Genomic DNA, 57,444 nt, shown 5'->3' on the forward strand with positions numbered 1-57,444 from the left:
GTCGTGGAGGCCCTCAGGCCCCCCGGACGGCACACGCTCTCAATGCCTCGCACTCGATCGCTGCCCATGAGCGCTTCCACACCCGGCGTATCGAGGTTAACCGCCATTACTCGGACACACTCCTAGCAGTTCCCCTTTTTGGCCTGGCCAGGCGGGCAGAAATTGGCGGTATTGCTCTTTGAGTTCGAGTCGTTAGCCTCCACCTCGACTCCCGCGATTTTCCCCTTCACTTGGGTGATGGAACATGCGGAAAGCGACACCACGGCGAGAATAGACAGTAACAAGCGGATGGTTGGCATGGGACCTCCTGTCGCGTGGATGAACGATGTGTGTGGTTACCTGGTTCCTCAACCGCTATTGATGTATAGATTTCAAACGACATTCTGTCAATTTCACACGTCGTGGCCCGGGTCGGATCGGCCCAGCGCTTGAAAGATCAACGGTAGTTCGCCAGAATGGAGGCGTCTGGCGGCGCAGCTTCAATTCTTGATCCGTCAACCGCGCCTCTCATCAAGTATTGTTGGGAGGACACGCAGCCCAGGCTCCTCTTGCAAAGGTGAAGACGAAGGCGACAAAAGGCGTGTTGCTCTCGGCCCTGGTCTTTCCAGGACTCGGGCAGATCGCGCTTAAGCGGTATCAGCGCGGGGTGGCGTTCGTGCTGGCGACCTTGGTCGGTCTGATGCTGATCGTGGCCATCGCCACACGGGAGGCCGGGAGGAATCTTGCCACGATTGAATCGGAAGGCGTCGTCATTGATCAGGAGGCGATGTCCCGCGCCATTGCCGAGGCCACGTCCTGGTCGGGCAACCTCACCTTCAACCTTCTCCTCATCGCCATCGCGCTCTGCTGGGTCTACGCGGCAGGTGACGCCTACCGCATCGGCAAACAACAGGATGTGTGCAACCAGTCGGGGACGTTCCTACATAATTAAGTAACAGCCGATCACTCGTTCCACGTGTTGAAGCGCTCCGGAACCACGGACGCCGAAGTGCTCTGCGAGCTCGCCAGAACCACGGCGTCATGGGCCGATTCCCTGCAAGGCCCAATCGGGGACGTTGTTGAGATTAGGTGACGGGTCGCCGTCAAGTGGTGGATTTGGCGTTGTCCCGCGGGCTCATCGCTCCTTCCGCATCTCCCCCTCCAAGCGCTCGGCCCGCCACCCTGTGTCAGCCCCAGGGGCTGATGTTGAAAGAATGCGCGGACGGTGTCGGAATTCTTGACGGATCAAGAGACCGCATATCTTATTGAAAAACATAGATATTGCTATCGATGCTGGCGGTGTGAGAATGGATCAGTGTCGTGATATTTTACATTCTCAGCTGGTCTTTTCGTGGCGCCACAACAAGGCTGACAATATCTCGGCTTGTATAACAACGTAAACTCAAGAGGTTATGGTTTCGTGGGGCAGTTGGCGCCGAAGGCATGATTTTTGTATCACACAGAAAAAAATATTCAAAGGGGGTCAAGAAATGCAGAATGCAAGCATCAAGGCAATGATTGGTGGGATGGCTTTGTTCGTTCTGATCGGATTTTCTTCCGCACCTTCCTGGGCGCTTTCGCTTGATACCGGCGCACCGATCGTCGCGATTGACGGCAATGCCGACGGCGATGTGACAGTCTACATTCAGAGCACCGCTTTTGTTCCCTACCCGTATCAGTACGGATTCTTCCTAAATGGTGGCAGCACCTTTAACCTCCTAGGGCTTTCTAGCATAAATTCGTTCGAGGGGGGGAATGTCATCGATTTCGCGCTCTATGACGGCACGAAATACTACACGCTCTCAGGAGATGCTGCTGATGATACCTACAGCGTACTGATGGAGTTTGGTAATCCAGTCACAGTCGGTTCTCCTCAGCGGCCTGAGGGCTGGTCTCAGCCCTACTACTACAATGCGAACATCACCTGGGCCATCCCCTCCCTCGCCGCGACCAACACCAATGAGTTGGCCCTGAATTATTCTGGGGGAAATGACGGGATCGCGCCGGTTCCTGAGCCCAGGACACTTCTTCTCCTTGGTTCTGGAATGCTCGGGGTGGGATTTATCGCACGGAAAGGGTTGAGGGCGCGCTCAAGGCTAAGTCAGGTTCTGGGTCGCTCTGCACCTCGTTGAGTCGGTCTGCACGCAGGCACTTGACGACCCGCAATAAAGAGGCCCCCATATGGGGGCCTCTTTTCGCATCAATCTCTCCTCCTTCGTTAGGTCACTAAGTAACGCGTCGTGAGCCAGCGCTTGATCCCGGCAGTTCTCAGAATGAGGCGCGTGGAGGGGTTCGAATTTAGTCTCTGGTTTGCCTCCGTCTTCCCGGCTTCTTGCCTTTGGTTCGTGCAACGTGACCCTGCTGCGACGCCTGAGTTTCACCTGTATCGGCCAGTCGAAAGTCCACTTGCCGTCTGATCAGATCCACGCGCTCCACCAGCACCCGCACCGGATCGCCTAACCGGAACACCCGCCGTTTTCTGCGGCCGATGAGAGCGTGGCGGCCTTCGTCGTGCACGTAGTAGTCGTCTGCGATGGTCTCGGCGCGCACCAGGCCTTCCACGAACACGTCCACCAGTTGGACGAAGAAGCCGTAGTTGGTCACGCCGGAGATGACGCCGCCGAAGTCCGCGCCGATCTTGTCCGCCATGAAGCGGGCTTTCTTGAGATCCACCACCTCGCGTTCCGCGTCCATGGACAGGCGCTCGCGAGCAGAAGACCAGAGTGCGATTTCAGCCATGAGTTCTTCGAGCCGTTCGATCGGCAGCCCGCCGCCGGACAGGGTGGCGCGCACCAGGCGGTGGATGACCAGATCGGGGTAGCGTCGGATCGGCGAGGTGAAGTGCGTGTAGTGCGTGGCGGCAAGGCCGAAGTGGCCGGTGTTTTTGACCGCATAGCGCGCTTGTTTCATGGAGCGCAACAACAGCGTATTGAGCAAGGCTTCTTCCGGACGGCCACGGACCGTTTCCACCGCGCGCGCGAGGGGCTTGGGGTGGATCCGCTCGCCCACCGCGATGGTGTGGCCGAAGCCCGACGCGATCAGCGCGAAGTTCAAGAGCTTGTCCGGGTCCGGGCGCTCGTGCACGCGGAACAGCATGGGCACATTGAGACGGCTCAGGTGCTCCGCCACGGTCTCGTTCGCCGCCAACATGAACTCTTCGATGATCCGATGCGCGATGGTGCGCTCCTGTTTGATGATGGCCGCGGTCTCACCCAACACGTCCAGAAGAATCTCGGGCTCGGGCAGGTCGAAGTCGATGCTGCCGCGATCGCGCCGTCGTTCGTAGAGCCGCTCGCAGAGCGTACGCATGGTGCGGAACGTGGGCAGGATCGGCGCATATCGACGACTGAGATCCGCGTCGCCCTGTTCCAGGATCCGCCCGACCGCGGTGTACGTCATGCGCTCGTCGCTGGTGATCACGCTGGGATAGAGGTGGTATTCGGTGCGATGGCCGTGTGCGTCGAACGCCACCTCGCACGTGAGCGTCAGGCGGTCTTCGCCGGGGTTGAGGCTGCAGAGGCCGTTGGAGAGCCGCTCGGGAAACATGGGCACCACGCGATCGGGGAAATACACGCTGGTTCCCCGGCGACGCGCTTCGAGGTCGAGCGGGCTATCCCAGGGCACGTAGGCTGAGACGTCCGCGATGTGCACCCACAACCGGAAGCCTCCGTGCGGCAGCGCCTCGATCGACACCGCGTCGTCGAAGTCCTTGGCGTGTTCGCCGTCGATCGTCACCGTGGTCAGCGCGCGCAGATCGCGTCGACCGGCGAGCAGCCCTGGTGTGAGACGGTCGGGGATCGCGTTCGCGTCGCGTTCGACCTCCGGTGGAAATTCCCGCGGCAGGTCGAACTCGGCGATGACCATGTCGGTATCGAGCGCGGGATCGCCGGAGCGCCCCAGCACGTGAACGACTCGGCCGTGAAAGCCCTGGTGCGTGGTGGGGTAGGCGGTGATCTCGGCCACCACCAGGTCGCCGTCACGGGCGCCGCGGAGATCTCCGGACGGAATCGCCACGTCGCGGCTGATGCGTGGATCGGTGGGGACCACGAACGGGAACGCGGGGCCTCGCGAAACGCGTCCGACCACCTGACGGCGTGCCCGCTCCAGGACGTGTACGATCCGTCCCTGGCGCCGTTCGCCGTCCCGGCGCCGTGCCCGCCCGTGCGGAGTTTCCCGAACTTCGACCACGGCTTCGACGCGGTCGCCGTGCATGGCGTCACCCATCGCTCTGGCGGGAATGTACACGTCCTGACGACCCAGTGCGGGATCTTCGTCCGGAATGACGAACCCAAAGCCGTCGGGATGGCCCTGGAGCAGGCCCGTGACGGTTTCCGAACGCCCGGGGCGCGGACGGCCCGAGGCGCGTCGCCGGGGACTCACGGTGTGGCGGCCAGCGCAACCGACTCGTCCGCCGCACGGTAGGCCGTGGAGACGTCGAGGTCCGGAAAACAGTTGTCCCGCGCTTCAATGTCGCGCAGCCACGCCTCGTCGACCGCGCCCGCTTCGAGCTGATCCGCGAGCCGCAGAAACCGCAGCAGGTGATCGGTGGTCCGTTTCAGCGCGTAGGGCACCATAGTACCGGTCTTCATGATGAACGCCCAATCGGACGCCTGGGCCAGCAACAATTCGCGGAGCGCCTGCGTGGTGGCGCGGTGCTGGAGGGTGCCTGGTCCGGGGTCGCAGGCTGCGAGCGCTTCCATGCGGCGTGAGGCGTGGTGGAGGTGGCGGTAGATCCAATCGTTGGTGCCGTTCAGCCAGACTTCGTAGTAGCCGTTGTGGCCCCAACTCGAGGCACCGGGTTCCACCACTTGGTTGGTCGGGTGGCGGTCCAAGTACTCCGACGGGGTGATCGGTTCGATCTGATTCTGGTCGAAGTGCAGCTTGCGAAAGAGCAGGTCCATCCACATCGGGCCTTCGAACCACCAGTGGCCGAAGAGTTCCGCGTCGTACGGCGCTACCACGATGGGCGGTCGATCCATGGCTCCCGCCAGGTAGTTGATCTGGAGTTGGCGGTTGAAGAGGAAGTTGCCGGCGTGTTCGGCTGCGCGCTCGCGCGCCCACGCGGGGATGTAGGGCTCTTTGTGATTCGTCCGGCCGGTGATCCGGAAGTATTTGATCCCGGTGTTGTACTGGGGTCCGAGATGGGGAAGGTGGCCGCGGATGTAGTGAACGGGGAGATCGAACCCCACGTCGCGGTAGTACTCCCGATAGTTGAAATCACCGGGATACCCTTCGATCGCGCTCCAGACCTGCTTGGAGGACTCGATGTCTCGCCCGAAGGCGACGACGCCCGAAGGGCAATACACCGGCGCGTGCAGCCCGAAGCGCGGTCTGGGCTTGGCGTGCAACAGGCCGTGGCTCTCCATGACAAAAAAGCGCAGGCCCTCGTCAGCCAGCATCTTGTCGAGGCCCGGCGCGTACGCGCATTCGGGCAGCCACATCCCGCGAGGATCGCGTCCGAACGCGCGACGGTACGAGTCCACCGCCACACGGATCTGCGCGCGTACCGCGCTCGGGACCAGCCCCAGCAGGGGCAGGAACCCGTGCGTCGCCGCGCACGTGACGATCTCCACATGGCCCCGGTCTTGAAACCCGCGAAACGCTGCGGTCAAGTCCTGGCCGTATTGGGAGACGAAGCGCTCGCGACTGCGCTCGAAACGCTCGCGATAGAAGGTGGCCAGGGGTCCGAATGCGGTATCGCCGGTCAGGCGCTGCTCTTCGGATCTCGCCAGGGCGATGCGTTGATCGAAGTAACGGACCAGGCGGCCGCGCAGCAGGGGGTCGTCGAACATGGCCACCAGTGAGGGAGTCAGCGTCATGGTCAACCGGTAGTTCACCCCCTTGGCGTCCAAGCCTTCGAGAACTTCCAGGATGGGCAGATACGTGTCGGCGACGGCTTCGTAGTACCAGTTCTCCTCCAGGAAGTGTTCGTATTCCGGATGGCGCACGAACGGCAGGTGAGCGTGCAGCAGCAGGCACAGATACCCGCGAGGGGCGCTCATGGCCGGTCTCCCCATCCGTTTACACCCACGGGTTCACCGGAAGTCACGATACGGCCGTTGCGTACCGTCAACCATCGCTCGGCTCCGCCTTCATCCGAGGCGTTGCGCGGCGTGGCGACCTGGTTGGAACGCATTGCGGCTGCAAAGCGCCCATCGCGGGCGCGCCAGCCGATCTCGAAGATCAAGGTCTGGTTCGGGCTCCACAGATGGATGTAATAATTTCCTACCTCTCCGGCAATGTCGAAGTCAAAATGATGACGGGCGCGCACCACCAACGCCCCATTGTCGCCGTCGTGAGAAGGCGCGTCCGCCACGTCATACGCCCGCAGGACCTGGCTGGCGCCATCCCACCACGGGCCGAGGTGGGCCCGAACCTTGGCGATCGCGTCGGCCGCGAGCTCCCAATAGACGTGTACCAGGACTGGATCAACCGGCATGGCCACCAGCTCGGTCACCCCGTATCGCCACGGAAGGCCGGCTACCGCAGGCGGTGGCGTTGGCGCGATCGACGCGCACCAGCCGCTGCCGCTGGACGCCGCGGCCGCCGGCTGGTCGGCGAGCCGAACCAGCGCGGCGCGCAGCTGAGCCAGGGTCATCCGATGGCGGCTGGGAATAGCCGCGGCCTTGGCCTGCGCGAGCAACTCGCTGCGCGGCAGTGAGGTCGAGCGCGTGGGCTCCGGCGTCGCGTGCGAGGTGTCTTGCGCGGCCGGCTTTGCGGTCGCACGAGCGGGGGCGGCGCGTTTGACCCGTTTGGGCGCGGCGGCCTTTTTCGCGGCCGCCGGTTTCTTTTTGATCGCCGGGGTCCGCTTGACCGCGACCGGGGCGCGGCTCGAACGAGCGGCTCGCGAGCCGGTCCTCTGCGACGACTTCAGTTTGCGAGGGCGTTTGCTAGCCAAGGGGTCTCCTCGGAGGTTGGATGATCGCGCGACGGTACGCGTCCACGTAGTGCTCGGCAGACCGCTCCCACCCGAAATCGCTGCGCATCGCGCTGATCATCAGCCGTTTCCAGCCCGCGCGATCGCGGCGAATCGCCAGCGCCAGTTCGACCGCTCGCAAGAGATTCTCGGCCGTGCAGGGGCGAAAGAGGAACCCGGTCGCCGTCTCTTCGATCGCGCTCCGTGGGGTGTAGTCCACGATCGTGTCGGCCAGCCCGCCGGTTTGATGAGCCACCGGCACGGCGCCGTAACGCATCGCGTACAGTTGACTGAGTCCGCAGGGCTCATACCGAGAAGGCATCAGAAAGATGTCTGCGCCGGCCATGAAGCGGTGGGCCAATGCATCGTCGAACGTGAGCGCAACGGCCATTCGCTCCGGCCGCTTGGCGGCCCAGTCGCGCAGCGCAGCCTCATAGGGCCCGTCGCCGGTTCCCAACACCACGAGGCGAAGATCTACCATCAAGAGTTCGGGCAGGAGCGAGATGAGAAGATCCACGCCCTTTTGCTCCACCAGGCGCGTCACCATCGCTAGGACCGGCCCAGGTCCCGGGGGCAGACCGGTCTGTTTCAGCAGGTCGTCGCGGCAGGCGGATTTCCCCCCCGGCTTGCTCGCGGAGAAGGGCGCGGCCAACATCGGGTCGTTGGCGGGATCCCACTCGGCGCGGTCGATGCCGTTCAGGATTCCGACAATGTCTCCTCGGCGACTCGCCAAGACGCCGTGCAGTCCGTGGCTGAAGGGCTCGGCCTGGATCTCCTTGGCGTAGGTCGGGCTCACGGTGGTGATCAAATCCGCTGCGACCAACCCGCCTTTCAGCAAATTGACCTGACCGAAGAATTCGAGGCCGCTCATCGAGTACCACCACGCCGGCAGTCCGGTGGCGCGAAACAGGTCGCCGCGGAAGGAGCCGTGGTAGCCCATGTTGTGAATGGTGAGCACAGTGCGGACCGGCGCCCGCGAGCGCTCGGACGCGAGGTACATGGGGATCAGCGCGGTTTGCCAGTCGTTACAGTGAAACACGTGGGGCGTCCACCCCAGTGTGGCCGGCAGCTCGAGGACGGCGCGGGAGAAGAAGGCGAACCGCTCGAGGTTGTCGTCGGGGTCCCAGACCGGTGACTGATAGAGACCGTCGCGATCGAACCATCCGCGGTTATCCGCGATGGTATACACCGTGACGGCGCTTCCGGGAAGGGTTGCGCGGCCGACCGTTGCGGCCACCTCGCCCTGCGCGGTGCGAACCCGCATCGTGCTCAGCCGGTTGACGGGTCCTTCGAACGAGCGATACCGGGGCGTGACCACGCACACGTCGTGCCCCAGCGACGCGAGCGCTTTGGGCAGCGCGGACGCGACGTCCGCGAGTCCGCCGGTCTTGGAGAACGGCGCCACCTCGGATACGGCAAACAGAATACGCAGCGGATTATCCATCCACGACCGCGTTCTGGTCTTGTCGCGCAGACGCCGCCTGTTCCTCGGCGTGGTAGGAACTCCGTACCATGGGTCCGGCCTCGACGTGCACAAACCCCAGGGTGCGGGCCCGAGCGCCAAGGTCGTCAAACTCTTCAGGCCGGTAGTACCGCGACACCGGCAGATGCTCGCGCGTGGGCTGCAGATACTGGCCCACGGTCAAGATGTCGCACCCCACGCCCCGCAGATCAGCGAACACCGCACGCAGTTCATCGCTCGTTTCCCCCAAACCCACCATCACGCCGGTCTTGGTGACGCTTCCCGCGGCTTTAGCCTGTCGCAGCAGTCCGAGCGATCGTTCGTACCGTGCCTGCGGCCGGACGATCGGATAGAGCCGCGGCACGGTTTCGGTGTTGTGGTTGAGGATCGCGGGTTTCGCGGCGAGCACGGTCAGCAGGGCGGATTCCGTACCTTGAAAATCCGGGATCAACACCTCGATCGTGCAGTCGGGCTTCACCGTCCGGATCGCCCGGATCGTCTCGGCAAACACCGCGGCCCCGCCGTCCGGCAGCTCGTCGCGGTTGACCGAGGTCACCACCACGTGCCCGAGCCCCATGGCGCCGACCGCTCGGGCCACTCGTCGCGGTTCGTCCCAGTCGATGTCGGAGGGCCGGCCGGTTTTCACCGCGCAGAAACCGCACGAGCGCGTGCAGACGTCGCCCAGAATCATGAACGTGGCGGTGCCGCGGTTCCAACACTCCCAGAGATTCGGGCAGCGCGCCTCCTCGCAGACCGTGTGGAGCGTCCCCTCGCGAAACAACCCGCGAAGGCGAGCCAGGTCCTGACCCTGGCGCAAACGCACGCGGATCCAGGGCGGTAGGGCCTGGCGCGGCAACGGCTCGGTCGCCCGCGGCGGTCCCTTGCCGCGTCGCGTGGGCCCGCGGGTGATCTGGATCAACTCGCTCATCGCAGCAATTGCCAGGGATTCTCGATCCGCGCGGCGACCTCTTCCAGGTACTTGGCCGCGATCACGCCGTCGATCACGCGATGATCCGCTGAGAGCGTGATGCGCATCCGATGGCCGGCCTCGACCCGTCCTTCGCGAATGACCGCCGTCTCGACGATCCGGCCCACGGCCAGGACCGCGGCCTCGGGCGGCGTGATAATCGCGGAAAACTCGTCCACGCGGAACATGCCGAGGTTGGACAGGCTGATGCCCGCACCCTGGTACTCCTCGGGCTTGAGCGCCTTGCGCCGGGCGCGGTCGGTCAAATCAGCCAGCGCCTCGGCGATCTGGCCAACCGACTTCCGATCCGCGTCGCGCACCACCGGCGTGATGATGCCGTCCTCCAGCGCCACGGCCACCCCCACGTGGGCACCCGCGCGGAACACCACCGCGTCTCCGGCGAACGACGCGTTGACGCGCGGTACCGCGAGCAGCGCCTGCCCCATGGCCTTGACCAAGAGCTCCGTCACGCCGATTTTGGGGCCGGCGGTGTCTGCGAACCGGGTTTTGACCTCCAGCAAGGGTCCTGCATTGATCTCGGTCGTGACGTAAAAGTGCGGTATGGTCGCCTTGCTTTCCGTCATGCGTTTGGCGATGGTCGCGCGCATGAGGGACAATGGCTCGCGGCGGTCACCTGCGCTCGGGGGCGTGGTGACCGCCGGCGTTGGGCTGGTTGCCGCAGCCGCCACGTCGCGTTCCACGATCCGGCCGCCGGGTCCGGTCCCGCGAATCGCGCGCAGATCAATGCCGCGCTGCTCCGCCAGCCTACGAGCGAGCGGCGACGCCGTGACTGTCCCGGGAGTCTCAGACGCCGCGGGCGCCGAGCGTTGGGCCACTTCTGCGAGCACGCTGGCCTGGATGGACGGGGGGACCGGCTTTGCGGGTGTGACCGGCGGCCCTTCCGTGCCGGTCGGGGCGAACGGTCGAACCTGTTCCGCCTTGGAGCCTTCGGCCAGGAGGGCATCGATCGACTCCTGGTCGCCCGCAATCACGCCCAACAACGCCCCCACCGGCACGCGCGCGCCCTCAGGCACCATTTGCTTGCGGAGCACGCCGTCGGTGTATGCCTCCAGTTCCAATACGGCCTTGTCCGTTTCCACCTCCGCCACCACATCGCCGCTCGCCACGCCCTCTCCCTCGCGCTTGAGCCATTTCACCAGCACGCCTTCTTCCATGGTGTCGGAGAGCTTGGGCATGATAATACGACCGGCCATCGGTGGTCCTAAGAGCCTGTCCATGAAAGGCCATCTGCGGCGTTGCCGCTTGCGCGCCGGTCCTCACGTACATACAGAGTACGCTCCGGTCCGGTGCTCAGCGGCGCCTTGCATCTGGCGCTTTCCTGAACAGGCTCCATAGGGCGCTCTCAAAACAACAGACAAGCTTCTAGTAGAGATCCTTATACGAGATACAACGCTTTCTTAACCGCTGCGGCAATCCGTCCCGCCTCGGGCACGGTGGCGGCCTCCAAGGGTCGCGCGTACGGCAGCGGCACGTCCAAACTTGTGACACGCTCGACCGGCGCGTCCAGCTCGTCGAAGGCCTCGGCCGAAATCTTGGCCGCGATCTCGGCGGCGACGCCGCAGAAGGTCCAGCCTTCCTGCACCACCACCGCGCGCTTGGTCTTGCGCACCGACGCCAACACCGTGTCCCAGTCGAACGGCCGCAACGTGCGCGGGTCCACCACTTCCACCTCGATGCCCTCCGCGGCCAGCGTATCGGCGGCGGCCAGGGCTTCGCGCACCATCTTGGAGTACGCAATGACCGCGCAGTCGCGACCCGGCCGCACGATCGCCGCAACGCCCAGCGGGATCAGGTCCTCGGCCTGCGGCACCTCGCCGGTTGCTCCGTACAGCAGCTCCGATTCGATCACCAGCACCGGGTTGTCATCGCGAATCGCAGACTTGAGCAGTCCGCGCGCGTCGCGCGGGGTGCCGGGCGCGCAGACTTTGAGGCCCGGCACGTGACAGAACCACGCCTCCAGCGCTTGCGAGTGCTGGGCCGCGAGTTGGCGCGCGGAACCGCCCGGGCCGCGGATTACCATGGGCACGGAGACTTGACCGCCGGACATGTAATGAACCTTGGCTGCCGTATTGACGATCGAGTCCATGGCCGCCACCGCGAAGTTGAACGTCATCACCTCTACCACCGGCCGCAAGCCCGCCATGGCCGCGCCCACCCCTGCGCCCACGAACCCGGCTTCGGCGATGGGCGTGTCGATCACGCGTCGTTTGCCGAATTCCTGGAGCAGCCCTTTAGTCACTTTGTACGCGCCCTGGTAGGCGCCGACTTCCTCGCCCATGATGAAGACGCGGTCGTCGCGGTGCATCTCTTCGCGCAACGCCAGGTTCAAGGCGTCGCGGTACGCCATCACGGACATGGGAAAGAACCCTGTTTGCTGGTGCACTTACGCATAGACGTCCTCTACGATCGCCTCCGGCGGCAGCACCGGGCTTGCCTCCGCGAACGCCACGGCGTCGTCCACGATCCGCCGTACCTCCTGGTCGATCTCCGCGAGCCCCTCGTCCGTGGCAAGGCCCTTTTCTTTGAGCAGCTTCGGGAAGGTCTTGATTGGATCGCGGGATTTTTCGTGTTCCAGCTCTTCCCTTGTTCGGTACACGCCGTGCGCAGGGTCCCGCATGGAGTGCCCCACGAACCGGTAGGTCTTGGCCTCGATCAGCACGGGAGTGCGGTCTTTCCGCGCCCGGCGCACCGCATCGCCGACACGGTCACGCACCGCGAGCACATCCATGCCGTCCACCACGTCGTGCGCCATGCCGTAGGCCTCGGCCTTTTCGTGCAAGTGTTCCGGTCGGCTCATGGCCACGGCGATCGGTGTCCCCATCCCGAAGTGATTGTTCTCGCACACGAACACCACGGGCAGGTTCCACAGCGCGGCCAGATTGAGGGCCTCGTGGAACATGCCGCCATTAACCGCCCCGTCGCCGAAAAAACAGGCCGCAACCTGGTCGCCCCCGCGGTACGAGATCGCCAGCCCCACGCCCACCGCCAGCGCCAAGTGCTCGCCCACGATCGCGTAGCCGCCGAGGAACCCGCGCGGCGCATCGAAAAGATGCATGGAGCCGCCTTTGCCGCGGCATAGGCCGGTGGCTTTGCCGAAGAGTTCGGCCATCACCGCCTTGGGGTCGCTGCCACGCGCCAGCGCATGACCGTGATCGCGATAATACACGAGCACGTAATCGTCGGGCCGCAGCGCGGCGATCGCACCCGTGGCCACCGCCTCCTGCCCGTTGTAGAGGTGACAAAATCCGCCGATCTTTCCCAACGTGTACATTTCCGCCGCGCGCTCTTCGAATCGGCGGATCAACAACATGGTGCGATATAGCGCGACAATGTCGTCGGGCATGGCGTGGGGTAAACGAGGATCAAACAGCGTAGAGCCGTGGGGATCTTAGCGACCGGCAGAACGGGAAGTCAATGGGCGCCGGCGTCGCTTCCCCGGCTCGCTCCTGAACGAGCTAGACAGGCTCCGAGACCTCGATCGGCGCCTTGAGAAACGCGGCCACGCGTTGCGCCACACCTTCGGGGTCGAGCCCGTGGTGCTTCCGTAACAGAGATTGGGCGCCGTGTTCCACGAACGCGTCCGGCAGCCCGATCCGGCGGACTTCCACGCCCCGAACATCGGCCTGCTCGAACAGCTCCAGCACGGCGCTGCCGAATCCGCCCATCAACACATGGTCTTCTATCGTGACGACCCGGCGCACGCGTTCGGCCACGTCGAGCAGCAATTCGCGGTCCAGGGGTTTGACGAACCGGGCGTTGACCACCGTCGCGGCCACCCCGCGGTCGCGCAACAGATCCGCGGCTCTCAACGCCACGGGTACCATGGCGCCGATCGCCACCAGCGCCACGTCGTCGCCGTCGCGCAAAATTTCGCCGCGGCCGATCGGCAACGGCACGATCGTGGGGTCCAGGGCAACGCCCTCGGACTCGCCCCGCGGGTAACGCAGGGCACAAGGGCCGGGGTGCATCAGCCCGGTCAGCAGCATGTGGCGCAATTCGTTTTCGTCCTTGGGGGCCATGACCACGATGTTCGGTACGTGCCGCAGGTACGCGAAATCGAACGCGCCGTGGTGCGTGGCGCCGTCTTCGCCCACCAGTCCACCCCGGTCCATACAGAACAGCACCGGCAGATTTTGGAGGCACACGTCGTGGACGACCTGATCGTATGCGCGCTGGAGGAACGTCGAATAGATCGCCACCACGGGCCGCGCGCCGTCCACCGTCAACCCCGCGGCGAAGGTGACGGCGTGTTGCTCGGCGATCCCCACGTCGTAGTACCGATTCGGAAACTCTTTCGCGAACAGGTTCAGGCCCGTGCCCTCGGGCATGGCCGCGGTGATGGCTACGACCTCGGGTCGCTCGCGGGCCAGTTGGATCAAGGTGTTGGCGAACACCGAGGTGTACGACGGCCGGCCGGACTTTTTCTTGAACAGTCCGGTCGCGGGATCGAACGGCGTCACCCCGTGGAACGCAATCGGGTCGCGCTCCGCCGGTTCGTAGCCCTTGCCCTTCTTGGTGATCACGTGAACGAGCAGTGGACCGGACAGGCGTTTGACGTTTTCGAACGTCGTGACCAGATGGTCCAGGCGATGGCCGTCGATGGGGCCGATGTACCGGAAGCCCATCTCTTCGAACAGCAACCCGGGCACCAGCAGCCCCTTCATGCTCTCTTCGGCTCGCTTGGCCATTTTGAGCATGGGTTTGCCGATTTTCGGAATGTTCCGGAGAATGGTTTCGGTCTCTTCCTTGACCCTCGTGTACAGCTTGCCCGTGATCAGGCGGGTCAGATAGGCGGACAAGGCCCCGACGTTCTCCGAGATCGCCATGGTGTTGTCGTTCAAGACCACGATCAAGTCGGTCTTGAGCGCGCCGGCCTGGTTGAGCCCTTCGAACGCCATCCCGGCGGTCATGGATCCATCACCGATGATGGCGATCACTTTGTGCGCGGCGTCGTGTTCTGACCCTGGACTCAGCAGGTCTCGCGCCTTGGCCATGCCCAGGGCGGCCGAGATCGACGTGGCGGCGTGCCCCGCGCCGAAGGTGTCATACGGGCTTTCGTTGCGCCGCAAAAACCCGCTGATGCCGTTCCACTGGCGGAGCGTGGCGAACCGGTCGCGTCGACCCGTCAGGATCTTGTGCGCGTAGGCCTGGTACCCCACGTCCCACACCAGCCGGTCCCGCGGGGTGTCGAACACGTAGTGCAGCGCGACGTTGAGATCCACCGCGCCCAGCGGGCCCGCGAAGTGCCCCCCGTTGGCCGCGAGCGTCCGCACGATGACCTCGCGCAGTTCCGCCGCGACCTGAGGGAGCTGTTCCGGCGCGAGCCGGCGCAGATCTTCGGGGCGATTGATTTCGTCGAGCAACGCCATGGGATCAAGATCTCCGATCGAGAATATACCGTGCCAGGGCTCGCAGCGGTTCGGCTGCGTCGTCGAATTGGGCGATCGCGTCGAGCGCGTCTTGGACCCATTGCTCGGCAATCCGGTGCGACGCGTGCGCCCCGATCACCGCGGGATACGCCCATTTCCGTTGGGCCCCGTCTTTGCGGGTGGCTTTGCCCATCTCCTGCGGGGTGGCGTCGACATCCAACAGATCGTCGGCGATCTGAAACGCCAACCCCACGCCGCTCCCGTACCGCGTGAGGGCGCTGAGCTGGCGGTCGTCGGCTCCCCCCAGGATGCCGCCGATGCGCACGGCCGCGCGGATCAACGCGCCGGTCTTCCGCGAGTGAATGCCGTCCAGCGTCGCGAGCGCGGCCGCGCGGCCGGCGTCGTCCGACGCGGTGCGCGCCGACGGGGGTTCGGTGCGGAGGTCCAACACCTGCCCGCCGACCAACCCGTCGGCCCCGCTCGCGGCTGCGAGCTCGGCCACCGCGGCCAACCGCGATTCGGCGGGGACATCGCCCTCGCACCGAGGATTGGCGAGCGCGCCGAACGCCAGCGCCTGTAGGACGTCGCCGGTCAGGATCGCGACGTCTTCGCCGTACACCCGATGGCTGGTGGGGCGGCCGCGCCGCAGGTCGTCGTTGTCCATGGCCGGGAGATCGTCGTGGATTAACGAGTAGGTGTGGATCAATTCCAACGAAACCACCAACGGCAGGATGCTTTGACTGTCGCCGCGCACCGCGTCGCACGCGGCCAGCGCGAGGATGGGTCGGATCCGTTTTCCCCCGCCCAACACGCTGTATTCGACGGCCTGGCGCAGCAGCGTCGGCGTTCCGTCCGACCCGGGGAGGGCGTCCCGGAGCGCCTGTTCGACTTGGCTCCGCCGCTCCGCGAGATACGTGTCGAGCGGGGCTTTAGCGGCCGGTGCCGGCATCGTCCGCGTCAACGTCCTCTTCGGTTGGAGCGGCGTCCGGCGCTGGAAAGGGCCGAACCTTCTTGCGTCCGTCGTTTCCCAATAAAATCTCCACCCGCCGGTCCGCCTCGTCCAGCAGTTTCAAACAACTCTTGGAGAGCTTGACCCCTTCTTCAAAGGCTTTGAGCGATTCGTCGAGCGACAGATCCCCCCGCTCCAAGGTCTGAACGAGCGCTTCGAGGCGTCCCAGGGCTTCTTCGAACTTCAGCGCGGCCATCGCGGCATTCCATGAAGAGCCAGCATCTTAACAACGGTGAAACGAGGGGTCAAGACGACGCGGGCGGCGGGGCGCCAGACTTCGAACGTCGCCGGCGCCGCCGGCGAGGCGTGGTCGGGGAATGGCCCGGACCCTGAGCCTGTGGAGCCGGGCGAGCCGATCCGCCACGCTCGCGATGGCTGGGGCCCGGACTCCGCCGCGGTCCTTCGCCCGACGGACGGGACCGTCGCGCCAGGGCGGTGACCGGCTCGAACCAGTCGTCCTCGGCCCATTCCACCGGGATCTTGTGTCCGATGAAGGCCTCGATTGATTCGAGCGCCATCACGTATTCCTCGCACGCCAGCGAGATCGCCTTGCCCGCGGCGCCCGCCCGGGCCGTGCGGCCGATCCGGTGCACGTAGTCCTCGGGGTCCTGCGGGATGTCGTAGTTGACGACGATCGAAACGCCTTCGATGTGCAGCCCGCGCGAGGCCACGTCGGTCGCGACCAGGATCTTGAGCTCTCCGCTCTTGAAGCGATCGAGGTACTTGAGCCGCTTGGGTTGGGGGATGTCGCCGGTGATCGCGCGGGCGCTGTACCCGTGGCGGTTGAGATGGTCCGCGAGTCGTTCCCCGATCTGCCGGGTGTTCACGAAGATGAGCACGCGCTCCCAGCGCTCGCGACGCAGCAGCCCCGACAAGAGCGAGAGCTTGCGGGCTCGCTCCACGTGGTAGAGGACCTCCTGGATCTTCTCAGCGGTGACGCGCTGCGGGGTAATCGAGACCTTCTCGGGATTGTTCATGTGCTCGTAACACAACTCCATCACCCGCATGGAGAGAGTGGCCGAGAAGAGCATCGATTGGCGTTTGTCAAAGGGCGGCATCCGCCGAAGCAGATAGCGGATGTCGGCGATAAACCCCATGTCGAACATCCGATCGGCCTCGTCAATGACAATGACCTCGGTGCGCCGCAGGTCATAGACCTTCTGTTTGAAATAATCGATCAGCCGTCCGGGCGTGCCCACCAAGAGGTCCACGCCGGCGCCGAGCGCGTCGCGTTGTTTGGTGTAGTCCACCCCGCCGTAGACCGCCATCATCGACAGGCCGGTGCCGGAGCCGATCGCGCGCGCTTCCTGTTCGATCTGCACGGCCAGCTCACGGGTGGGCGCAACCACCAGCGCTCTGGGGCTCGAACGCGCGCCTTTGGGCGGTGCCGGGTTGCGCAGCAACCGCGTGAAGACGCTGATCAGAAACGCCGCGGTCTTCCCGGTGCCGGTCTGGGCCTGGCCCGCCACGTCCCGGCCCGCGAGCGTGATGGGCAGCGTGCGTTCCTGGATCGGGGTGCAATGGGTGTAACCGAGGCGGTCCAGGCCGTGCAAGACCTCCGGTGGGATCGGTAACGAGCGAAACGTCGTCGAGGTCGTGAGGCGGAGGCCGGAAGGTTCTCCGGGAACACCCGGGGCCGGTTCCGCCCCGGGGACAGGCAAACTTTCAGTCACGGCGCGGATCATACCAAAGCGGTGGGCGGCTTCGCAAGACGAAGTTCCAGACGAGTTCAATCCGGGGACCCCTTCCGCGCCCGGCGGGTCGCCCACCGGATCTGCCGGAGGATACCGCGGAACACGCGGACCTCGCGCGGCGAGGGTTGGGCGCGGTTGATGAAACCGCGCAACTCGTGGAGCAAGCGGCGGCCTTGGGGCGGCTGGAGGAATCCGATGAAATGGAGGGTCTCGTCGAGATCGTCGGTGAGCCCGTCGAGCTCAGCGCCCGAGGCCAGCTCGGGCGCTGGCGCGGATGCAGGAGCCGTGGTGCGGGTGAGTTCGTAACACCCGAGGAGCACGGCCTGCGCGAGATTGAGCGAGGGCTGCGCGGGATCGGTCGGCACCGCCACGAGTTGGTGGCACAGCGCCAATTCGTTGTTGGAAAGGCCCGAGCGTTCAGGGCCGAACACCAGCGCGGTGTCGTGCGCGTGCGCGCGTTCGACCAGCCCCGGAGCGGCGTCGGACAGCCAGACCGCGTCGGGTCGGTCGGGCCGGGTCATCCCGAACCCCGCGGCCCACTGCACGTCTTGGAGGGCCTCGCGCAGGTTGGCATGGAGGCGGGCGCCCTCGATCACGTCTCGCGCGCCGTACGCCATCTTCAACGCGTCGGCGGTGAGGTGGCCGCACTCCGGGGCCACCAGGTGCAGCTGCGAAAACCCCATGTTCTTGAGCGCGCGCGCCGCGGCCCCGACGTTGCCGGGGTGCTCGGGACGGACCAAGATCACGCGGAGACGACGGCGCCAAGCGGCGTCCGCAGGCTCCGCCGCGGGCGTGACGCCGACATCCATAGTTGGAATGTGCAGGTCGTGATCCATCGCTGCTCGCGCGAGTATACGCCTTGCAAAAGGCACCCGTCTATGGTAAGAGATGCCGTTCGCCGGAACGGGCGGCGGACCAACAATCACACACGCGCGTGGAGGGTGCTGGCGGTCCCGGACGCCGGGTCCAGCGACCCAGTGAAGCGCGCGGCGGATCAACCTACATAAGGAGCGGAGTATGTCGGACGTGGGACTGAAAGAACTGCTGGAGGCCGGGGTGCACTTCGGCCACCAGACCAAGCGGTGGAACCCGAAGATGAAAAAGTACATCTTCGGGGAGCGCAACGGGGTGTACATTATCGACCTCCAGAAGACGGTCAAAAAGTTCGGCGAGGCGTACGCCTTTGTCCGGGATACCGTGGCCGAGGGCGCGACCGTGCTGTTCGTGGGAACCAAACGACAGGCGCAGGACATCGTGGAGACCGAGGCCAGACGCTGCGGCATGTATTACGTCAACCAGCGGTGGTTGGGCGGGATGTTGACCAACTTCCAGACGCTGCGAAAAAGCGCCGACAAGCTCAAGAAGCTCGAGACGGCGAAGACCGACGGCAGCCTGGACCGCTTGACGAAGAAGGAGGCCGCGGGCATGGAGAAGGAACGCGCCCAGCTCGAGAAAATCTTGGGTGGGATCAAGACGATGACGGAGCTGCCCGGCATCGTGTTCCTGATCGACTGCAAGAAAGAAAACATCGCGGTGCGCGAGGCGAACCGTCTCGGCATCCCGGTGGTGGCGATTGTCGATACCAACTGCGATCCCGACGAGGTCGACTACGTGATTCCCGGCAACGACGACGCGATTCGAGGGATTAAATTGATCACGGCGCGGGTGGCCGACGCGGTGATCGAGGGACGGCAGTTGTACGCCGCGAGAATCGAGGAACAGGCCAAGGCCACCGCGGTGTCCGCCGGCCGCGAAATGGCGGAGTTGGCCGCTGCCGAGGGACGGTAACGTGGCGGCCGTGGACGCCGCGCTCGTCAAGCAGCTCCGCGAGCGGACGGGCGCCGGAATGATGGACTGCAAACAGGCCTTGGAGCGCTACGCCGGGGACCTGGACAAGGCGGCGGAGTGGCTGCGCGAGCGTGGCGCGGCGGTGGCCGCCAAGAAAGCCGACCGCGCGGCCAGCGAAGGGATGATCGGCTCGTACGTGCACGCCGGGGGCAAAATTGGCGTGATGGTGGAGGTCAACTGCGAGACCGATTTTGTGGCCCGAAACCCCGAATTTCAAACCTTGGTCAGGGACCTCGCGATGCACATCGCGGGGACGCCGACCACCCCGCGCTACATTACCCGGAAAGAGATTCCCGAGAGCGTCCTGATCGAGGCCCGGGAGCGCTTTACCGAGGAGGCCCGTCAGACCGGGAAACCCGACAAGGTGATCGCTCAGATCGTTCAAGGCCGTCTGGACAAATTCAGCGCCGAAATTTCGTTGATGGAGCAACCGTTCGTCAAAGATCCCTCGCTGACGATCGACGCGCTGGTCACCGAGAAAATCGCCAAGATCGGCGAGCGAATCTCGGTACGGCGCTTCGTCCGCTATCGCCTGGGAGAGGATGACCGTCACGCATAGCTCATCGGAGAACCGAGGCGCCAGGCGCGGCTGATGCGCCGTCCGCGGCGGGCTGGTCGCTGGTTCTCAGACACCTCGTGGCCGATCTCAAATATCGTCGAGTCCTGCTGAAGTTGAGCGGCGAAGTGCTCGCGGGCGAGCGAGGCTACGGGATCGAGCCCGCCGTCGTGAGCGAAGTGGCCGACCAACTCCAAGAGGTCAACGCGCTGGGCGTGGAGCTGGCGATCGTGATCGGCGGCGGGAACATCTTCCGGGGCCTGGCGGCCGCCGCCACCGGCATCGAACGATCGTCGGCCGATTACATGGGCATGCTGGCCACCGTGATGAACGCGCTGGCGCTGCAGAGCGTGCTCGAGAGCAAAGGCGTGGTGACGCGCGTCCAATCCGCGATCGAGATGCGGCAACTGGCGGAGCCGTACATCCGTCGACGGGCGATCCGCCACCTCGAAAAGAAGCGGGTCGTGATCCTCGCGTGCGGGACCGGCAACCCCTATTTTTCGACCGACACGGCGGCCGCGCTCCGCGCGATGGAAATCGGGGCCGAAGTGATTCTCAAAGGCACCAAGGTGGACGGCGTATACGATCGCGACCCCCTGAAGGACCGAAGCGCGACGATGTTCTCGCGACTCACTTTCTTCGATGTGATCGAGAAGGGTCTCGCGGTGATGGACAGCACCGCGGTGACCCTCTGCATGGAAAACCGTCTCCCGATCATCGTCTTCAACCTCAAGGAAAAGACCAACATCAAGCGAATCGTGTTGGGTGAAGCTCTGGGGACGGTGGTGGAGGGCGAACGGGTCCGTGGGTAGGAGCAGGGCGTGGATGTGAAGCGAAAGGGCGCGGAGCGGATGGACCACGTGGTCGAGCACTTGCGTCGTGAGCTCGCCACCATCCGCACGGGGCGCGCCTCGCTCTCGCTCTTGGACAGCGTCCAGGTCGATTACTACGGCACGTTGATGCCGCTCAAACAGGTCGCGAGTCTCGCCGTTCCCGAGAGCCGCCTGATCACGATCCAACCGTGGGAACCGGGGCAGATCCCCGAGATCGAAAAGGCGATTCAAGGCGCCAACCTCGGCCTCCAACCGTCCAACGACGGAAAGACGATTCGGCTGGCGATCCCGCCGCTCACCGAAGAGCGACGCAAGGAATACGTAAAGGTCGCGCGTCGGATGGGCGAAGAGGCGAAGGTCGCGGTCCGCAACGTACGCCGGGACGTCAACGACGAGCTCAAGAAGGCCCAGAAAGCCGGCGAGCTGTCGGAGGACGCCCAACGTTCCGCCCAAGACGACATCCAGCGCCTCACCGATCAATACGTAACCCGAGTCGACGAGATTTTGGCCAAGAAAGAGGCCGAAATCCTGGAAGTGTAACGGTCGCAGAGAGAGGGAGCTCATGGCTGAACGCACCGGCTTCGTCAACACCTCGTTGATCCTCTATTTGTGCGCTGCGCTCGTCGTCATGGGGGCGATCGGCGCGTTTCCGGTCGCAGGATGGGCGGCGTTTGTGCCGTCCCAAGCCGCCATGTCGGCGCCCGCGTTCGATCGCGAGGCCGACATGGCGCGGTTGAAGACCCATCTGGAGCGCAAGGTGGTTGCCCAACGCCTGGCGGACTGGGGACTCGGGCCGCAGGACGTCGCCTCACGACTCGGACAACTCAGCGACGCGCAGATCCATCAAGCCGCGGTCCAGCTCGACAGCGTGCAGCCCGGCGGCGACAGCGGGCTGGGAGTGATCATCGGTCTGTTGGTGATTGCGATACTGGTCGTGGTGCTGCTTCAGCTCACAGGCCACCGGATTGTGATCACGAAGTAACCGGAGGTTACGGACACGCGTCGCGGCATGCGCCGGAACAAGGGGGCGTGGCTCCAGTGGAAGACGGGCGGGGTAGTGATGGTCTTACTGTCGCTCGGCTGCGCGGGAGCCGAATCCCTCGCGGACCCCTCGGCCCGTGAAGCTCCCTCCGGACCCTCCGTTCATCGGATCCTCGGCGTTCCCTTTGTTCCGGGGGAGCCCGGGGCCTGCGGCCCCGCGGCGCTAGCGAGCGTGCTGGCTTTCGACGGCGATCCCGTGACCGTCGAGGAGATCCTCCGGACCGTCGGGGCCCCGTCCCTGGCGGGCGTGTTGCCGATGGACCTTGAGCGGTTCGCGGCCGGACGCCGCGCCGGGGTCCAGACGACGGCCGGATCACTGGCCTGGCTGCGTGAACGGGTCGCGAGCGATCATCCCGTTGTGGCGTTTCTCGACCTGGGAGTCGGTCCCGTGCGTCAAGGGCACTTTGTCGTGGTGGTGGGATACGACGACGAGGCCGAGCGGGTGGTCCTCTATTCCGGAAAGGACCCCGACGCGGCGATGTCCTACCGCCGCTTCACCGCCGCGTGGCGCCGAGCCGCCTTTTGGGCCCTCACGCTCGGAGGGCCGGCGGGCGACGACGGCAACCGGCTCTCCGCGTCATGAGCACGGGTTCCCGTGGATCTCTCGTACATCCCCCGGGTTGGCTGACTGCGCTGATCGTGGCGTGGGCCATCGCCGCGTGGGGCTGTTCCACGGTTCGGTCGGTCCATGTGGTCACGCTTCGCGATCCGCTGAGCCCCAACGAGCACGTCGCGCTGGGCGTGGCGTACGAGCGCGAGGGCAAGCAAGATCTGGCCAAGCAGGAATACGAGAACGCGTTGCGCGCGCAGCCCGATCACGCGCAGGCGTTGGTGAACCTCGGGAACCTTGCCGCGCAGCGGGGAGCGTTTGACGACGCGGAGGCCTGGTATCGGCGCGCGGTGCGCGTGGGGGGGAAAGAAGCGGCGCCGGGCGCCAACAACCTCGCGTGGCTGTACCTGACCCAGGACAAGCGGCTCGCCTCCGCGGAGTCGCTGGCGCGAAAGGCCATTGCGTGGGATCCCAAGCCCGAGTATGCCGACACGTTGGTCGACATCCTGATCAAGACCCGTAAACCCATCGAGGCCGGCCGGGCGATCGACGACGCCATCGCCCTGGCGGGCGACGATCCTCAACAGGCCGAGCAGGTTCGGACCATGTTCGCGGACGAGACGCAGGCGGTGGCCCATCTGGCGTTCGAACAGGGAAAAGCCAAGCTTGCGGCGGGAAAACCCGACGAGGCGGAACTCCTCCTTCGGGAGGCGATCCGACGGGACGGTGAACGGGCCACGGACTACCTGGTGCCCCTCGCCGAGGCGCTGTTGGCCTCGAATCGGCCGGACGACGCCGTGCGTATCATCGACCAGGGACAGTCGGCGGTGCCGCCGCTCGCCAATTTTTCCGAGAAGTCGCGGGTCCTCGCCCAAGCGGCGCACGCCCGAAGCAAGGTCCTGTTCCAGGACGGTCAGTTGGAGTCGGCCGAGGCGCTCGTGCGGGGCGCGCTTCGCTGGGATCCGTCTCGCGCCCCACACTACCTCGACACGTTGGCGCAGGTGCTGATCGCCCAGGACAAGCCGTATGAGGCGGGCAAAGTGATCGATGAAGCCGATTCGCTCGTCCCCGTCGGCGACGTGGAACTCCGCGCCCGTCTGTTTGACCGCAAAGCCGAGCTCTTCACCTCTCAGGGACTCACCGCCGAAGCCAAGGGTGCGGCGCAGCAGGCCGAGGCGATCCGGAAGGCCGCAACTCCGTGACGGCGGCCGTGGCCGCGCTGCGTCCCACCGTGGCTCACGTCGACCTTCGTGCGCTCCGCGACAATTTGAGGCAAGCCCGTCGCCTGGCGGGAGGACGCGAGATCATCGCGGTCGTGAAGGCCGACGCGTACGGTCATGGCGCGGTGCCGGTGGCTCGCGCGCTGGCCCAGGACGGAGTGGCCCGGTTCGGCGTCGCGCTGGTGGAAGAGGGCCGCGCGCTTCGCGATGCCGGGGTGCAAGGCGAAGTCATCGTCTTGGGCGGGTTCACGGCGGACCAAGCGCCCGAACTCACGGAGCTTGGACTGTCGGCGACCGTCTTTCACCTCGATCACGCCGCGGCGCTCGACGCGGCGGCCCGGCGCGCCGGACGCGTCGTGCCGATCCACCTCAAAATCGATACCGGGATGGGCCGCCTGGGCTTTGCAGTGGCGGAGGCGGTTCGAGCGCTGTCGCGCCTTGCGGAGTGTTCTGGGCTTCGCGTCGAAGGACTGATGACCCATTTCGCGGACGCGGACTTGGCGGACCCCGCGTACGCGCGAGAGCAGATCGCGCGATTTGACGCCGTCGCCGACGCGGCGCGGCGCGCCGGAGTGGGGGTGCCGATGCGGCATGCCGCAAACAGCGCGGCGTTGATCAAAGGCCCTGATGGCCTGGCCAATCCGACGAAGCACCCCAGTGACGGTCCCCTGTACGACGCGGTCCGCCCCGGAATCATGTTGTACGGGTGTCGGCCGGGACCCGACGTGGGCGGGGTGGAGTTGCGGCCGGTGCTCACGCTGGCGACCAGGGTGTTACTGCTCAAACGCGTGCCGGCGGACACGCCGATCAGCTATGGCCGCACGTTCGTGACGCGACGCGAGAGCCTCATCGCGGTGCTCCCCATTGGGTACGCCGACGGCTACCCCCGGGCGTTGTCCAATCGCGGATCGGTCCTGGTTCGCGGCCGACGAGCGCCGGTGGTGGGTCGGGTCTGTATGGACCTCACGATGATCGACGTGACCGACGTGCCGGGCGCAGCCGAGGGTGACGACGTGGTGCTGATCGGCGCGCAACGCGACGCGGCGCTTCCCGCGGAGGAGGTGGCTGATGCGGCCGGCACCATCGCCTACGAACTGTTGTGTGGGATCGGGCCGCGGGTGCCTCGTCGGTACGTGGACTTCGCGAACGCGGTGACGCCATGATCAGAGGCCTGGAGTGGCTCGGGCGGAGCACCATCGCGCTGCTCCGGGAGATGGGTGACCTGTCGATGCTGTTGTGGGGCGTGGTGCGGGGCGTCCTCGCGCGGCCGTTGGACGTGCGGTTACACGTCAGACAGATGGAAGAAGTCGGCACCAAGTCGATCCCGGTGGTGGTGATCACGGGCTTGTCGACCGGGATGGTGCTGGCGTTGCAAAGCTACAACGGGTTCCAACGCTTTCAGGCCGAGAGTCTGGTGGGGACGGTCGTGGCGCTCTCGATGACCCGCGAGTTGGGCCCCGTGCTGACCGGCCTCATGGTAGCGGGCCGAGCGGGCGCGGCGATGGCGGCGGAACTGGGCACCATGCGCGTGACCGAACAGATCGACGCGTTGGCCTCGATGGGCGTCAACCCGGTGAAGTACCTGGTTCTCCCGCGGTTTCTTGCGGGACTGATCATGCTCCCGATTCTGACGGTGTTTGCGGACATCATCGGCGTTGCGGGCGGCTACGGGGTTTCGGTGCTGCTGCTCGACGTCAACCCCACGGTGTACATGAAACGCACCTTCGATTATCTCGAGGTCGCCGACGTGTATGGGGGCCTTCTCAAGGCGGTGGTCTTCGGCGGGATCATCGCGTTGATCAGTTGTCAGCGAGGTTTCACCGCGAGCGGGGGGGCGGAGGGCGTGGGGCAGGCGACCACGGGTGCGGTCGTGGTGTCATGCGTGTTGATCTTGATCTCGGATTATTTCATGACGGCGTTGCTGTATTAACCGGTCACGCATCGCGTCGATGATCGACATCGAGGACCTGCACAAGCGCTTCAACAGCAAGGTGGTGCTGGCGGGACTGACCTTGACCATCGAGCACGGGGAAACCATGGTGGTGATCGGGGGAAGCGGGACCGGAAAAAGCGTATTGCTCAAACACGTGATCGGTCTGATGAAACCCGATCGGGGGCGGGTGCTGGTCGACGGCCAAGAAGTAGGGCAATTGGACGAAGCGCGCCTGACCGAGATCCGCAAGAAATTCGGCATGCTGTTTCAGGGGTCGGCGCTGTTCGATTCGCTCTCGGTGTGGGAGAACGTGGGGTTCTGGCTGGCCAGGCACTCCGCGCTGTCCGCCCGGCAGATCCGGGAGGTGGCGCGCGAGAAACTCGCCCTCGTGGGCCTCAAGGGCGTGGAAGATCTCATGCCGGCCGAGCTGTCCGGCGGGATGAAAAAGCGCGTGGGGCTCGCGCGCGCGATCGCCCACGACCCGGAGATCATGCTCTACGACGAGCCCACTACGGGGCTGGATCCCATCATGGCCGACGTGATCAACGAATTGATCATCCGCCTCAAGGAGCAGCTCAAAGTCACGTCGATCGCCATCACCCACGACATGACCAGCGCCTATAAGATCGCTGACCGCATCGCGATGTTGTACCAGGGGCGGATTCTGGAGGTCGGCACACCCGACGAAATCCGGGGGAGCGCCAACCCGGTCGTCCGGCAGTTCATCACCGGCAGCGCGGAGGGGCCCATTGCCGTCATGTAACGCGTCACCGGCGGGATGCCGGCTATGAAGGCCTTGAGCCTCGAAGCGCGCGTGGGCGCCGTGGTGGCGCTCGCGCTGGGGTTATTGTTGTGGAGCAGTTTTCAACTCAAGGATTTCGCCTTTCGGCCGGTCGAGGGCGTGCGGGTCTCGACGCTGTTTGATTCGGCCGCGGGGTTGGACAAGAACGCGCCGGTGAAGATGGCGGGCGTGCCGATCGGTGAGGTCGAGACCATGGCGCTGGAAGATTCCCGCGCCAAGGTCGTCATGCGCATCCGACCGGAGGTGAAAATTCCCAAAGGGAGCCGGGCGGTGGTCAAAGCCTCCGGGTTGTTGGGGGACAAATACATCGAAATCCTTCCGGGCCGCGAGCCGGGGACGCTGGAGGACGGCGCGCAGATTCCGCAGGAGGAGGGCACGGCTGATTTGGACGCGCTGATCAATCGCTTCGGCGCGATCGCCGACGACGTCAAGGCCGTGACCGCGTCGCTGCGCAACGTGTTGGCGAGCTCAGAGGGCGAACAGTCGCTCAAGGAGATCGTCGCTCATTTCAGGAACGTCGCGGAGAACCTCGATCACATCATGGCGGAGAACCGCGAGGGCATCAGGGAGACCGTGGCGCACGCGGAAGAATTCATGCGGTCGTTGCGGGAGGAGGGGCCCAAGCTCGTCGCGACCCTCAACCGGATCGCGGACCGCCTGGAGCGAGGGGACGGCACGCTCGGCAAGCTGCTCACCGACGAAGCGGTTTACCAAAAACTCGACGACGCGCTCGCCAATCTCAACACCGTGTCGAAGAATCTGGAAGAGGGCAAGGGCACGCTGGGCAAGTTGATCAACGACGACGAAGCATACGAAAAGCTCAACACCGCGCTCACCGGCCTGAGCGGCACGCTGAACAAGATCGACCAGATCCGCATCACCTTGGGCGGCGGTGCCGACGTGCAGACCGACACCGGGGATTACCGAGGCTACGTGAACGTGGCGCTCACGCCGCGCGAGAACAAGAGTTATTTCTTTGAAGTGGTGAACGACCCCCGCGGAAAAGTGCAAAAGACCGTCAACCTGTTCACCACTAACGGCGTCACTACGGAAGTCGAGCAAATCAGCTTTGAAACGAAGGTCAAGTTCTCGCTGGAATACTTCCGGCGGTTCGGCAACGTGGGCGTGTTCGGAGGCTTGATCGAGAACAGCTTCGGATTTGGTGCCGACTACTTCTTCGACGATCCGGGGCTGAAATTCAGCCTGCAGTTGTGGGACTTCAGCAGCGACGATCCGCTCAACGAGCGTGTCCGCGCCAAAGCCACCGCCCGATACACGTTCCTCGACTATCTCTATATCCAGGCGGGCTACGACAATCCCTTCAACCGGGAGCTCGACACCGGGTTCGTCGGAGTCGGGCTTGCGTTCGACGACGAGGACCTCAAGTACCTGATCGGCAGCGGGCTGGGGAGGGCGACGCTGGGAACTGGGAACTAGGTAATCGCCGGGGCACCGGGGCTCCCCCCGCGTGCGCGACATTTCCGGGGACCCGCTGAAGCCAACACTCAGCGAGTGTGCCCCCGCTCGAAGTTCCTCATCACCGACCCCCATTCCGATGACGCCCTTATCCGTGAGGCCTGATGCGTGAGCACCGCTGGGAAACGCAGGCATCCCTGAGGTTTGACGAGGTGGTCCGTCTGTGCCGCCGCTTGGAGGCGGCTAGACTGCCGATGCGTTCAGTGGATCGGCTCGGGGCGTGCTACTTCGAGGAGTTCTGGGTCGATCGTTTGGACGAGATCACGCGGCTCGATCCGTGGCCGATTGAAGAAATCACGCTCATCGAGTCGGATGAGACATGGTCCGGCGACTTCTTTGTTCTCGCCGGGCAACACCACGAGCGCTATCGCGAGCACGTCACGATGGAGGCCTACTTGTCGCTGAGCCATCCGTGGCGGATTCCGAGTCACGTACGCGTCGTGCTCCACGAACGCGAGGCCATGTGCTGGATCGGGTTTCGCGACACCCATGGGTTCATCCGCGTCCGCGTGGTCCCGACCGAAATTGTCACTCCCGGGGAAGGCGAGGTGGATGTGCGCCGAGACCAGTGGGTCAGCGAGCGCGCCGACGCGTTCGCCGTCGCGATCGAGGCGCTGGAGTTGCCGCTGTTCGTGGACTGGTCCGAGGGCTTGCCCATGGTGGGTTCGGCGGAGCCCGGATGCCGGATTGCGGGATCGTGGCCCGATGCGTTTGGGCCGTGCCAGTTCGAGTACGTGGTGCTGGATCGATACCAGCTGCTGGTCCCCGCCGCGCGACTGGTCGAACGACTCGGTCCGCGGCCTGCGGGGCTGCGCACGTTTCTTTCCGGCTGGTCCCATGAGGCGCTTGCCGCGTTTCACCAGCTCCAACCGGCGTCGAAGCTGCTCTACCGCGGCTTCGTCCACGCCCGATTGGCCGACCTTTCCGCAATCGCCGACGCGGTCGCGCCTCGCGGGCGGGCGCTGACAACCTTGTGCGAGTTTCGGACCCTTGAGCTCCTACCGCAAGCGCACGAGGCCTACGCCGTGGTTGGAGCCATCGGTGACCGCGAAGGATTCACTCTCGAGATTCGTTTGAACCGGAGACCGCTGCCGGCGAATCAGACCAGCGCCTGGCTCGAAGCGTTATTAGGCGTTCCGGTCGTGTATACGCCGCTGGGGTTGTACTGAGCCTGACCGCCGTTGCTTAGGCGGCGGGATGCGAGGAGAGCCAGCGCTTCAGCGTAAGGGGCGTTTGCGCGTCGGAAAACACGAATCGGACGCCGACTCCCTGTTGGGTGCGCCGGACCACGCGCGCCTCCGTGGTGAGGGGTTGTTCGTCCCCGCTGGAGAGCGCGAAGCTCAGCTCGAGAATGGCGCCCACTTCGTAGGTGGCCGAGGTCTCCAGGAAACATCCGGTGAGACTCAGATCCTGCATGCGGGCCGACCGCTCGCCGGCGGAAGTCCGCACCCGGACCGCGCGTTCAACCGTCACGCGGGACCCCCAACGATCGTCAGATGACGCCTGAGACGATGGTGCCGAGCGTCGCATACGACTTTCCTCTACGACTAGAACGTTCAACGGCCGCGAACATGCGGCCGCGGCGGTGCCGCCACCCACCCCAGCAGAGAGTATAGCCGGTTCGCCGATTGGGACCAGGATACGCAAGGCGTTCGTCACGACGCTTGCGGCGGGGGGACATTCGCGGCAACGGTGCGCCGCGGGGTGCGGTAAAAGTACAGACCGGCCACCAGGGCCAGGACCACCGCGCCGTGGACCCCGACATCGAACAGGTACTGGGTGAACCGGATCTCGTCGATGGTCTCGGCGAGCACCATTTCGGCGCCCACGGTGAGGATCTTCCGGACCGCCGCGATGATTCCGACGTGCAGGAACGGCTCGAGACTGATCTCGCCGGTCTTGAGGAAATTGACGATGGTACGAAACAACTCCAACAGAATGACCACCAACAGCAGGTCGTTCAATAAGACCAGGATGGCTTTGGGCACGTGTGTGGTCGCCATCTCGGCGAACTCCCACCACCCATAGACGAACACGGCCATCCCGAGCAACAAGAAACTGATTCCGACCGAGATATAGCCGTACGTTTCGAGGCGTTCCATGAATTCGATGGACGGAAACCGGGATGTCCCAGGTAGCATCGGCACCTCCAGTGATGGCGCAGACGGCTTACATCCGCGCCAGATAGGCGGCGATCAGTAAGATGACGATCGCGACCAGCACGATCGCGACCTGAACTCGCGCCGCGGCGGTTTCGCGGCGGGCGGTGCCGGCGGCCGGTCCGCGTCCCGCGCTGGGTCCGTACGGATCGAGGATGAAGTCGTGTACGACCGACAGGCCGATCATCACCAACACCAGGAACAGCTTCAGCATCAACACGCCGCCCCAGGCTGATTCGATCCGCGCGGAGCCGCCTTCGTTCAGGACGTTGAAGAAGCCGGTCACAATGAGCAACACCAGGCTCACCCAGGCGAGCGATTTGAACCGCCGACCGACGCGCCGCGCGAGGTCCACGCCTTCTGATGACGCGTCCCGCGCGAGCGGCCGGATCACCGCGGCCAGCATGAGGTGGCCACCGAGAAACGCGGCGAGCGCCGCCAGATGCACCCACATGACCAGGTACGCGGGCACGGCGGCGGACTATACCACGGCGGCGCTGACGAGTCAAAATACGCGGCATTTCTTGCGGGGCCTTCGCGGACTCTGGTACAGTGCCGCCGTGGGTTCCCGCCGCCGATGACGATCGACGTCGTGCTGACCATTGGCCCCTGGCTGCTGTTGTTGGGGGTGCTCCTCACCAAGCTCTCCCGTCGCCTCAATGTTCCCGCCCTGCTGTTCTTTGTGATCGTCGGCATGTTGGCCGGCTCGGAGGGGCTGGGAGGCATCGCCTTCGAAAACTACCAGATCACCCAGGACGTGGGGCTGGTTGCGCTCGCGCTGATCCTGTTCGCCGGCGGGCTGGATACCAGCCCGCGTGCGTTCAGTCTGGGCATCTGGCCCGCCGTCAGTCTCGCCACGCTGGGCGTGGTCTTGACCGCCCTGGTGTTGGGCGTGTTCGCGGCGTGGTGGTTGGGGTGGTCGCTCCTCGAAGGCCTCTTGTTGGGGAGTATCGTCGGGTCCACCGATGCCGCGGCCGTGTTTCTCGTCCTTCGCAATCAGAACACGAAGTTGGCTCGACCCCTGGAGTCGACGCTGGAGGTCGAGTCCGGCATCAACGATCCGATGGCCGTGTTCATGACCATTGTGCTGACCGAAGTGTTGATGATCGACAAGGGGCTTTCGGTCGGTGACATTCTCCTCCGGTTGGGCTATCAGGCCGTATCCGGCACGCTGATCGGCATCGGCTTCGGCATCGCCGCGGCCTGGGCGATCAACCGCGTTCGACTCGAATCGACGGGCCTGTATCCGGTCATGACGTTCGCGCTGGGGCTGGGAACGTATAGCTTCACGGACGCGGTGGGCGGCAGCGGGTTCGTCGCGGTCTATCTGGCCGGCTTGATGATCGGTCAACGGCTCACGGTGTCGCAACGCCTCATCCTGGATTTTCACGACGGCTTGGCGTGGTTGATGCAAATCGTCATGTTCGTCGCGCTGGGCCTTCTCTCGTTTCCCAGTCGACTGTGGGCCGTCGCGGACGACGGCCTCATGCTGTCGGCCGTGCTGATGGTGGTCGCGCGTCCCGTGGCCGTGTTTGTGTCGCTGCCGTTCTCTCGGTTTACCCTGCGGGAACGATTATTGATTTCGTGGGTCGGGCTGCGCGGCGCCGTGCCGATCATCTTGGCCACCTTTCCGGTGCTGGCCGGGCTGCCGAACAGCCTGCTGTTTTTCGACCTAATCTTCTTCGCAGTGGTCACCTCGGTGCTGCTCCAGGGAACCACGATATCGTGGGCCGCCAGAGTGTTGGGGTTACGCAGTCAACGGCGGCCCGAGCCGCGTCATCGCCTGCACATCACGTCGATCGAACAGACCGACCGTCGCATCATGGACTACTACCTAGACCACAAGAGCCGGTCTGTTGGCCAGTTGATCAGGGACCTCCCCTGGCCTCACGAGACGTTCGTCGCCATGATCGTGCGCGGGGGGCACGTGCTTGCCCCCAGGGGTCAAACCCGGCTTGAAATCGGCGACCATCTTTTCGTCCTCTGCCGCAAGCGCGACCAACCCGAAATCACCCGGCTCTTTGAGGAGGGAATGGGTTCTGCTGCGGCCCCGACCGCGGAGCGCCCCGCACCGGAAACTGATCCGGGAATCGGGCGCGATTGATCGTGGTCTCGCGGCGGACGTACAATGCAGCCGGGTATGATCAACGGACAAAAACGACTTCCCGAGCCTCCTTCCGCGCCCGGGGTCTACGTCATGCGCGGGGCGGCAGGAAAAATCCTCTACGTCGGCAAGGCCAAATCCCTGCCGGATCGCGTCCGATCCTACTTTCAGCCGAGCTCCCGCCTTCCCCCTAAAACCGCGGCGCTGGTGTCCCAGGTGCAGGACATCGAGTACTTCGTCACCGGGTCCGAGCTGGAAGCGCTCATTCTTGAAAACAACCTGATCAAGAAACACCGTCCCCGATACAACATCGTTCTGCGCGATGATAAACACTATCCGTTCATCCGACTGGCCATGGAGGACCCGTATCCGCGGCCCGAGATCGTCCGCCGCGTGGCGCGAGACGGCGCGCGATACTTCGGGCCCTACGTGCCCACCAACGCGCTGCGCGAGACGTTGCGAGTCCTGCGGTACCTCTTTCCGCTGCCGAACTGCTCGATCACGATCGACGGTACCGCCGAGCGCGCCTGCATCGAGTACGAGATCGGCCGGTGCCTGGCGCCGTGTACCGGCCAACAAACCCGGTCGGACTATCGGGAGATGATCGATCAGGTCCGGTTGTTCCTGGAAGGACGCGATCGCGAATTGGTCCGGGTATTGGAGTCCCGGATGAGCGAGGCCTCGGAGGCGCTGCGGTTCGAAGAGGCCGCCAGGCTGCGAGACCAGATCGCGCGGATCGACACGGTATTGGAGCGACAGCGCATCACGTCCACGCGGCTGGAGGATCAGGACGTGGTGGCGCTCGTGCGCGAGGGAGACGCCGCCGACGTGCAGGTGCTGTTCGTCCGCGGCGGGATGCTGATCGGGCGAAAAGACTTCTACTTCGAGCGGGCCGAGCCTGACGCCGCGGCGTTGCTCACCGCGGTCTTGCAGCAGTTTTACGACCGCGAGACCGTCGTGCCCCCGGAAATCGTGTTGCCGGTCGATCTCCCCGACGAAGGCGTGCTCGCCTCGTGGCTCACGGCGCGACGAGGCACGAGCGTTCGACTGACCACGCCGTCCCGCGGACCGGACGCCGCGCTCCTCGCGTTGGCGCGGGAGAACGCGGAAGCCGCAATGGCCGATCACCGACGGCGGGAGCGCGCGGGCGAGGCCGAAGCCCGGGAGCTCCAGCGCGTGCTGGCGCTCCCCCGCTGCCCGCGACGGATCGAAGCGTTCGACATTTCGAACTTTCAGGGCGACCAAGCGGTGGGGTCAATGGTGGTGTGGGAAGGCGGAAAGATGAAAAAATCGGACTACCGCAAGTTCGAAATCAAGACGATCCAGGGAGCGAACGACTTCGGCATGCTCTACGAGGTAGTGAGCCGACACTACGCCAGGGTGCAGGACAAGGGCGGCCCGTGGCCCGACCTGATCGTGATCGACGGGGGCCGCGGGCAACTGAACGCCGCGATCGATGCGTTGCGGGCGCTCGACATCCCGGTCGGGAACGAGGGCCCCGCGGCGATCGGCCTGGCGAAGGAACGCGGGGACAAGGGGGAACGGATCTTCCGGCCGGGCGAGGCCGACCCCGTCACGCTCGATCCCGGGGCCGCGTCCACTCGGCTGCTCCAACGAATTCGGGACGAAGCGCACCGCTTTGCCATCACCTATCATCGCGCGGTGCGCCACCGGCGCCTGGCCCAGTCGCGACTGGATGCCGTGGTAGGGATCGGGCCCGCGAGAAAACGGGCATTGCTCGCGAGGTTCGGGAGCGTGGAACGACTCGCCGACGCCACGGAAGAGGAGGTCAGCGCCGTTCCCGGAATTCCGCAGGCTTTGGCGCGTCTGGTCTTACACGCGCTCCGGGAGTCCGACCCCCGGCGCGGCTAAGAGCGCATCCTGGTGTGCGGGGCGCTGAGCCTGGCTAGGAACGCGTCAGATGCCAGGCGCCGCGAGCACCGGACCTGTAGGGGCGTATTGCAATACGCCCCTACCACGACGTGAGCACCGGCTGCGCAGCGGCAACGCCGCAGATGACCGTTCATCGCCAGGCTCTTACGAGCGGTGGGCGCGGGGAGCCTGAGGAACGGGCGGCCCCAGCCGCTGCTCGAAGTAGGCGTCGCGCTCCCTGACCTGCGAGAAGATCTGGATCATCTTGTCCTTCTGCAGGATTTTTTGAAGCACGGCGCGCAGGATGTCCTCCTGCTCTCGAACCAGCGCCACGTTCTCGGGCCGAGTGATGTCGAAGTAGGTCATGTCCCCGTGTGTGATGCGCGCTTTCAGATCAATCAACGCGATCACGGTGCGCGTGATGGTCTCGCGCTCTTCCGGCGTGTTTCCCAGAAAATCGGCGACGCGGTCGGTCATGCCGCGGCTGATTCGGCCACGGAGGGGCTTGAACAACACTTCGAGCGCGATCGCGAAGTAAATCAGGCGCGAGTCCAGATTCTCGCTGCGGTATCCCAAATCGAAGAAGCGCAGCGCGTTGAAGATGCGCCGGTGGTGATACTCGCGTTTGAGCAACTCCAGGAGCTTGGCGTAGTAGTACACGATGGTCGGGATGTCGTCATCGGTGAAGACGGGTAGGTCGTCGGTCCGCCGCAGTGCAAATCCTTGCATCCGGTAGTCCACGAAGTCGAAGGGCATCCCGAGCTCGAGGGTGGCCGGAACGTGGAAGATCGTCCGCAGCCCCGCGTTGGTGGGCTTGATGATTCGCAGCACGATCAGCAGCGTGATCGCCGGATCCTCCAGGTTGTAGACCATTTCCCGCGAGGTTTTGAAGGGATCGATGGGCCATGCGATTTTGAGGCAGTAGTTGCCTTGGACCTCGCGAAGCAACAGGTCGCCGTAGCGCCGGCGAAAGGTGCCGTGGTCGAACTCCCGATAGGCCTCGGCCAGTGACGACGGAAAATGCGCGAGCCCGAAGCCCTGGCCGAGTTCGTACTCTTTCGCCCAGTTGTGTTTGAGCGCGACGAGCGGGATGTAAAACGTGTCGGCCATATGGGGCGCTATGCGCCTGAGGGATACGCCCCCGACACTGTACCAGAAACCCGGGCCGAAACTCAAAGCCGCCTCGACACGGGCCATGGCCTCGTTTACAGATCGTGAATCGTGGGCGGGAGAGCGGGATCGATCCATCGGGCGGGAGGCAGCAACCCGCGCGGGCCGACGGTCACCTGCTAGATGAGCCGGAATCGGGGTGACGCGGGAACCCGCAGGCGGGCCACGACCTGCCCCAGAAAGATCGCGCCAATGTCGTACGGCGATCGGCCGTAGCGCAGTCGTGCCTTCCTCAGGAGGTCCAAATAGTTGCGGCCGCGTTCGCGACGGCGCCGCTCAATCACGCGGCCGATGGCCCGCACGGCTCCGGACCGATAGTCCATGTGCAGCACTTCGCGTTCCACCGGCCCGTTTGGCCTGTCGGTTGACACGTTCTTATTATAAATGAGACCTCCGGGGCTGCGAAAGCCCCTGCGGCCGAGGTCCGCCGGCTGTGGTATGATCGCCGGAGCCGACGAGGCGTTGATGGACTTCAAAGACTACTATAAAGTGCTGGGCGTTGATCGCGGAGCCTCCCCGGACGCGATCAAGGCGGCGTATCGCAAGCTGGCTCGAAAATACCACCCGGATATGAATCCGGGCGATAAGAAGGCCGAGGAGCGCTTCAAGGAGGTCAACGAAGCCAACGAAGTGCTGGGAGATCCGGAAAAGCGGAAAAAGTACGATGAGCTGGGCTCGAACTGGGAACAGATTCTTCGCGAGCAAGAGTTTGCCCGCCAGCATGGTCCCTCGGGGTTTCGTGGCTTCGAAGGGTTTGGAGAGGCCGAGGCCGGCGGGGATTTCAGTGACTTCTTCCGGGCGTTTTTCGGCGGCCGTCCGTTCGAGCGGGAAGGATTCGGTCGGGAACGCGGCGCGGCCAAGCAAGGGGAGGATACGCAGACCGATTTTCCGCTCACGCTGGAGGAGCTGGTGGCGGGTGGTAAACGCAGCGTGCGGCTCTCGGTGGGCGAGCTGTGCGCCACGTGCGGCGGGGCGGGGCACGTCACCAGCGCGGCCTCGGGGGCCGGACGCCGGCGCACGATCGCCACGGTCTGCCCGACGTGTCGCGGTGAAGGACAGGTCACGCGATCTCAAACCATCGAGGTGACGATTCCCAAAGGCCTCAAGGACGGCTCCCAGATCCGTCTGGCAGGGCTGGGTGGCCGAGGCGTCCAAGGCGGGAGGCCCGGCGATCTGTATTTGCGCGTGCGTCTGCAACCGCACCGGATCTTCCGAGCCGAGGGGTACGATCTGTCCGGTGGACTTCCGGTCTGGGACGACGAAGCCGTGTTGGGCGCTGAGATTCCGGTGCCGACCCCGACCGGCAGCGTGGTCCTTCGCGTGCCGGCCAATTCACAAAACGGGCGTAAACTCCGTCTCAAGGGGAAAGGCCTCCCAAAACCATCCGGGGAAGGCGCCGGGGATCTGTATTGGGAAATCCAGGTCGTCACGCCCGACGATGCGGCGCCCAAAGAGCGGGACCTCTATGACGCGTTGCGACGGTTGCGGGTGGAGCGCGGTGAACGCGACCGCATCCGCCGTCACCTCAAGTAGCCGCGCGTGACGGTCGCGGTTGCGCTGGTCTTGCTCGTCGCGCACGCCCTCCACCTTTTAATACACTACCGCCGCTGCGCCGACGGGTACGTTCGGGTCGGCCCCACGTCTCCCACCGGAAGACCAGCCGTGTCGGTCATCATCCCGGCTCGCAATGAAGCCCGAGGCTTGGGCGCGACGATCGAGTCATTGCTCCTCCAGCAAGGGGTTGATCTCGAGGTGCTGATCGTTGACGATCACTCGGTCGACGAAACCGCGGCCATTGCGCGGCGCTACGCGACCACAGATCCCCGGATACGGGTTCTTGACGCGCCGACGCTGCCTGACGGCTGGTGCGGCAAGCCGCACGCCCAGGCCCACGGAGCGGCCCAGGCCAGGCACTCGTTGCTGCTCTTTGCCGACGCCGACGTCCGCTTCGCGCCAGCGGCCGTGGCGTCGGCCGTGGCCGCGCTGGAGCACCGTGGGCTCGACCTGATCACACTGCTTCCGGCGGCGGAGTTGCAGAGCTTCTGGGAGCGCGCGGTGCAGCCGGTCATGGCCTCGATCATCTTCTACAGCGTGAGTTTTGCGAAGGTCAACGATCCCACCGACCCTCAGAGCGTGGGCGTTGGCGCGTTCTTGCTGGTGCGCCGTTCGACCTACGACGCGGCGGGCGGGCACGCGGCGATTCGCGATCGGATCGTTGACGATTACGCGCTCGCCCAGAGCATCAAACGCGCGGGCGGCCGCCTCTGGCTCGCCGATGGTCGAGACCTCATTTCCATCCGCATGTACCATTCGTTGCGCGAGATCTGGCGCGGGTGGTCGAAGAACCTGTACGAAGGGTTGCGGCTGCCCGTCTGGGTTCCTATCGGGAAGCGGGATCACTATTTGTTGCAAGACCGTCCCCTCGTTGTGCTCGCACTCTTGTTGGGCTACCTCGTGACGACTTTTGTCCTGCCCGTGATCGTTCCATTCTGGGTGACGATCAAGAACGCCAATCCCGTCATGATCGCAGCGGCCTGGGGGCTTTTCACGGCTTTCCTGACGGGATGGGCCTTGCTGTGTCATCGGGTTGGGATCGGACGCGGGTGGGCGCTCGCCATCCCGGTCGGCGCCCTGGTCGTAGCAGGGATCGCCATCAACAGCACGTGGCACGCGCGCGCCCGCGGCGGTCTCGTGTGGCGGGGCCGACAGTACCGCGTCTCGCCATAAAGTCTCCGGGGAAGTCCCCCGCCGGCCAGTCCATCGACGGCTCGTCACCTTGCGGCCGTGTAGGCGCTTCCGTATACTGCTACCGCATGTTGACCCTTCACGATATTCGGAAAGCCTACGGCAGCCGCGTGCTCTTCGACGGTGCCACGCTGCAGGTGGGGGCCCGCGAGCGGGTCGCGCTGGTCGGCCCCAACGGCGCGGGCAAAACCACGCTGTTTGAAATGATCGCCGGCCGGCTGGCCCCGGACAGCGGACAAGTGCAGGTGCAGCGGGGCGTGGTGATCGGATACCTGCCGCAGGAGATCATCGAGCTCAAAGGCAAAACGATCCTCCAGGAAGTCCTGTCCGCGGCCGCAGGCGCCACCAGTGTCCAGCATCGGATGGGCGTGCTCCAGCAGGAGATGGCGCAGGCGTCGGGCGAGGAATTGGACAAGTTGCTGGCGGAATATGGGGAGCTGCAGCACCGGTACGAGGCCCTGGGCGGGTACAACGTCGAGACGCAAGCGCGGGAAATTCTCGGCGGGCTGGGGTTTCGCCCGGAGGCGTTCGAACGACCGACGGACCACCTCTCCGGCGGGTGGTTGATGCGGGTCGCTCTCGCCAAGCTCCTGCTCCAGAATCCCGACCTGCTGTTGTTGGACGAGCCGACCAACCACCTGGACCTCGAATCCGTGATTTGGCTGGAAGGGTTTCTGACCGCCTACGCCGGATCCGTGGTGCTGATCTCACACGACCGGGAATTCATGAATCGGCTCGTCTCGCGCGTCGTCGAAGTCGATCAGGGCCAGCTCATCTCGTATCCCGGCACCTACGACGAATACGTCCAGGCCCGCGCAGCGGCCAGAGAGATCTTAATGGCCTCGTACGCCAACCAGCAGAAACGTATCCAGGAGGTCCAGCAATTCATCGAACGGTTTCGCTACAAAGCCACCAAGGCTCGTCAGGTCCAAAGTCGGGTGAAGATGCTGGACAAGATGGGCCGCATCAAGATCCCCCCGGAACGAAAGAAGATTCGATTCGGCTTTCCGCAACCGCCGCGAAGCGGCCGAGAAGTGGCCTCGCTCGACGGCATCCGCAAAGCGTATCCGGGACGCGTGATCTACGAGCGGTTGGATCTGATCATCACGCGCGGGCAGCGGGTCGCGCTGGTGGGGCCCAACGGGGCGGGAAAGTCCACGTTGCTGAAGATGCTGGCCGGTGTCCTCACTCCCGACGCCGGAACCGTCACATACGGCCAGAACGTCACCGTGGCCTATTATGCCCAGCATCAGCTCGAATCGCTCGACCCGAAAGCCACGGTGCTGGAAGAAATGATTTCGGCGGCGCCGGACCAAGAGCAGCCGTTTCTGCGCGGAATTTTGGGCGCGTTCCTGTTTTCCGGCGACGAGGTGAAAAAACGCGTGGCGGTCCTCTCCGGCGGAGAGAAGAGTCGGCTCGCGCTGGCCAAGATGCTGGTGCGTCCGGCGAATTTCTTATTGCTCGACGAGCCGACCAATCACCTCGACATTCCTTCCCGGGACGTGTTGGAATCCGCCCTGTTGGAATACACCGGGACGATTTGCTTCATCACGCACGACCGCCATTTCATCCAGTCCGTGGCCAATACCATCTTGGACGTGCGCGACGGGACCGCGATTGTCTATCCCGATGGCTACGACTATTATCTGGACAAGAAAGCCCGTCAGGCCGCGGAGGTGGAGAACCTGAACGGTCACGCCGCCGCGCCGCCTCCGGAACCGGAGGTCATGCGTGCGCAGCCCGAACGCGCTGGGTTCAAGTCGAAGGAACAACGACGGATTGAGGCCGAAGAGCGGGCGCGCTTGGCCTCGAAAACCAAGCCGCTCAAGACGCGTCTGGACGCGGTCGAACGTGAGCTGGCCGACAAGGGGAAGGAGCTCGAACGCCTGACGGCTCTGCTGGCGGATCCAACCACCTACGAAGACAAGCCCACATTCTTCGCCACGATGGACGAACATGCGCGCCTGCAAAAGGCCGTGGACGAGTTGACGGCGGAATGGGGCGAGCTGCAGGAGCGATACGAAACGTTGATCAACGCCGGCGACGGCGCTTCGTGAGGAGACGCCCGGCCTTATGCCACGACCCGTTCGAGCAGGACGATCTCTTCGCCGTCAGGGCCTTCGATCATGGCGGCGCGCTCGCCCGGGACGGGCTCGTACGGCGATTTGGTGATCCGCACCTGCAGCGCGGCGAGGCGCGTGACCTCGGCGTCCAGATCGCGGACGTAGAATCCCAGCGCGAGCGGGCCTACCCCGTTGGCGTTCCACCCCGCGGCCAGGCTTTGGCCGGGCTTCGCGCTGTACAATTCTATGCGGCAGTCGCCGCAGGCGAGCCAGACGATATCGCGGCCTTTGGCCGTGCGTTCGGTCTTGATGACCGAACATCCCAGGGCGGTTTCGTAGAACCGCCTGGCCCGGCCGAGATCCGCGGTCTGCACCGCTACGTGATGGAGCCGGGCGCCGGGAGCAGGTTCTGTCATGCGGGCAGTATAGCAAAGTCCGCTCGGCCCAGGCCCACTCGCGGGGCGTGACGTGGTGAGAGGAGAGTCTCTATGCGGGGACTGGTCAGACTCATCGTGTGGCTGGCGGGGCTGGCGGTCGTTGTGCTGATCGCGTCGAAGTTCCTGTTCGAACCCACGTATACGGTTTCCTCCCAAGTGGTGATCCAGGCGCCGCCGGGTCGCGTGTGGGACAAAGTCGGGACCTTTGAGCAGTGGCCCTCCTGGATCAAAGGCATCGAACGTTTTGAGATCACTCTGGGCGAAGGGCGGGAGACGGGCAGCGTGGCGAACGCCCACGTCTATAACGGGTTTGGGGGATGGGATCTGGAGATTCGATTGACCGAGGTGGTCCCCCCGATGCGCCTGCGTTACCAGTTGCTGGGAGGACCCCAGAGCGGCGCGCAGTCGCTGATCGAGCTGAAACCCTCCGAGGACGTACGCGCAACGACCGTGACGTGGAACGAATCGCACACTCCGGGCGGCGTGTGGGGCAACCTGCTCGCCGCGGTCATGAAGTCGGTCGTCACCACCCATCACGACGAGAGCCTGAATCAACTCAAATTCGCGCTCGAACGCGGGATCTGACGCCGGTGACCGACCGCGAGCTGCAAGCGGCGCGCAGGCATCTCAAGAGGGCGGATCGGGTGTTGCGCCGCGTCATCGAGCAGGTCGGCGTGTATCAGATCCGGTATCGCGACGACCGCTTCGTCGCCTTGGTCGAAGCCATTATCGCCCAACAAGTCTCGGTCAGCGCCGCGCGCGCTGTCTTCAGACGGCTCCGTGATCAATATCCCGAAGGTCTCTCCCCCCGGCGGTTGATGACCACCACGCCGGAATCACTCCGCGCGGTCGGGTTATCGCGCCAGAAGACGGAGTATTTGCTCGGGCTCGCCCGCCGCGTCGCAGACGGCACGGTGACCTTGGCGAGCATCGACCGGCTGGACGACGAACAGGTGCTCAAGGCGCTGACTCAGATCAAGGGTATCGGGCGCTGGACCGTGGAGATGTTCTTGATCTTCAGCCTGCGTCGCCCGGATGTCCTTCCCGTCCACGACTTGGGGTTTTGCAAAGCCGTGCAACGAGCCTACAGCCTGCGGCAGCCTCCTGACCCGAACAAAATCGAAGCCCTCGCGGTCCCGTGGCGCCCCTATCGGTCCGTGGCGACGTGTTACCTGTGGGCGAGTCTCGAACCAGACCCTTGGTAACGTCCATCTAGGACCTTGGTTGTCCTGCGCGTTAGGGCCGTTGCTGATGCGCGCCAGCGGTGCTGCACGTGCGGCACTTGTGCAGCGCGCCCATCACGCCGGTGATGAGATCGGACAACAGTTCGCGGTCGTTCTCGTCCAGAAGATTCAGGTAGCCGTGGTTCCAGCCCGCCAAGTACACGTTCTTTAAGAAATAGAGCCCGGGCAGACGTCGTTCGTCGAATCCCTCGGACTCGGCACGCCGATCAATCCAACGGACCACCGATGCGCGAGTGAGCACGCGATGGGAGTGCAAGGCTTCGTCGGCGTCTGTCACAATGCGGATGAAGACCGGGAATTGCTCGGGGTGTGCGTCGAGATGACGTAGAAAGAGGGCTTCCAGTCCCAGGACGTTGGCCCGGCGGTCGGCGACGGCTGTTTCCACGTAGGGAAGCGAGTTGCCGCACGCGGATGCTGCGACGAGTATCGCGATCAGGACGCCGGTCTGGATCGCATGTGAGAATAAAGGAGTAGCCATCGGACGGTTCTGACGCCGGACCATAACACAACTTTCGAGTTTGGGAGAAGGCAGAGCCTAGAACGCGAGAGACAATCCGAGCGCGTAGACTTGCTCCCGGAACTCATCCCCGGGAACGTTGCTGGTCTTCCGGATGAATTGTGCTTGGGCGATCACAGACAGGTGCTCGATCAGCGACTTCCGGAGGGAGGCATCGGCCTGGAGAAAGCGTTCTCGGCGTTGGTCAGCAGCTCCCTGGCCGCCGCCCAGCCGTTCGGCGTACACCCGGGATCGGTAGCCGGCTCCGCCGCTCAACAGGAGCTCGAAGGGGAGACGTAACTCGCCGCGCGGTAGCACGTCGAATTGACGGTAGGTCAACTCGTCTTCGAACGTATCGTGCGTCCATCGCGCCTGCCCGTCCAGGGAAAGACGGCCCCACCGCGAGAGGCGAACGGCCACTTGCGACCGCGCGGTGTGCTGGACCAGGGTGAGCAGTGGGTTGGCCTCCGAAGTCGTGCTGTCGCGGAACGCGGCTCGGAGTTCGTCGTAGTGGAGTACGGTATACTCGTACCCCAACCCGAAGTCCACCCGACGCAGCCGGTGCATGCCGTCGAGATAGGCGAAGTATCCTTGATGGTCGAGTGATTGAAAGGTTACCGCGACTTGGTCCGCGGTCTCGTTGATGTCCTTTTTCCGTAGTCCGGCGCCGACCGTCAGTCGCGATCGAGCGGCGAGCCACTGGGTATAGCCGCGGACTTCTCCGCTGTAGGCGATGAACCGATCACGCGGCAGGGTATTGCCCTCGGTGTCGAGTAACTGCAGCTTGGCGTAGGAAAAGGTTTGGACCACGCCGAATAGCAGCGACGGCGCGGCCGCGTACCGGTAGGCCAGCGCTGAATCGGCGAACAATTTGTCGGCCTCCCCGAATCGGAAATAGTGTTTGTACAGACCCTGAAGGGACAACCCCAAACGGTGCGTGCGCGCCGAATCAGTCCCAAGTTCCGCGCTGAGACTGGTCTGAAGGAACGTGGAACTCTGTGGTTGTTGGCCGGATGCCGGGTTCGTGTCGCTCAGAAAGACGTTCGAGTCAACGCCGACGAGCGAAGACGCTGAGAACGATTTCGAGGCTGCATGGATCTGCGGGGTCCCGGTGAGCGTGGCGCTCAGCATGAGCGCCACGCTCCACCCGATTGCGCAGCGTGCGTTCAGAAGCCTAACGTCCTCAACGGGATCACCGGCTCAACGGTCGAGATGAGCGGATCGACCGCCGGTGCGAGCGTGGAGGTCAGCGGATCAACGACCGACGTCACGGTGGACGCCAAGGGATCAACAACCGGCGTCAGCGTCGAGGTGAGCGGATCGGTGGCCGAGGACACCGTGGTCGTGAGGGGCTCGACGACCGACGAGGTGGTGGAGGTCGACGTATCAACCGCGGTCTGAGTGGTGTTGGTCAACGTGTCGGTCGTGGACGACAGCGTGTCCGTGAGCGGATCGCTGGAGATGCGCACCGTCCCGAGGGACACGACGGATTGAAAATCCAGGGCTTGGTCCAAGGCGGGTTTGACCGCGGCGCGATCCGCGTCGCGCCAGGCATCGGCGGTCAAGGACAGCGTCGAATCGAGCGGCGGGGCAGCCGGGAACTCTTCCATCGTCCTGTTGGTCGACGACTCGCGGTCGAGGGACGCGGTGTCCACCGCGGAGCGATGGATATCGACTTCGTCCGGCCGGGTTCGTTCGTCCGGGATCGGTAAGGCCGGCGTCAACCGCAGATCATCCAACGAGGTGTACTGCCCGCCGGCAACTAATTGGACGTCCGTGCCGTCCAGCCGGGAAGTGACTTCGACAAGACCGTGCCACACATACACGGCTTCTTCGGTACCGGTGGAGGACACTTCAAACACCGTGCCCTTCACCCCGGCCACGATCGTCGGGGTTTGGACGGAAAAGGGAAGACGATCCTTGCGAGGCGTGACGTCGAATAGCGCACGTCCAGATTCCAACCACGGATGCCTCAACGGGTTGCTCGCGGTGGATGCCGGAGCCGGCACCGCGGGGATCCGAAGCAACGACGTTTCATACAGCATGACCTCGGCGCCGTCCAACTCGATTACGGCCTTCGACTTGGGGCCGGTGCGGACCGCGGACCCCGGAGGCACTGCCGCCGGCGACGCCGCGGCGACCCACATACCAGTCGGCGTGCCGAGAATCTCCACGGTCCCTTTGGCCTTCACGATCCGCGCGTTTGGAGAGGCGGCTTGCGCCGCCCCCGCCACCAACAGCAGAACGACCGCTCCACCGACGAACCCAAGGGCGCTGCGTGCTGGGCTGCGATATGCGTCCATAGCGAGTACCTCCTGAGGACGCAACCGCGCCTTCCGAGGAAATATTTCGTGCACAAGATGGTGCGAGGAGCGCGTTGTTCGCGAAGGTGCAGGAGGTTGTGAACTCGATTCCTCACGTGGGTAACCGGCGACACAGGGATTCAGGCGGCGCGGCGGTCGTTGAGTTCGCGCTCGATGTGGGCGCGAAGGTCGCTGAACACCTCATCCGGGATCGCCAAGAAAGTGTCGACGACCGCCGGATCGAACTGGCCCCCAGCGGCGTGCCGAATGTCGTCCACCACGCGTTCGATCGGCTGCGCTTTTCGATACGGACGGTTGCTCGTCAACGCGTCGTAGTAGTCGGCCACCGCGAAGATTCTCGCCCCCAGACAGATGGCGGGTCCGGCGAGCCCGTTCGGGTAGCCCGTGCCGTCGAACCGCTCGTGATGTTGCCGCACGATCGACGCGATCGCGTCGGGGATTTGGATCGTTTTGAGCATTCGGAAACCCGTTTCGGGATGCTCCCGCATGGTCACCCACTCTTCCTCCGTCAGTTTCCCTGGTTTTCGTAGGATGCGATCCGGCACCGCGATTTTGCCGATGTCGTGCAGCAACGCGCCCTGGGCGATGACCTCCGATTCGGTCCCCGCCAGGCCCATTCGGCGCGCCATCTCGCGCGCAAAGAGCGCCACGCGCTGGGAGTGGCCTCCGGTATCGTTGTCCTTGAAGTCGAGCGCGGTCGAAAACGCCTCCAGACTTCGGTGAAACAGCTTCCGGACGTCATCCAGCAAACGGCCGTTCTCGATGTTCAAGGCGGCCTGCGTGGCCAGCGTGAGCAACGTCTTGGCTTCGCTCTCGTGAAACGGAACCGCTCGCGTACGGTGGACCTGCAGAATGCCGATCACCCGGTTCTGGGCGACGAGCGGCACGAAGAGGCTGGCGCGCAGCGGAGGCGTCTCCGGCGCGCGGCCCGCGAGGACCAGATCGGTCGCGGTGAGGGGAAGGCCCGTGGTGCGAACGCGCGCCGCAAGGTCGTGGTAAAGGGGCGCAGGAATCGGCAGCGGTTCCCCGTCAACGGGACGCGATCGCCACTCGCGCGTGACGCCGTCTTCCGGCGTCCACAGCTCCACGGCCAGTCGATCCACTCCGAGCAGATGGCGCGCCTGCGCGAACAGTAGGTCGGTCAGGCGGTCGAGCGAGGCGCCCTCGCGGGTCTCGTCGCCCATCCGATACAAGGCCTCGATATTCTCGCGGTGGAATTCCAGGCGGCGCTCCGCGAACACGTACCCCGCGATGAGCGAGGTGACCACCTGCCCCGCCCCGGTGACCAGCAGCGGGACCACGTCGACCACCACCAGCGCCCCAAATGAAAAGACCGCCGAGACGACGATGGCGACGATGGTGAACGACCCTGCGAGCGAAATGACCAGGGCGCGGCGCGTGACGTCCGCCTGCCGCCACACCCGGAGTGCGAGGAGCAGGCCCGTCCACCACAGCAGGATCGCCGACATCCACCCGAGAACCCACACCGGCGGCAAACGCTGATGGCTTCTGCCGGATAAGATGGTGGCGATCGCGTTGGCCTGAATCTCGACGCCTGTCATCGCGCCGCGGAAGGGGGTGACACGGAAATCCTGTAGATCAAGCGAGGTGGCGCCGACCAGGACGATCTTGTCGGTGAAACGGGACGCGGGAACAGCCCCCCGGAGGACGTCGACGAACGAAATGACCGGGACCGTCCCCGGCGCACCCATGAAGCGGATGAAGAAGTCGTCCGTCCTCCCGAGTTGGGCCTGGTGACCTCCGAGCTTCAGCGATCCACCGAAGCTGCTCCGGAGCGGAGGGTCCGGAGTGTCGAGGTACACACGGGCGGTCTGGACGGCAAAGCTCCATCCCTCCCTACCCAATAGGGGGGTCTCGATCGGGGCACGTCGAATCGCGCCGTCTGCGTCGATTGGCAGGTTGATCGATCCGACCGCGCGGGCGGCGTCCTGGAGCGCGGGATACGGGAGGCTGGCGTATTCGACGACGGCGCCGCCCTCAATGGCGCGGTGCTCTTGGAACGCCGCAAGCACGACCCGGTCAGAACGCGAGACCGCCCGTGTGAGGTCCGCGTCCTCCCGGCGCGTCCGGGGCGTGCTGAAATCGACGTCAAAGGCGATGACGCGCGCGCGGGCGCGCGTGAGACGATCGACCAGGTCGGCATGAACGCTTCGCGACCACGGCCACGCGGCGAGCGCTTTGAGGCTGGGGCTGTCGATGCCGACGATCACGATGTCTTGGCGGGGGGGGGCGGGTTTCGCGCGAAGCCGCCAGTCGTAGGTGATCAGTTCGAGGCGCTCGAACGCGCTCAACGCAAACAGCGCGGCGACCACGACGGCCCACGCCGCGCCTGCGATACGCTCCCACACCCAGATACTTCGGTTCATCAGGCTCCTCGATACCCGAGGAGTCTAACAAGGCGGCGGGTCCTGTAAAGGCGGCAACCCGCGGTGAGGGGTGCGACGCTCGGCGCCGCGGCAATGACGGGCGGACTAACGCAGGGAGCGCGCGGAGGTTACCGCGAGAAACAAGAGGAACGGATGGACCAGGAACATCGTGGACCGAGACCGTCAGGCGGAGGATCCGGGGAGCGTTTCATGGTCGGCTCGCGACCGGTCGGTCACGACCGGACCGCGTTGCAGCCGGACGTGCTTGCTACGCGACCTGCTCCCCGGGTGGTTCCGACGGAGAACTCTTTTGCGCAGACCGTCGCGCTTTCCCGCCCTTACGACCCGCGATGCGGGCTTCTTCGGGCGTGAACTCGTGAGCGGTACCCCGTCGGTGAGCGGCTTCGCCCCCTTTGCGGCCGGCGACGCGGGCTTCTTCGGGCGTGAACTCGTGAGCGGTACCCCGTCGGTGAGCGGCTTCGCCGCCCTTGCGGCCGGCCTGGCGGGCTTCGTCGGAACTAAACTCGTGCGCCGTTCCCTTCTCATGCGCGGCTTTGCCGCCGCGACTCGCAATCTCCCGCTGCTTGACGGCGTCCATCGCGGCAAACCCTCGTCGGCTCTTGGGAAGTTCGGGCATGGCGTGTTCCTCCTTGTGTGAAATGAAACGACCCGTAACCAGGATCCAATGGGGAGGAATGTAAGGGGATGATATGAACCCCGTTGAGCCCGTGTCAAGGTATGCAGGTCGATCCGCTAGAACGGGACCTGACCCGCGCGAAGTTTGACCAGCGCGGATTTCACGTACTCGGCGTCGTCGCTGCCTGGGGGCAGGTTCTGGGATGCCGTGCTCCAGGCCTCCTCGGTCTCGCGGTATCGCTTGAGATACCATAGCGCAATGCCTCGGTACCAGTTCACGGCGGGTTCCATAGGCACGTTGATCAATGCCCGGTCAAAGTGCCCCAGCGCGGTCTTGAACAGCTCGGGATCGTCGAATTTCCTGGTGTTGATCAGGATCACGCCAAGGTTGTAGTGGGCTTCGTGGTTGCGGGGTTCCAACTCCAGGACTTTAGTCCAAGCCTGGGCGGCGTCCGTAAACCGTTCGAGGGCCATGTACGAGCGCCCGGCCATGATCTGACCTTCGAGGTCGTCGGGGTTGGCGCGAAGCCTTGCCTCAAGCCGCGCCACCATCTGACGCGGGTCGGGCATCCCGGGGGCTCCGGCTTGGGCGCTGACCGCGGCTAGTTTCTGCACCTGCTGCCACTGGATGTAGGCGTAGATTCCCGATGCCCCGATCAACACCAGCGCCGCGGGCACGACCGCGGTCACCCAGGCGCGAGCGCCGGGGCGGGCGACCCGCGCCGTGATGTCCGGCGGGACGGGGGTGCTCCCGGCAAGCGCCTCCAAGCGGTCGAGAATCTGCAGGAGCCGTCGCTCGTCCGTGGTTTTGAGTCTCGCGTAGTCGGTGTCGGTCAGGCGTCCCTGGCCGTGTTCCACCTCGAGTTCTTTCAACGAACGAATCAACGCTTCACGTTCGATACCAAGGTCGATTTGTTCCTGATCCTGGTCCGCGTCGTATCCAACGTGAATGGGCTCAGGATCCCGTCGCCAGAACGGCAGCGCGAGTGCGGTCAGCACAAGCGCGAGCAACACACCGACGACGAGGAAAAACATCAGGAGGGATTCGTGATCACGAGCGCAGTTCGCGCTCGATGCGTTGTCGCGAGGCGTCGTCGAGCGGCTCGGCGGGAGGGGGAAGCGACGGCGTGACCCAGCGCGCCAGCGATCGATACAGGATCAGTCCCCCGACGAACAACAGGACGAACGGGCCGACCCACACGATCCAGTTCACCCCCCGTGTGGGCGGTTGCATCAGGATATAATCGCCGTAGCGGCTCAGGAAATAGGCGCGGATCTCGTCGGGAGTTTGGCCCTGCTGCAGCCGTTCCCTGATTGCGTCGCGGACCTGGCCTGCAAACGGCGACCCGGACTCCCAGACGGTTTCGGTCTGGCACACGGTGCAGCGGAGCGTCTTGGCCACTTCTCTGGTCCGGGTGTCGAGATCGCTTTCATCCACGGTGGCGGCGAGTACGGACGCCGCCACCGCCAGCGCGCCCGCGACCGCCCATGCGCTTCGCCACGGGATCAACACCCGACCTGCTCCGGGGAGCCGCTGAGGAGCGCAGGCAACACCCGTTGAACATAGTTGTCGTACACCGCCCCCACGATCGGGCCGATGGTTTTACAGCGGATCACGCCCTGCTGATCGATCAGAAAGGTTTCGGGGACGCCGTACACCCCGTAGTCGAACGCAATCGCGCCTTTGACATCCCGCACATGCTGGAAATTCGATCCGTAGGTTCGGAGGTACTCGAGGGCGTCCGGCTCCTTATCTTGGTAGTTGACGCCCAACATCACGAAGTTCGGATCCCGACCGAACCGCTCGTTGAGCGCGAGGAGGTTGTTGTGTTCCAATTTGCATTCCAGGCACCAGGACGCCCAGAAGTTCAGCAACACCACCTTCCCTTTGAATTGGTCCAGCGAGAGCGAGTCGCTCGATCCCACCTGCGGGGCCGCGAACACCGGTGCCGGTGTGCCGATCAGGATCGTGGGGATGTACCGGGGATTGCCCCACAATCCTTGATAGAACAGCGCGAACAGGCCGAGTAAGGCGCCGACCAGGATGATCTGCCACGCCCGCGTCATTCGTCGCGCCTCCGTGGGCGAAACATGTTGAGCAAAATGCCCAGTCCCATGATCCCGCCCCCGCCCCACACCCATAAAATGAGCGGGTTGATGACGCCGCGCGCCGTGGCGCTGCCTTCGGGGGAAACCTCGGGCATGGTGAGGAACACGTGGCCCATGTTGATCGCGTAAATCGCGGACTCGGTGGTGGGGCTCTGCGTGGCCTCGTACACGCGTTTCTGGGGCTTGAGCTCGGTCAGCAGGTCCTCGCCGCGGTACAGTTCGAATCGGCCTTCTTTGGCGGTCCAGTTCGGTCCGCGGACGTCGTGGATACCGGCCAACTTCACGCGGTAGTCGCCCAGAACGAACTCATCGCCGACCCGCACGGAAACCACCTTTTCGGTCTGGTATACGGTGGAAGCGATGATCCCCACCACCGTGACGAGGACGCCCACGTGCGTCACCGTGCCGGCGTAGCGCCGTTGATTGTTGCGAAACGCCCGGTAGAACCCCCGCACATAGTCCACGCGATCGCGCCGCGCGAAGAACGCCGAGACCTTGCCAATGTCCGCCAGAATCGTGGACCCCGCGAATCCGACCACGAACGCGCCCGCAAGGGAGAAGGGGCTCCGAAATCCGAGTGCAAAGGCCGCGAGCGTGACCACCAGTGCGACGATCAGGGGAGTGAGGAAATTTCGCTTGAGGTTGTCGACCGATGCTTTGCGCCACGCAATGTACGGACCCACACCCATGAGAAACAACAAGCCCAGTGCGATCGGCATGAACACCGCATTGTAGTACGGCGGCCCCACCGTAACCTTGGCGCCTTTCCAGGTCTCGATCATCAGGGGGTACAGCGTGCCCAAGAATACCGTGGCCGCGGCGACCAAAAAAAACAGGTTATTGAACAGGAACACCGACTCGCGCGACACCACCGAATCCAGTTCGATCCGGCTTTTGAGCTTGGGGGCCCGGACGATCAAGGTCCCGAACGCCGTGCCCAGCACCGCACCGAGGAAAATCAGGATGTACAGCCCGCGCTCGGGATCGGTGGCAAACGTGTGGACCGAGGTCAGGACGCCGGAGCGCACCAGAAACGTGCCGATCAATGAGAGTGAAAACGTCACGATGACCAGGAACAGGTTCCACACTTTGAACATTTTCCGCTTTTCCTGCACCATCACCGAATGCAGGAAGGCCGTGCCCACCAGCCACGGCATGAACGAGGCGTTCTCCACCGGGTCCCACCCCCAGTATCCGCCCCAGCCCAGCTCGTAGTACGCCCAGTACCCCCCCATCATGATGCCGATGGTCAGGCACAACCAGGCGAAGATCGTCCAGCGCTGGGTGACCTTGATCCACTCCTCACCCAGTCGACCGGAAAAGAGCGCGGCCATCGCGAACGCAAAGGGGATGGAGAACCCCACGTAGCCCATATAGAGCATGGGCGGATGCATGGTCATCGCGGGGTCCTGCAGCAGCGGGTTGAGGTCCTTGCCGTCCAGCGGCGGGGGGAACACGCGCTCGAAGGGGCTCGACAGAAAGACGATCAACATGAGGAATCCGAACATCACCGCGGATTCCACCGCAATCAAGTACGGCATGATCGCGGGTTGGGTGCGCCAGTGCAACCACACCGCGACCGTGCTGAACGCCGAAAGGATGAACACCCACAGCAACAAAGAGCCTTCATGGCCGCCCCACAACGCGGCAATCGTGTAGAAGAGCGGCAGCTTGGAGTTGGAGGTAGACGCCACGTAGGCTACCGAGAAATCCCGCGTCAGATACGCGTATTCCAGCGACGCGATGCCGGCCGCGAGCAGCACGAAGATCAAGGTGAGCGCCTGGCGGGACACGCGGAGCCAGTCGGCATTTTTCGTGCGCAGCGCGACCAGCGGGGCGAACACGCCGAGGACGGACAGGACCAGGGCGATGATGACGGAAAAATGTCCGAGCTCGACGATCATGGGACGCGACCTTGCACCCGGCTAAGGCCGGAGGGTCTGGAGGAGATCCTTCTTGGGGAGTTCTATTCCGGCGCGTTTGAGGTCGATCGGCATGTAGTCCTCGGAGTGTTTCGCCATGATCATGGTGGAGTGAAACTCTTTGGTCGGAGTCCATACTCCTTCCACCACCGCGCCCTGCCCTTCCTTGAACAAATCAGGAGGGATGCCCTCGAACGTCACGGGAATCGTCGCCGCCCCGTCGGTGAGCGCGAACGTCATCCCTACGGTCTCGGTCCGAGACTTCAGGCTTCCTTTGACGACCATTCCGCCGACCCGAACCTTCTTGTTATAGTGGGCCGGCGAGAACGCCGACACTTCCGACGGGGTGAAAAAGTAGACCAGGTTCTCGCCGAAATTGCCGAGCGCCAGGTACCCGAGTGCGCCGGCGACCAGCGCGAGGCTGACGAACAGTCCGATTTGTTTACCGCGGGTCCACATGGGCCACTGACTCCGGTTCGTATAACTTGGCGCGTTTGATTTCCGCATACAACGCCCGCACCCGACGCTCCATGGCGAACAGAAACAGGGCGATGGGAAGAAAGCCCGCGAGATAGGCGCCCACCACGAACCCGTAATTCGTCACCAACGCGATGTCGTGAGCCCGAAACACGCTCGCGTCGGTATCCCATTGTCCGACGACCACGAGCGTCTTGAGTTCACGCAGGTTTTCGGGCGGGGGCCCCTCGTACTGAACCGGAAGCCCTGCGCCCTCGCCGCTGAGGCGAAAGCTCGCCCGGCCCGCCGCAGGGTCACCTTCCAGAGTTCCGGCCGCGACCTGTCCTTGCACGCGGACCACGCCGGAGCCCGTGGCGTGTTCCAAGACCGTCTCCGGCGTCACGGTGGTGAGATGGCGGTCGTAGTACCGCACCGCGGCCATCGCCACGAGCGCCGCGGCGATCGTGATCACGGTCCATTGCACGTACAACCGCGTCACGTGGGAAGATCCGACAGATGCGCGTGGCTCAGCAGGCGGCCCTTCTTGGCGCGCAGGAGGTCGGTCAGGTAGAGCATCTGCGTGCGCACCATCAACATATACACGAAGAGCACCCAGAACCCGACGCTCATGACGATCAACGGCCGGAGCATGTCGCCCGACATGGCGATCCCGCGCATGGAAATGGAGAGGGGCTGGTGCAGCGTGCGCCACCACTCGACCGAGAAATGCACGATCGGCAAATCCACGAACCCCACGATGGCGAGCACGGCGGCGAAGCGCGCTTCGCGTTCGGGATCGTCGATGAAGGTGCGCAGCATGAGATATCCGATGAGGATCAGCAGCATGACGGCGAACGACACCAGCCGCGCATCCCAGGTCCACCAGGTGTTCCACGTGGGTTTGGCCCAGATCGAGCCGGTGATGAGGCCGCCAGCGGTGAGATAGGCGCTGATGCCGGCGGCTGCTTGGCAAAGGTTGTCCACGATCGGATCGCGCTTCCACAAATACCAGATGCTGCCCGCGAACAACACGGAGTACGCCAACATGGCGGTTTGCACGATGGGGACGTGGACGTACATGATCCGGACTACTTCGCCTTGATAGTAGTCCGGAGGCGAGGCGGCCAGCCCCAAGTAGAGTCCCGCGAAGATGCACACGCCTCCGACTGCCCCAAACCATCCTTCGTACCGCTGCATCCATTTGATGAGTGCGCCCACGCTGTTTCCTATCCGTCGAGAATCCACTCGAACGCCCAAAACGACAACACCGAAAACACCACGTCGAACACCGCCAATAACTGCAGCCAGTTCGCGTACAGCGCGAGAGGGTCTCCGTTCAGGGCGCCTCGCGTGGCTTCGACAGCGGCGATCATCACAGGGACAGCCAGGGGCAGCAGCAGGATCGGCAGCATCACCTCGCGGGCCCGAACCTGAACCGTCATGGCTGAAAACAAGGTGCCGACCGTCGACAGCCCAAGCGTGGCCAACGCGAATACTAACAAAAGCAGCGGAAGGGCATCAACCACGTCGAGATTGAAGAAAATCACGAACATGGGGAACAAAATGACCTCTACCGTGAGCATAAACACCACGTTGGCCAAGAGCTTGCCCAAATAAATCGCCCCTTTTGATCCGGGGCTGATTTGGAGGTGCTCCAAACAGTCGTTTTGGAGTTCCGCGGCGAACGACTTCCCGAGCCCGATGATCCCGGTGAACGCAAACGCCACCCACATGATCCCGGCGATCAGTTCCCGGGCGGCTTGTTGGTCCATCGAAAAACTGAAACTGAACACCAGGATGACGATCAGGGCGAAGAAGAACATCGACGACAATGTTTCGCGGCTCCGGACCTCGCTGATCAGGTCCTTCCACGCGACCCACCGTATGACGTTAAAAAAGGGCATCGCGGTTCAGGCGGTCGACCGGCACCTCGCTCAGGCGGCCTTTGTCCAGCACAGCCGCGCGGTGCGCGACCTCGGCCGATCGCGCGCGATCGTGGGTGGTCATCAGCACGGCCGCGCCCTCCTTGGTCAGCGCCCGGAGATACTCGTTCACCAACGCCATGCCCGACTCGTCGAGCGACGTGTAGGGCTCGTCCATCAGCAACAGCTTCGGTTGGATGAGGATGGATTTGGCGATGGTCAGTCGTTTCTTCATGCCCGCTGAAAAGTATCGGGTCTTCAGGTCCGCAAACGCGCCGATGCCAACGCGGTCGAGCGCCGCCTTGAGGTCGCGATCCGCGCGGTTGCGTCCGCGGAGGGCGAGCGCAAAGCGGAGGTTCTCCACCGCGTTGAGTTCGTCGTAGAGGTGAGAGCCGTGCGCCAACAGGAGCAGCGAACCTCGGACCGCCTCCTTATTGCGAATCCCATCCTGCCCGTCGATCTCGAACTCTCCGGCGGATGGTCGCGACAAGGTGGCGAGAATGCGGATGAGCGTGGTCTTGCCGGCGCCGTTGGGGCCGAACAGGGCCAGGCACTCACCGGCCGCCAGCGTGAACGACACGTGCTCGAACACGCGGTAATGTCCGTAGGTCTTGGCCAACTCAACGGCGCGGATGGCGCTCATGCGGCCGATCAACAGGCTGAAATTCGGACATAAATCGGCTCAGTATACGGGACGCTGCGGCGCGATGTCCAGGCGCCGGTCCTTGAGGTCTGGCGGGACGGGCGCGAGACGTGATTGGGCTGCGGCAGGCTTCATCGCTCCGTGTCCTACGTCGCAGCCCTGCTCAGATTGACGGTCCGTTCGGTCGTTCGTTATCATAGAGGCCGACCTGGAGCCTGGAATGGAACTGTATAAGACCTACGACCCGCTGGAGGCGGACCGGATCTCGGATCTGTTGGCCGAAGAGGGGATTTCGTGCGCGATTCGCGATCTGTCGATGTCCCCGTATCCGCTGACGATCGGCCGGTTCGGCGAACGCCGGATCAGCGTGGCGGCAGACGACGCGGATCGAGCGCGCTTCGTGCTGGAACAGGCCATTCGTGACGGCTATCTCTCATCGGACGGTTCCTGGGTGGACAACGCCGGAGCCGACGCGAAGCCGCCCCCGCGGCGCGGCACGCCCGGCCTCCGGCTGATGGGCGGAGTCATGTTGGCCTTGTTGGCCGTTGCGTGCGATGATCGGCCGGCCGCAGCCCCGTTGCAGCACAACGACCCCGCGAGACTGTTACCTCGTGAAGGGACGCGGGTGGGCTTCATGGCCCCGATGTTCACCCTGGAGCGGCTCGGCGGCGGCACATCGTCGCTCACAGAATTTCGCGGCAAGGTTGTGCTGCTGAATTTCTGGGCCACATGGTGCGGCCCCTGTCGCGCGGAAATGCCCTCTCTTGAAGCGCTGTCACACGAATTTCGTTCGCAGGACTTCCAGGTAGTCGGGATTTCGACGGACTACGAAGGGGCCGAGATCGTCCAACCTTTTATGGATTCATTCGGCCTGACGTTTGCGATTCTGCTGGATCCCCAGATGCAGGTCAATGATCGGTTCGAAGTCCGCTCGCTTCCCACCAGCATTGTCCTGGACCGCCGCGGCGTCATCCGGCACAAGTTTTTTGGGGCCATGGACTGGAATACCGCGAAAAACCGCGAGCTGGTTCGCGTGCTGGTTTCGGAAACCGGGGACGAGCCCCAGCGAGGATAGGGATGGACGCCTCCACCCCCTCGCTCGCCATTGCGTTTTCCGCCGGGTTTCTCTCGTTTGTGTCACCGTGCGTGCTCCCGTTGGTGCCGGCGTACGTATCGTTCGTGACCGGTCTCTCGTTTGACGAACTGACGCGCGGTACGGACCGGTATCGCGTGAAGCGGACGACGCTGACCATGTCGCTCTTATTTGTCGCCGGGTTTTCGACCGTCTTTATCCTGTTCGGCGCGTCCGCGTCGTTGATGGGGCAGGTGCTGCTCACCCACCAGCAGCTCCTGCGGTGGGTGGGGGGGGCGTTCATCGTATTCTTCGGACTGTACGTCATGGGGGTGTTCAACCTGTCGGCCTTGGCAGCGGACCGCCGCTTCCACCTGCAAGGTCGGCCGGCCGGGTATTTCGGTGCGTACGTGGTGGGCCTGGCCTTTGCCGCGGGTTGGACCCCGTGTGTCGGGCCCATTCTGGGGTCGATTCTGCTCTACGCAAGCACCAAGCAATCGTTGTGGCAAGGCGTGCAACTCTTGACCGCCTACTCCGTAGGGTTGGGCCTGCCCTTGCTGGTGACCGCTCTCGGATTCAACACGTTCCTGGCGCGCATGAAGGCCGTGGGTCCCTACATGCCGGCCGTGACCAAGGTCAGCGGCGTGTTCCTCATCGCCGTGGGCATGCTCATCGCCACCAACTCGCTGTCCATTCTGAGTTCGTTTTTGACGCAGAATGGCATAGGCTGGTCCATCGGCCAGTAGCCCGCCTGGCCGCCGGGGAGGGGCCATCTGCGTCGTTGTCGCTGCGCTTCCGGTGCTCACGTACGACCCAGTACGCTCCGCTCCGGTTCTCGCTCCGCCTGGCATCTGACCCCTCCCCAGCGGCCAGGTTGCCTTCACGTGAGTACGAATCGTGGTGAACTCCGCAATGCATAGTTCAACGACCTACGACGCGATTGTCGTGGGGCTGGGGCCGGCGGGATCGACCGCGGCGTATGAGATCGCCCGCGCCGGACGCACCGTGCTGGCGCTCGACCGGGATCGGTTCCCCCGATACAAAGTGTGCGGCGGGGGGATTTCAGCCCGTGTCGACGCGCTGCTCGGTGGCGTTCACCGAAAGGTCGTCGAGCAGACGGTCTCGGTGATGACGTTTCGCTACTGTGGGCAAGAGGCGTTTACCGTGGGGGGCCGGGATCCCATCGCGTCATTCGTCATGCGCGATCGTTTCGACGCCGTCCTGGCCGAACGCGCCGCTCGCGCAGGGGCGTGTCTCCAAGATGGAGAACCCGTCATCTCGGTCGAAGAAACGGCTGAGGGCGTTCAGGTCGTGACCCCCACGGCCACGTACCGAGCCCGATTTCTGGTCGGCGCGGATGGCGCGAACAGCCGAATCGCGAGGCGGATCAATCCCGCCCCTTCTCGCGGTGTGTACGGGCTCGAAGCTGAGATTGCGCTCCCCAACGGTTCGAATGAAGTGATTCTGGAGATGGGCGCGGTCCCCGGCGGATACGGGTGGATCTTTCCCAAGCAAAAGGGCATGTCGATCGGCATCGGGGGATTCCGTGTTCCCGACCGCCAGCCCAAAGCGGCGTTTGAACGGTTCGCGGCGCTTCAATCCGGGCTCCGGGACGTGGCCCTCACCACGCCGGTCGGGCACCCGATCCCCATCTACGCCAAGGGCGGGCGAGTCGCTTCAGCGCGCGTCGGGCTGGTCGGGGACGCCGCGCGCCTCGTGGATCCTTTTTTCGGCGAGGGTATTTATTACGGGATCCTCAGCGGTGAACGCCTCGGCCAAACCATCGCCCATCAACTCGACCACGGGGGAGTCGATCTCAGCGCGTACGTGCGTTGGGTTGAGGCGGACCTGGCTCCGGAATTTGCCGTGGCCGATCGGTTGGCTGCGATCGCCTACGGCTATCCACGGCTCTGGTACGAGGCCATGCGGGCTCACCCGGATGTGGTCGGCTGGTTTTTCGACGTCCTGCGCGGCACGAGCCGCTTTCAAGACCTGTGGGCGCGGCTG

57 protein-coding genes (1 of these 57 only partly in view) are annotated in these 57,444 nt (G+C 64.4%); 24 read left to right on the forward strand and 33 right to left on the reverse strand.

What is annotated here, in order from left to right; genetic code table 11:
• The first annotated feature begins 556 nt into the window (after positions 1-556).
• Positions 557-931: a hypothetical protein gene (locus tag AB1451_10130; GenBank protein MEW6683260.1), complete on the forward strand. Its 375-nt coding sequence runs from the start codon at positions 557-559 to the stop codon at positions 929-931.
• Between the two features lie 538 nt (positions 932-1,469).
• Positions 1,470-2,111, forward strand: coding sequence for a PEP-CTERM sorting domain-containing protein (locus AB1451_10135; protein MEW6683261.1), 642 nt, complete (start codon positions 1,470-1,472; stop codon positions 2,109-2,111).
• Positions 2,112-2,277: 166 nt separating this feature from the next.
• Here AB1451_10135 and rnr read toward each other — a convergent pair whose 3' ends face one another.
• From rnr to AB1451_10200, 13 genes are all read right to left on the reverse strand, one after another.
• Positions 2,278-4,359 carry a ribonuclease R gene (rnr, locus tag AB1451_10140; GenBank protein MEW6683262.1) on the reverse strand — a complete coding sequence of 694 codons (2,082 nt, stop codon included), beginning with the start codon at positions 4,357-4,359 and terminating at the stop codon, positions 2,278-2,280.
• Entirely contained in the window at positions 4,356-5,981 is a 1,626-nt protein-coding gene (locus AB1451_10145) for a 1,4-alpha-glucan branching protein domain-containing protein (GenBank protein MEW6683263.1), read from the reverse strand. The genes rnr and AB1451_10145 overlap by 4 nt, the downstream gene beginning before the upstream one ends.
• Positions 5,978-6,877 (reverse strand): DUF4912 domain-containing protein, encoded by a 900-nt coding sequence (locus AB1451_10150; protein ID MEW6683264.1) that lies wholly within the window; start codon positions 6,875-6,877, stop codon positions 5,978-5,980. The genes AB1451_10145 and AB1451_10150 overlap by 4 nt, the downstream gene beginning before the upstream one ends.
• Complete coding sequence (glgA, locus tag AB1451_10155) at positions 6,870-8,339, reverse strand: glycogen synthase GlgA (GenBank protein ID MEW6683265.1); 1,470 nt, start codon at positions 8,337-8,339, stop codon at positions 6,870-6,872. The genes AB1451_10150 and glgA overlap by 8 nt, the downstream gene beginning before the upstream one ends.
• The gene (gene lipA, locus AB1451_10160; GenBank protein ID MEW6683266.1) at positions 8,332-9,285 is read right to left on the reverse strand and encodes a lipoyl synthase; all 954 of its coding nucleotides are present in this window, start codon (positions 9,283-9,285) and stop codon (positions 8,332-8,334) included. Before lipA ends, glgA begins: the two co-directional genes overlap by 8 nt.
• Entirely contained in the window at positions 9,282-10,538 is a 1,257-nt protein-coding gene (locus AB1451_10165; protein ID MEW6683267.1) for a dihydrolipoamide acetyltransferase family protein, read from the reverse strand. Before AB1451_10165 ends, lipA begins: the two co-directional genes overlap by 4 nt.
• Positions 10,539-10,720: 182 nt before the next feature.
• The gene (locus AB1451_10170) at positions 10,721-11,701 is read right to left on the reverse strand and encodes a pyruvate dehydrogenase complex E1 component subunit beta (protein ID MEW6683268.1); all 981 of its coding nucleotides are present in this window, start codon (positions 11,699-11,701) and stop codon (positions 10,721-10,723) included.
• Between the two features lie 27 nt (positions 11,702-11,728).
• Positions 11,729-12,688, reverse strand: a complete 960-nt coding sequence (pdhA, locus tag AB1451_10175) for a pyruvate dehydrogenase (acetyl-transferring) E1 component subunit alpha (GenBank protein ID MEW6683269.1) — start codon at positions 12,686-12,688, stop codon at positions 11,729-11,731.
• Between the two features lie 112 nt (positions 12,689-12,800).
• Complete coding sequence (dxs, locus tag AB1451_10180; GenBank protein ID MEW6683270.1) at positions 12,801-14,714, reverse strand: 1-deoxy-D-xylulose-5-phosphate synthase; 1,914 nt, start codon at positions 14,712-14,714, stop codon at positions 12,801-12,803.
• 4 nt (positions 14,715-14,718) lie between these two features.
• Complete coding sequence (locus AB1451_10185; protein MEW6683271.1) at positions 14,719-15,663, reverse strand: polyprenyl synthetase family protein; 945 nt, start codon at positions 15,661-15,663, stop codon at positions 14,719-14,721.
• Positions 15,644-15,919 (reverse strand): exodeoxyribonuclease VII small subunit, encoded by a 276-nt coding sequence (locus AB1451_10190; protein ID MEW6683272.1) that lies wholly within the window; start codon positions 15,917-15,919, stop codon positions 15,644-15,646. Before AB1451_10190 ends, AB1451_10185 begins: the two co-directional genes overlap by 20 nt.
• 49 nt (positions 15,920-15,968) lie before the next feature.
• Positions 15,969-17,291, reverse strand: coding sequence for a DEAD/DEAH box helicase (locus AB1451_10195; protein ID MEW6683273.1), 1,323 nt, complete (start codon positions 17,289-17,291; stop codon positions 15,969-15,971).
• Positions 17,292-17,452: 161 nt separating this feature from the next.
• Positions 17,453-18,253: an RNA methyltransferase gene (locus AB1451_10200; protein MEW6683274.1), complete on the reverse strand. Its 801-nt coding sequence runs from the start codon at positions 18,251-18,253 to the stop codon at positions 17,453-17,455.
• Positions 18,254-18,434: 181 nt separating this feature from the next.
• Here AB1451_10200 and rpsB point away from each other — a divergent pair, with 181 nt between their 5' ends.
• The 12 genes from rpsB to AB1451_10260 all read left to right on the forward strand — a co-directional run bounded on the left by rpsB (position 18,435) and on the right by AB1451_10260 (position 28,845).
• Complete coding sequence (rpsB, locus tag AB1451_10205; protein MEW6683275.1) at positions 18,435-19,205, forward strand: 30S ribosomal protein S2; 771 nt, start codon at positions 18,435-18,437, stop codon at positions 19,203-19,205.
• Position 19,206: 1 nt separating this feature from the next.
• Complete coding sequence (gene tsf / locus AB1451_10210) at positions 19,207-19,824, forward strand: translation elongation factor Ts (protein ID MEW6683276.1); 618 nt, start codon at positions 19,207-19,209, stop codon at positions 19,822-19,824.
• 77 nt (positions 19,825-19,901) lie between these two features.
• Entirely contained in the window at positions 19,902-20,633 is a 732-nt protein-coding gene (pyrH, locus tag AB1451_10215) for a UMP kinase (GenBank protein ID MEW6683277.1), read from the forward strand.
• 39 nt (positions 20,634-20,672) lie between these two features.
• The gene (gene frr / locus AB1451_10220) at positions 20,673-21,194 is read left to right on the forward strand and encodes a ribosome recycling factor (protein MEW6683278.1); all 522 of its coding nucleotides are present in this window, start codon (positions 20,673-20,675) and stop codon (positions 21,192-21,194) included.
• A 22-nt stretch (positions 21,195-21,216) separates the two neighbouring features.
• Positions 21,217-21,636, forward strand: coding sequence for a PA2779 family protein (locus AB1451_10225; GenBank protein ID MEW6683279.1), 420 nt, complete (start codon positions 21,217-21,219; stop codon positions 21,634-21,636).
• 27 nt (positions 21,637-21,663) lie between these two features.
• Entirely contained in the window at positions 21,664-22,278 is a 615-nt protein-coding gene (locus AB1451_10230) for a C39 family peptidase (protein MEW6683280.1), read from the forward strand.
• Positions 22,275-23,447, forward strand: coding sequence for a tetratricopeptide repeat protein (locus AB1451_10235; GenBank protein MEW6683281.1), 1,173 nt, complete (start codon positions 22,275-22,277; stop codon positions 23,445-23,447). Before AB1451_10230 ends, AB1451_10235 begins: the two co-directional genes overlap by 4 nt.
• The gene (alr, locus tag AB1451_10240; GenBank protein MEW6683282.1) at positions 23,444-24,628 is read left to right on the forward strand and encodes an alanine racemase; all 1,185 of its coding nucleotides are present in this window, start codon (positions 23,444-23,446) and stop codon (positions 24,626-24,628) included. The genes AB1451_10235 and alr overlap by 4 nt, the downstream gene beginning before the upstream one ends.
• Complete coding sequence (locus AB1451_10245) at positions 24,625-25,395, forward strand: ABC transporter permease (protein MEW6683283.1); 771 nt, start codon at positions 24,625-24,627, stop codon at positions 25,393-25,395. The genes alr and AB1451_10245 overlap by 4 nt, the downstream gene beginning before the upstream one ends.
• A gap of 19 nt (positions 25,396-25,414) precedes the next feature.
• A complete protein-coding gene (locus AB1451_10250; protein MEW6683284.1) occupies positions 25,415-26,161 on the forward strand; it encodes an ABC transporter ATP-binding protein in 747 nt (248 codons plus the stop codon).
• A gap of 24 nt (positions 26,162-26,185) precedes the next feature.
• Positions 26,186-27,637, forward strand: a complete 1,452-nt coding sequence (locus tag AB1451_10255; GenBank protein MEW6683285.1) for an MlaD family protein — start codon at positions 26,186-26,188, stop codon at positions 27,635-27,637.
• 143 nt (positions 27,638-27,780) lie between these two features.
• Entirely contained in the window at positions 27,781-28,845 is a 1,065-nt protein-coding gene (locus AB1451_10260) for a hypothetical protein (protein ID MEW6683286.1), read from the forward strand.
• Positions 28,846-28,861: 16 nt separating this feature from the next.
• Here AB1451_10260 and AB1451_10265 read toward each other — a convergent pair whose 3' ends face one another.
• The 3 genes from AB1451_10265 to AB1451_10275 all read right to left on the reverse strand — a co-directional run bounded on the left by AB1451_10265 (position 28,862) and on the right by AB1451_10275 (position 30,241).
• Positions 28,862-29,149: a PilZ domain-containing protein gene (locus tag AB1451_10265; protein MEW6683287.1), complete on the reverse strand. Its 288-nt coding sequence runs from the start codon at positions 29,147-29,149 to the stop codon at positions 28,862-28,864.
• Between the two features lie 182 nt (positions 29,150-29,331).
• Positions 29,332-29,817, reverse strand: a complete 486-nt coding sequence (locus AB1451_10270; protein ID MEW6683288.1) for a phosphate-starvation-inducible PsiE family protein — start codon at positions 29,815-29,817, stop codon at positions 29,332-29,334.
• Between the two features lie 28 nt (positions 29,818-29,845).
• Positions 29,846-30,241, reverse strand: coding sequence for a CopD family protein (locus AB1451_10275; GenBank protein MEW6683289.1), 396 nt, complete (start codon positions 30,239-30,241; stop codon positions 29,846-29,848).
• 171 nt (positions 30,242-30,412) lie between these two features.
• On the opposite strand from AB1451_10275, the gene AB1451_10280 reads away from it, so the two are divergent.
• Both AB1451_10280 and uvrC read left to right on the forward strand, forming a co-directional pair.
• Complete coding sequence (locus tag AB1451_10280; protein MEW6683290.1) at positions 30,413-31,939, forward strand: potassium/proton antiporter; 1,527 nt, start codon at positions 30,413-30,415, stop codon at positions 31,937-31,939.
• A 36-nt stretch (positions 31,940-31,975) separates the two neighbouring features.
• Positions 31,976-33,811, forward strand: coding sequence for an excinuclease ABC subunit UvrC (gene uvrC / locus AB1451_10285; GenBank protein MEW6683291.1), 1,836 nt, complete (start codon positions 31,976-31,978; stop codon positions 33,809-33,811).
• Between the two features lie 165 nt (positions 33,812-33,976).
• Here the strand turns inward: uvrC and AB1451_10290 are convergent, their stop codons facing one another.
• Together AB1451_10290 and AB1451_10295 are read right to left on the reverse strand one after the other, a co-directional pair.
• The gene (locus AB1451_10290; GenBank protein ID MEW6683292.1) at positions 33,977-34,921 is read right to left on the reverse strand and encodes a hypothetical protein; all 945 of its coding nucleotides are present in this window, start codon (positions 34,919-34,921) and stop codon (positions 33,977-33,979) included.
• Positions 34,922-35,100: 179 nt separating this feature from the next.
• Entirely contained in the window at positions 35,101-35,352 is a 252-nt protein-coding gene (locus AB1451_10295) for a hypothetical protein (GenBank protein MEW6683293.1), read from the reverse strand.
• A 67-nt stretch (positions 35,353-35,419) separates the two neighbouring features.
• Here AB1451_10295 and AB1451_10300 point away from each other — a divergent pair, with 67 nt between their 5' ends.
• From AB1451_10300 to AB1451_10310, 3 genes are all read left to right on the forward strand, one after another.
• A complete protein-coding gene (locus tag AB1451_10300) occupies positions 35,420-36,514 on the forward strand; it encodes a J domain-containing protein (protein ID MEW6683294.1) in 1,095 nt (364 codons plus the stop codon).
• Positions 36,515-36,520: 6 nt separating this feature from the next.
• Complete coding sequence (locus AB1451_10305; protein ID MEW6683295.1) at positions 36,521-37,708, forward strand: glycosyltransferase; 1,188 nt, start codon at positions 36,521-36,523, stop codon at positions 37,706-37,708.
• 86 nt (positions 37,709-37,794) lie between these two features.
• Complete coding sequence (locus AB1451_10310) at positions 37,795-39,783, forward strand: ABC-F family ATP-binding cassette domain-containing protein (protein ID MEW6683296.1); 1,989 nt, start codon at positions 37,795-37,797, stop codon at positions 39,781-39,783.
• A gap of 14 nt (positions 39,784-39,797) precedes the next feature.
• Here the strand turns inward: AB1451_10310 and AB1451_10315 are convergent, their stop codons facing one another.
• Positions 39,798-40,205 carry a VOC family protein gene (locus AB1451_10315; GenBank protein MEW6683297.1) on the reverse strand — a complete coding sequence of 136 codons (408 nt, stop codon included), beginning with the start codon at positions 40,203-40,205 and terminating at the stop codon, positions 39,798-39,800.
• Positions 40,206-40,277: 72 nt separating this feature from the next.
• Here AB1451_10315 and AB1451_10320 point away from each other — a divergent pair, with 72 nt between their 5' ends.
• A complete protein-coding gene (locus AB1451_10320; protein ID MEW6683298.1) occupies positions 40,278-40,811 on the forward strand; it encodes an SRPBCC family protein in 534 nt (177 codons plus the stop codon).
• Positions 40,812-40,816: 5 nt separating this feature from the next.
• On the forward strand, positions 40,817-41,431 hold the full coding sequence (locus tag AB1451_10325; protein MEW6683299.1) for a DNA-3-methyladenine glycosylase 2 family protein: 615 nt from the start codon (positions 40,817-40,819) through the stop codon (positions 41,429-41,431).
• A 31-nt stretch (positions 41,432-41,462) separates the two neighbouring features.
• Here AB1451_10325 and AB1451_10330 read toward each other — a convergent pair whose 3' ends face one another.
• From AB1451_10330 to ccmA, 14 genes are all read right to left on the reverse strand, one after another.
• Positions 41,463-41,948, reverse strand: a complete 486-nt coding sequence (locus AB1451_10330) for a hypothetical protein (protein MEW6683300.1) — start codon at positions 41,946-41,948, stop codon at positions 41,463-41,465.
• A 57-nt stretch (positions 41,949-42,005) separates the two neighbouring features.
• Entirely contained in the window at positions 42,006-43,097 is a 1,092-nt protein-coding gene (locus tag AB1451_10335) for a hypothetical protein (GenBank protein MEW6683301.1), read from the reverse strand.
• Between the two features lie 35 nt (positions 43,098-43,132).
• The gene (locus AB1451_10340; GenBank protein ID MEW6683302.1) at positions 43,133-44,269 is read right to left on the reverse strand and encodes a FecR family protein; all 1,137 of its coding nucleotides are present in this window, start codon (positions 44,267-44,269) and stop codon (positions 43,133-43,135) included.
• A gap of 140 nt (positions 44,270-44,409) precedes the next feature.
• Positions 44,410-46,677, reverse strand: coding sequence for a CHASE2 domain-containing protein (locus tag AB1451_10345; protein ID MEW6683303.1), 2,268 nt, complete (start codon positions 46,675-46,677; stop codon positions 44,410-44,412).
• A 268-nt stretch (positions 46,678-46,945) separates the two neighbouring features.
• On the reverse strand, positions 46,946-47,314 hold the full coding sequence (locus AB1451_10350; protein ID MEW6683304.1) for a KGG domain-containing protein: 369 nt from the start codon (positions 47,312-47,314) through the stop codon (positions 46,946-46,948).
• Positions 47,315-47,430: 116 nt separating this feature from the next.
• Entirely contained in the window at positions 47,431-48,348 is a 918-nt protein-coding gene (locus AB1451_10355) for a tetratricopeptide repeat protein (GenBank protein MEW6683305.1), read from the reverse strand.
• A 16-nt stretch (positions 48,349-48,364) separates the two neighbouring features.
• Positions 48,365-48,826 carry a cytochrome c-type biogenesis protein gene (locus AB1451_10360; protein MEW6683306.1) on the reverse strand — a complete coding sequence of 154 codons (462 nt, stop codon included), beginning with the start codon at positions 48,824-48,826 and terminating at the stop codon, positions 48,365-48,367.
• On the reverse strand, positions 48,820-49,380 hold the full coding sequence (locus tag AB1451_10365; GenBank protein ID MEW6683307.1) for a redoxin domain-containing protein: 561 nt from the start codon (positions 49,378-49,380) through the stop codon (positions 48,820-48,822). Before AB1451_10365 ends, AB1451_10360 begins: the two co-directional genes overlap by 7 nt.
• Entirely contained in the window at positions 49,377-51,326 is a 1,950-nt protein-coding gene (locus tag AB1451_10370) for a heme lyase CcmF/NrfE family subunit (protein ID MEW6683308.1), read from the reverse strand. Before AB1451_10370 ends, AB1451_10365 begins: the two co-directional genes overlap by 4 nt.
• A 21-nt stretch (positions 51,327-51,347) precedes the next feature.
• Complete coding sequence (locus AB1451_10375; GenBank protein MEW6683309.1) at positions 51,348-51,803, reverse strand: cytochrome c maturation protein CcmE; 456 nt, start codon at positions 51,801-51,803, stop codon at positions 51,348-51,350.
• Positions 51,787-52,299 carry a cytochrome c maturation protein CcmE gene (locus AB1451_10380; protein ID MEW6683310.1) on the reverse strand — a complete coding sequence of 171 codons (513 nt, stop codon included), beginning with the start codon at positions 52,297-52,299 and terminating at the stop codon, positions 51,787-51,789. The genes AB1451_10375 and AB1451_10380 overlap by 17 nt, the downstream gene beginning before the upstream one ends.
• Positions 52,296-53,018: a cytochrome c biogenesis protein CcsA gene (gene ccsA, locus AB1451_10385; protein ID MEW6683311.1), complete on the reverse strand. Its 723-nt coding sequence runs from the start codon at positions 53,016-53,018 to the stop codon at positions 52,296-52,298. The genes AB1451_10380 and ccsA overlap by 4 nt, the downstream gene beginning before the upstream one ends.
• An 8-nt stretch (positions 53,019-53,026) precedes the next feature.
• Complete coding sequence (locus tag AB1451_10390; GenBank protein MEW6683312.1) at positions 53,027-53,704, reverse strand: heme exporter protein CcmB; 678 nt, start codon at positions 53,702-53,704, stop codon at positions 53,027-53,029.
• The gene (gene ccmA / locus AB1451_10395; protein ID MEW6683313.1) at positions 53,691-54,365 is read right to left on the reverse strand and encodes a heme ABC exporter ATP-binding protein CcmA; all 675 of its coding nucleotides are present in this window, start codon (positions 54,363-54,365) and stop codon (positions 53,691-53,693) included. Before ccmA ends, AB1451_10390 begins: the two co-directional genes overlap by 14 nt.
• A 220-nt stretch (positions 54,366-54,585) precedes the next feature.
• On the opposite strand from ccmA, the gene AB1451_10400 reads away from it, so the two are divergent.
• The 3 genes from AB1451_10400 to AB1451_10410 all read left to right on the forward strand — a co-directional run.
• Positions 54,586-55,440, forward strand: coding sequence for a redoxin domain-containing protein (locus AB1451_10400; protein ID MEW6683314.1), 855 nt, complete (start codon positions 54,586-54,588; stop codon positions 55,438-55,440).
• Between the two features lie 2 nt (positions 55,441-55,442).
• The gene (locus AB1451_10405) at positions 55,443-56,183 is read left to right on the forward strand and encodes a cytochrome c biogenesis protein CcdA (protein ID MEW6683315.1); all 741 of its coding nucleotides are present in this window, start codon (positions 55,443-55,445) and stop codon (positions 56,181-56,183) included.
• Positions 56,184-56,349: 166 nt separating this feature from the next.
• Positions 56,350-57,444 carry the 5' portion of a geranylgeranyl reductase family protein gene (locus AB1451_10410; GenBank protein ID MEW6683316.1) on the forward strand. The gene runs 69 nt beyond the window's last position, so 1,095 of the gene's 1,164 nt are visible here — the first part of the coding sequence; its start codon is at positions 56,350-56,352; the stop codon falls past the right edge of the window.

It is taken from the genome of Nitrospirota bacterium, from assembly GCA_040757335.1.
GTDB lineage: Bacteria > Nitrospirota > Nitrospiria > 2-01-FULL-66-17 > 2-01-FULL-66-17 > JBFLXB01.

Coding starts and splice junctions, on each gene's coding strand:
- pdhA (MEW6683269.1), bottom strand. CDS start 12,688: ATGCCCGACGACATTGTCGCGCTATATCGCACCATGTTGTTGATCCGC.
- dxs (MEW6683270.1), bottom strand. CDS start 14,714: ATGGCGTTGCTCGACGAAATCAATCGCCCCGAAGATCTGCGCCGGCTC.
- AB1451_10190 (MEW6683272.1), bottom strand. CDS start 15,919: ATGGCCGCGCTGAAGTTCGAAGAAGCCCTGGGACGCCTCGAAGCGCTC.
- AB1451_10225 (MEW6683279.1), top strand. CDS start 21,217: ATGGCTGAACGCACCGGCTTCGTCAACACCTCGTTGATCCTCTATTTG.
- AB1451_10350 (MEW6683304.1), bottom strand. CDS start 47,314: ATGCCCGAACTTCCCAAGAGCCGACGAGGGTTTGCCGCGATGGACGCC.
- frr (MEW6683278.1), top strand. CDS start 20,673: ATGGACCACGTGGTCGAGCACTTGCGTCGTGAGCTCGCCACCATCCGC.
- rpsB (MEW6683275.1), top strand. CDS start 18,435: ATGTCGGACGTGGGACTGAAAGAACTGCTGGAGGCCGGGGTGCACTTC.
- AB1451_10400 (MEW6683314.1), top strand. CDS start 54,586: ATGGAACTGTATAAGACCTACGACCCGCTGGAGGCGGACCGGATCTCG.
- AB1451_10345 (MEW6683303.1), bottom strand. CDS start 46,677: ATGAACCGAAGTATCTGGGTGTGGGAGCGTATCGCAGGCGCGGCGTGG.
- AB1451_10245 (MEW6683283.1), top strand. CDS start 24,625: ATGATCAGAGGCCTGGAGTGGCTCGGGCGGAGCACCATCGCGCTGCTC.
- AB1451_10355 (MEW6683305.1), bottom strand. CDS start 48,348: ATGTTTTTCCTCGTCGTCGGTGTGTTGCTCGCGCTTGTGCTGACCGCA.
- AB1451_10200 (MEW6683274.1), bottom strand. CDS start 18,253: ATGGATCACGACCTGCACATTCCAACTATGGATGTCGGCGTCACGCCC.
- AB1451_10235 (MEW6683281.1), top strand. CDS start 22,275: ATGAGCACGGGTTCCCGTGGATCTCTCGTACATCCCCCGGGTTGGCTG.
- AB1451_10230 (MEW6683280.1), top strand. CDS start 21,664: ATGCGCCGGAACAAGGGGGCGTGGCTCCAGTGGAAGACGGGCGGGGTA.
- AB1451_10335 (MEW6683301.1), bottom strand. CDS start 43,097: ATGCTGAGCGCCACGCTCACCGGGACCCCGCAGATCCATGCAGCCTCG.
- AB1451_10310 (MEW6683296.1), top strand. CDS start 37,795: ATGTTGACCCTTCACGATATTCGGAAAGCCTACGGCAGCCGCGTGCTC.
- AB1451_10270 (MEW6683288.1), bottom strand. CDS start 29,817: ATGCTACCTGGGACATCCCGGTTTCCGTCCATCGAATTCATGGAACGC.
- glgA (MEW6683265.1), bottom strand. CDS start 8,339: ATGGATAATCCGCTGCGTATTCTGTTTGCCGTATCCGAGGTGGCGCCG.
- AB1451_10145 (MEW6683263.1), bottom strand. CDS start 5,981: ATGAGCGCCCCTCGCGGGTATCTGTGCCTGCTGCTGCACGCTCACCTG.
- AB1451_10375 (MEW6683309.1), bottom strand. CDS start 51,803: ATGTGGACCCGCGGTAAACAAATCGGACTGTTCGTCAGCCTCGCGCTG.
- lipA (MEW6683266.1), bottom strand. CDS start 9,285: ATGAGCGAGTTGATCCAGATCACCCGCGGGCCCACGCGACGCGGCAAG.
- AB1451_10405 (MEW6683315.1), top strand. CDS start 55,443: ATGGACGCCTCCACCCCCTCGCTCGCCATTGCGTTTTCCGCCGGGTTT.
- uvrC (MEW6683291.1), top strand. CDS start 31,976: ATGATCAACGGACAAAAACGACTTCCCGAGCCTCCTTCCGCGCCCGGG.
- AB1451_10300 (MEW6683294.1), top strand. CDS start 35,420: ATGATCGCCGGAGCCGACGAGGCGTTGATGGACTTCAAAGACTACTAT.
- AB1451_10330 (MEW6683300.1), bottom strand. CDS start 41,948: ATGGCTACTCCTTTATTCTCACATGCGATCCAGACCGGCGTCCTGATC.
- AB1451_10290 (MEW6683292.1), bottom strand. CDS start 34,921: ATGGCCGACACGTTTTACATCCCGCTCGTCGCGCTCAAACACAACTGG.
- AB1451_10370 (MEW6683308.1), bottom strand. CDS start 51,326: ATGATCGTCGAGCTCGGACATTTTTCCGTCATCATCGCCCTGGTCCTG.
- AB1451_10390 (MEW6683312.1), bottom strand. CDS start 53,704: ATGCCCTTTTTTAACGTCATACGGTGGGTCGCGTGGAAGGACCTGATC.
- AB1451_10250 (MEW6683284.1), top strand. CDS start 25,415: ATGATCGACATCGAGGACCTGCACAAGCGCTTCAACAGCAAGGTGGTG.
- AB1451_10365 (MEW6683307.1), bottom strand. CDS start 49,380: ATGACGCGGGCGTGGCAGATCATCCTGGTCGGCGCCTTACTCGGCCTG.
- AB1451_10315 (MEW6683297.1), bottom strand. CDS start 40,205: ATGACAGAACCTGCTCCCGGCGCCCGGCTCCATCACGTAGCGGTGCAG.
- AB1451_10255 (MEW6683285.1), top strand. CDS start 26,186: ATGAAGGCCTTGAGCCTCGAAGCGCGCGTGGGCGCCGTGGTGGCGCTC.
- AB1451_10185 (MEW6683271.1), bottom strand. CDS start 15,663: ATGCCGGCACCGGCCGCTAAAGCCCCGCTCGACACGTATCTCGCGGAG.
- AB1451_10260 (MEW6683286.1), top strand. CDS start 27,781: ATGCGTGAGCACCGCTGGGAAACGCAGGCATCCCTGAGGTTTGACGAG.
- AB1451_10320 (MEW6683298.1), top strand. CDS start 40,278: ATGCGGGGACTGGTCAGACTCATCGTGTGGCTGGCGGGGCTGGCGGTC.
- ccmA (MEW6683313.1), bottom strand. CDS start 54,365: ATGAGCGCCATCCGCGCCGTTGAGTTGGCCAAGACCTACGGACATTAC.
- AB1451_10135 (MEW6683261.1), top strand. CDS start 1,470: ATGCAGAATGCAAGCATCAAGGCAATGATTGGTGGGATGGCTTTGTTC.
- AB1451_10275 (MEW6683289.1), bottom strand. CDS start 30,241: ATGCTGGCCGCGGTGATCCGGCCGCTCGCGCGGGACGCGTCATCAGAA.
- AB1451_10165 (MEW6683267.1), bottom strand. CDS start 10,538: ATGGCCGGTCGTATTATCATGCCCAAGCTCTCCGACACCATGGAAGAA.
- AB1451_10170 (MEW6683268.1), bottom strand. CDS start 11,701: ATGTCCGTGATGGCGTACCGCGACGCCTTGAACCTGGCGTTGCGCGAA.
- AB1451_10340 (MEW6683302.1), bottom strand. CDS start 44,269: ATGGACGCATATCGCAGCCCAGCACGCAGCGCCCTTGGGTTCGTCGGT.
- AB1451_10280 (MEW6683290.1), top strand. CDS start 30,413: ATGACGATCGACGTCGTGCTGACCATTGGCCCCTGGCTGCTGTTGTTG.